Annotated in this window: 47 protein-coding genes and 1 tRNA gene (1 of these 48 running past the window's edge); 30 read left to right on the forward strand and 18 right to left on the reverse strand. The window is 39.3% G+C overall.

The features are described 5' to 3' along the window. The coding region (locus B4G94_RS18765; RefSeq protein ID WP_286860929.1) for a hypothetical protein at window positions 1-689 on the reverse strand (689 nt) is incomplete at its 3' end. Between the two features lie 58 nt (window positions 690-747). Here B4G94_RS18765 and B4G94_RS28125 point away from each other — a divergent pair. Then, the gene (locus B4G94_RS28125; protein WP_376786679.1) at window positions 748-840 is read left to right on the forward strand and encodes a hypothetical protein; all 93 of its coding nucleotides are present in this window, start codon (window positions 748-750) and stop codon (window positions 838-840) included. Window positions 841-896: 56 nt separating this feature from the next. On the opposite strand, the gene B4G94_RS18770 is transcribed toward B4G94_RS28125, so the two are convergent. Beyond that, complete coding sequence (locus tag B4G94_RS18770; protein ID WP_286860932.1) at window positions 897-3,134, reverse strand: Tex family protein; 2,238 nt, start codon at window positions 3,132-3,134, stop codon at window positions 897-899. Window positions 3,135-3,219: 85 nt separating this feature from the next. Next, complete coding sequence (locus B4G94_RS18775; RefSeq protein ID WP_108636475.1) at window positions 3,220-3,735, reverse strand: Sec-independent protein translocase subunit TatA/TatB; 516 nt, start codon at window positions 3,733-3,735, stop codon at window positions 3,220-3,222. Between the two features lie 239 nt (window positions 3,736-3,974). Here B4G94_RS18775 and B4G94_RS18780 point away from each other — a divergent pair, with 239 nt between their 5' ends. Next, entirely contained in the window at window positions 3,975-5,348 is a 1,374-nt protein-coding gene (locus tag B4G94_RS18780) for an MATE family efflux transporter (RefSeq protein ID WP_165308837.1), read from the forward strand. A 161-nt stretch (window positions 5,349-5,509) separates the two neighbouring features. Here the strand turns inward: B4G94_RS18780 and B4G94_RS18785 are convergent, their stop codons facing one another. The 3 genes from B4G94_RS18785 to B4G94_RS18795 all read right to left on the reverse strand — a co-directional run bounded on the left by B4G94_RS18785 (window position 5,510) and on the right by B4G94_RS18795 (window position 11,051). Continuing rightward, entirely contained in the window at window positions 5,510-6,859 is a 1,350-nt protein-coding gene (locus B4G94_RS18785; RefSeq protein ID WP_286860936.1) for a dihydrolipoamide acetyltransferase family protein, read from the reverse strand. Between the two features lie 124 nt (window positions 6,860-6,983). Further along, window positions 6,984-8,231 (reverse strand): competence/damage-inducible protein A, encoded by a 1,248-nt coding sequence (locus tag B4G94_RS18790; protein WP_286860939.1) that lies wholly within the window; start codon window positions 8,229-8,231, stop codon window positions 6,984-6,986. Window positions 8,232-8,375: 144 nt separating this feature from the next. Further along, window positions 8,376-11,051, reverse strand: a complete 2,676-nt coding sequence (locus tag B4G94_RS18795; protein WP_286860942.1) for a putative LPS assembly protein LptD — start codon at window positions 11,049-11,051, stop codon at window positions 8,376-8,378. A 156-nt stretch (window positions 11,052-11,207) separates the two neighbouring features. On the opposite strand from B4G94_RS18795, the gene B4G94_RS18800 reads away from it, so the two are divergent. Both B4G94_RS18800 and B4G94_RS18805 read left to right on the forward strand, forming a co-directional pair. Next, window positions 11,208-12,008, forward strand: a complete 801-nt coding sequence (locus B4G94_RS18800; protein ID WP_108636480.1) for an N-acetylmuramoyl-L-alanine amidase family protein — start codon at window positions 11,208-11,210, stop codon at window positions 12,006-12,008. Window positions 12,009-12,070: 62 nt separating this feature from the next. Then, complete coding sequence (locus B4G94_RS18805) at window positions 12,071-13,018, forward strand: MlaD family protein (protein WP_286860946.1); 948 nt, start codon at window positions 12,071-12,073, stop codon at window positions 13,016-13,018. Window positions 13,019-13,529: 511 nt separating this feature from the next. On the opposite strand, the gene B4G94_RS18810 is transcribed toward B4G94_RS18805, so the two are convergent. The 5 genes from B4G94_RS18810 to B4G94_RS18830 form a co-directional block, all read right to left on the reverse strand. Further along, window positions 13,530-15,611 carry a S9 family peptidase gene (locus B4G94_RS18810; RefSeq protein ID WP_286860949.1) on the reverse strand — a complete coding sequence of 694 codons (2,082 nt, stop codon included), beginning with the start codon at window positions 15,609-15,611 and terminating at the stop codon, window positions 13,530-13,532. A 388-nt stretch (window positions 15,612-15,999) separates the two neighbouring features. After that, window positions 16,000-17,484 (reverse strand): cell envelope integrity protein CreD, encoded by a 1,485-nt coding sequence (gene creD, locus B4G94_RS18815; RefSeq protein ID WP_286860952.1) that lies wholly within the window; start codon window positions 17,482-17,484, stop codon window positions 16,000-16,002. Between the two features lie 4 nt (window positions 17,485-17,488). Further along, window positions 17,489-17,980 (reverse strand): hypothetical protein, encoded by a 492-nt coding sequence (locus B4G94_RS18820; protein WP_108636484.1) that lies wholly within the window; start codon window positions 17,978-17,980, stop codon window positions 17,489-17,491. Window positions 17,981-18,033: 53 nt separating this feature from the next. Further along, a complete protein-coding gene (locus B4G94_RS18825) occupies window positions 18,034-18,336 on the reverse strand; it encodes a winged helix-turn-helix domain-containing protein (RefSeq protein WP_108636485.1) in 303 nt (100 codons plus the stop codon). Next, complete coding sequence (locus B4G94_RS18830) at window positions 18,333-18,944, reverse strand: hypothetical protein (protein WP_108636486.1); 612 nt, start codon at window positions 18,942-18,944, stop codon at window positions 18,333-18,335. The genes B4G94_RS18825 and B4G94_RS18830 overlap by 4 nt, the downstream gene beginning before the upstream one ends. 149 nt (window positions 18,945-19,093) lie before the next feature. Here B4G94_RS18830 and B4G94_RS18835 point away from each other — a divergent pair. Beyond that, window positions 19,094-19,175: transfer RNA gene (locus B4G94_RS18835), tRNA-Leu, on the forward strand. A 68-nt stretch (window positions 19,176-19,243) separates the two neighbouring features. Beyond that, window positions 19,244-20,569 (forward strand): trigger factor, encoded by a 1,326-nt coding sequence (locus B4G94_RS18840; RefSeq protein WP_286860957.1) that lies wholly within the window; start codon window positions 19,244-19,246, stop codon window positions 20,567-20,569. Window positions 20,570-20,766: 197 nt separating this feature from the next. Here the strand turns inward: B4G94_RS18840 and B4G94_RS18845 are convergent, their stop codons facing one another. Then, a complete protein-coding gene (locus tag B4G94_RS18845) occupies window positions 20,767-25,152 on the reverse strand; it encodes a translocation/assembly module TamB domain-containing protein (RefSeq protein WP_286860959.1) in 4,386 nt (1,461 codons plus the stop codon). Window positions 25,153-25,204: 52 nt separating this feature from the next. Between B4G94_RS18845 and tsaD the strand changes: the two genes are divergently transcribed. Further along, window positions 25,205-26,206 carry a tRNA (adenosine(37)-N6)-threonylcarbamoyltransferase complex transferase subunit TsaD gene (gene tsaD, locus B4G94_RS18850; RefSeq protein WP_108636489.1) on the forward strand — a complete coding sequence of 334 codons (1,002 nt, stop codon included), beginning with the start codon at window positions 25,205-25,207 and terminating at the stop codon, window positions 26,204-26,206. A 52-nt stretch (window positions 26,207-26,258) separates the two neighbouring features. Here the strand turns inward: tsaD and B4G94_RS18855 are convergent, their stop codons facing one another. Then, the gene (locus B4G94_RS18855) at window positions 26,259-27,080 is read right to left on the reverse strand and encodes a hypothetical protein (RefSeq protein ID WP_108636490.1); all 822 of its coding nucleotides are present in this window, start codon (window positions 27,078-27,080) and stop codon (window positions 26,259-26,261) included. Window positions 27,081-27,152: 72 nt separating this feature from the next. On the opposite strand from B4G94_RS18855, the gene B4G94_RS18860 reads away from it, so the two are divergent. Next, window positions 27,153-28,061 (forward strand): energy transducer TonB, encoded by a 909-nt coding sequence (locus B4G94_RS18860; RefSeq protein WP_286860962.1) that lies wholly within the window; start codon window positions 27,153-27,155, stop codon window positions 28,059-28,061. Window positions 28,062-28,189: 128 nt separating this feature from the next. Next, window positions 28,190-28,696 carry a hypothetical protein gene (locus B4G94_RS18865; RefSeq protein WP_286860965.1) on the forward strand — a complete coding sequence of 169 codons (507 nt, stop codon included), beginning with the start codon at window positions 28,190-28,192 and terminating at the stop codon, window positions 28,694-28,696. Between the two features lie 113 nt (window positions 28,697-28,809). Here the strand turns inward: B4G94_RS18865 and B4G94_RS18870 are convergent, their stop codons facing one another. Next, complete coding sequence (locus B4G94_RS18870) at window positions 28,810-30,201, reverse strand: LutB/LldF family L-lactate oxidation iron-sulfur protein (RefSeq protein WP_286860967.1); 1,392 nt, start codon at window positions 30,199-30,201, stop codon at window positions 28,810-28,812. Between the two features lie 96 nt (window positions 30,202-30,297). Beyond that, window positions 30,298-32,049, reverse strand: coding sequence for an aspartate--tRNA ligase (gene aspS, locus B4G94_RS18875; protein WP_286860970.1), 1,752 nt, complete (start codon window positions 32,047-32,049; stop codon window positions 30,298-30,300). Window positions 32,050-32,482: 433 nt separating this feature from the next. Here aspS and mraZ point away from each other — a divergent pair, with 433 nt between their 5' ends. The 14 genes from mraZ (at window position 32,483) to B4G94_RS18945 (ending at window position 49,526) form a co-directional block, all read left to right on the forward strand. Continuing rightward, a complete protein-coding gene (gene mraZ, locus B4G94_RS18880; protein WP_108636495.1) occupies window positions 32,483-32,944 on the forward strand; it encodes a division/cell wall cluster transcriptional repressor MraZ in 462 nt (153 codons plus the stop codon). 4 nt (window positions 32,945-32,948) lie between these two features. Further along, entirely contained in the window at window positions 32,949-33,863 is a 915-nt protein-coding gene (gene rsmH / locus B4G94_RS18885) for a 16S rRNA (cytosine(1402)-N(4))-methyltransferase RsmH (RefSeq protein WP_286860974.1), read from the forward strand. 17 nt (window positions 33,864-33,880) lie between these two features. Beyond that, window positions 33,881-34,294, forward strand: coding sequence for an FtsL-like putative cell division protein (locus B4G94_RS18890; protein WP_108636497.1), 414 nt, complete (start codon window positions 33,881-33,883; stop codon window positions 34,292-34,294). Between the two features lie 8 nt (window positions 34,295-34,302). Continuing rightward, window positions 34,303-36,420 (forward strand): penicillin-binding protein, encoded by a 2,118-nt coding sequence (locus B4G94_RS18895; protein ID WP_286860979.1) that lies wholly within the window; start codon window positions 34,303-34,305, stop codon window positions 36,418-36,420. Beyond that, on the forward strand, window positions 36,420-37,880 hold the full coding sequence (locus tag B4G94_RS18900; protein ID WP_165308831.1) for a UDP-N-acetylmuramoyl-L-alanyl-D-glutamate--2,6-diaminopimelate ligase: 1,461 nt from the start codon (window positions 36,420-36,422) through the stop codon (window positions 37,878-37,880). The genes B4G94_RS18895 and B4G94_RS18900 overlap by 1 nt, the downstream gene beginning before the upstream one ends. A 4-nt stretch (window positions 37,881-37,884) precedes the next feature. Continuing rightward, entirely contained in the window at window positions 37,885-39,129 is a 1,245-nt protein-coding gene (mraY, locus tag B4G94_RS18905; RefSeq protein ID WP_165308830.1) for a phospho-N-acetylmuramoyl-pentapeptide-transferase, read from the forward strand. Between the two features lie 2 nt (window positions 39,130-39,131). Further along, window positions 39,132-40,505 (forward strand): UDP-N-acetylmuramoyl-L-alanine--D-glutamate ligase, encoded by a 1,374-nt coding sequence (gene murD, locus B4G94_RS18910; protein WP_286860985.1) that lies wholly within the window; start codon window positions 39,132-39,134, stop codon window positions 40,503-40,505. Window positions 40,506-40,536: 31 nt separating this feature from the next. Next, window positions 40,537-41,745, forward strand: coding sequence for an FtsW/RodA/SpoVE family cell cycle protein (locus B4G94_RS18915; protein ID WP_108636502.1), 1,209 nt, complete (start codon window positions 40,537-40,539; stop codon window positions 41,743-41,745). A gap of 14 nt (window positions 41,746-41,759) precedes the next feature. Then, complete coding sequence (gene murG, locus B4G94_RS18920) at window positions 41,760-42,863, forward strand: undecaprenyldiphospho-muramoylpentapeptide beta-N-acetylglucosaminyltransferase (protein WP_286860990.1); 1,104 nt, start codon at window positions 41,760-41,762, stop codon at window positions 42,861-42,863. A 9-nt stretch (window positions 42,864-42,872) separates the two neighbouring features. Further along, window positions 42,873-44,228, forward strand: coding sequence for a UDP-N-acetylmuramate--L-alanine ligase (gene murC, locus B4G94_RS18925; protein ID WP_286861159.1), 1,356 nt, complete (start codon window positions 42,873-42,875; stop codon window positions 44,226-44,228). After that, a complete protein-coding gene (locus B4G94_RS18930) occupies window positions 44,221-45,057 on the forward strand; it encodes a cell division protein FtsQ/DivIB (protein WP_286860993.1) in 837 nt (278 codons plus the stop codon). Before murC ends, B4G94_RS18930 begins: the two co-directional genes overlap by 8 nt. A gap of 25 nt (window positions 45,058-45,082) precedes the next feature. Then, window positions 45,083-46,456, forward strand: coding sequence for a cell division protein FtsA (gene ftsA, locus B4G94_RS18935; RefSeq protein ID WP_286860996.1), 1,374 nt, complete (start codon window positions 45,083-45,085; stop codon window positions 46,454-46,456). Window positions 46,457-46,596: 140 nt separating this feature from the next. Continuing rightward, window positions 46,597-48,294 (forward strand): cell division protein FtsZ, encoded by a 1,698-nt coding sequence (ftsZ, locus tag B4G94_RS18940; protein ID WP_108636505.1) that lies wholly within the window; start codon window positions 46,597-46,599, stop codon window positions 48,292-48,294. An 89-nt stretch (window positions 48,295-48,383) separates the two neighbouring features. After that, window positions 48,384-49,526 carry a sugar phosphate isomerase/epimerase family protein gene (locus tag B4G94_RS18945; RefSeq protein ID WP_286860999.1) on the forward strand — a complete coding sequence of 381 codons (1,143 nt, stop codon included), beginning with the start codon at window positions 48,384-48,386 and terminating at the stop codon, window positions 49,524-49,526. Between the two features lie 23 nt (window positions 49,527-49,549). Here B4G94_RS18945 and B4G94_RS18950 read toward each other — a convergent pair whose 3' ends face one another. Beyond that, the gene (locus tag B4G94_RS18950; protein ID WP_286861002.1) at window positions 49,550-50,191 is read right to left on the reverse strand and encodes a response regulator; all 642 of its coding nucleotides are present in this window, start codon (window positions 50,189-50,191) and stop codon (window positions 49,550-49,552) included. Window positions 50,192-50,474: 283 nt separating this feature from the next. On the opposite strand from B4G94_RS18950, the gene mscL reads away from it, so the two are divergent. The 5 genes from mscL to tsaB all read left to right on the forward strand — a co-directional run bounded on the left by mscL (window position 50,475) and on the right by tsaB (window position 52,689). Further along, on the forward strand, window positions 50,475-50,882 hold the full coding sequence (gene mscL / locus B4G94_RS18955; RefSeq protein ID WP_108636508.1) for a large-conductance mechanosensitive channel protein MscL: 408 nt from the start codon (window positions 50,475-50,477) through the stop codon (window positions 50,880-50,882). A 239-nt stretch (window positions 50,883-51,121) separates the two neighbouring features. Further along, a complete protein-coding gene (gene rpmH, locus B4G94_RS18960) occupies window positions 51,122-51,280 on the forward strand; it encodes a 50S ribosomal protein L34 (protein ID WP_075991291.1) in 159 nt (52 codons plus the stop codon). 60 nt (window positions 51,281-51,340) lie between these two features. Then, complete coding sequence (locus tag B4G94_RS18965; RefSeq protein ID WP_165308824.1) at window positions 51,341-51,757, forward strand: ribonuclease P protein component; 417 nt, start codon at window positions 51,341-51,343, stop codon at window positions 51,755-51,757. Continuing rightward, window positions 51,720-51,974 (forward strand): membrane protein insertion efficiency factor YidD, encoded by a 255-nt coding sequence (gene yidD, locus B4G94_RS18970; RefSeq protein WP_108636510.1) that lies wholly within the window; start codon window positions 51,720-51,722, stop codon window positions 51,972-51,974. Before B4G94_RS18965 ends, yidD begins: the two co-directional genes overlap by 38 nt. Before the next feature lie 13 nt (window positions 51,975-51,987). After that, window positions 51,988-52,689 (forward strand): tRNA (adenosine(37)-N6)-threonylcarbamoyltransferase complex dimerization subunit type 1 TsaB, encoded by a 702-nt coding sequence (gene tsaB / locus B4G94_RS18975; protein WP_286861006.1) that lies wholly within the window; start codon window positions 51,988-51,990, stop codon window positions 52,687-52,689. Here the strand turns inward: tsaB and B4G94_RS18980 are convergent. Both B4G94_RS18980 and B4G94_RS18985 read right to left on the reverse strand, forming a co-directional pair. After that, a complete protein-coding gene (locus B4G94_RS18980) occupies window positions 52,684-53,589 on the reverse strand; it encodes a CorA family divalent cation transporter (RefSeq protein ID WP_108636511.1) in 906 nt (301 codons plus the stop codon). The genes tsaB and B4G94_RS18980 overlap by 6 nt on opposite strands. Before the next feature lie 163 nt (window positions 53,590-53,752). Further along, entirely contained in the window at window positions 53,753-54,370 is a 618-nt protein-coding gene (locus tag B4G94_RS18985; protein ID WP_286861008.1) for an OmpH family outer membrane protein, read from the reverse strand. Between the two features lie 191 nt (window positions 54,371-54,561). On the opposite strand from B4G94_RS18985, the gene gyrB reads away from it, so the two are divergent. Further along, window positions 54,562-56,520, forward strand: coding sequence for a DNA topoisomerase (ATP-hydrolyzing) subunit B (gyrB, locus tag B4G94_RS18990; RefSeq protein WP_108636513.1), 1,959 nt, complete (start codon window positions 54,562-54,564; stop codon window positions 56,518-56,520). Window positions 56,521-56,674: 154 nt separating this feature from the next. Next, window positions 56,675-57,671, forward strand: the beginning of a protein-coding gene (locus tag B4G94_RS18995; protein WP_286861011.1) for a ComEA family DNA-binding protein. The gene runs 1,040 nt beyond the window's last position; 997 of the gene's 2,037 nt are visible here — the first part of the coding sequence; the start codon lies at window positions 56,675-56,677; its stop codon lies off the right edge, out of view.

A 57,671-nucleotide genomic window follows, 5' to 3' on the forward strand; every position in this document is an offset into this window, starting at 1 on the left:
ATTTTTAATGCGTTAGCCCTGTCTCCTTTTGAGCTCTTTCCACTGTGATGCCATTTAGTATCTTCGAGCTTCCCATCAAAATGAAGTTCTTGACCGACTTTATTGTTGTCTCTTGAAAAGAATAGTATTTTCTCGGTGTAACGATTGTTTTCATAACTGTAGCGTCCGCCCCCTGTTCCGTAAAAACCTTTTTGGGCTGGATTAATAGCAATCCATTGGAAGTAGCCGTCAACTAGGATCTTTATTGTTTTGCGGTCTGCTTTCGGAATCTCATGCATCTTGGCTTCTTGCTTCCTGCCCGTGATTCTCCATAATGCATCTAAATCTTGGACGATGGCTTTCTGCTTGACGAAAAGTTTGTTGGCATCGGGCAACTTGATTTGGATGGCTCCTTTTTCATTTTTAACAGCTAGACTGGTCGTCTTCCCGATATTTGTGCTGTCTTTGGTATCGTATTCAATAGTCACCTCAAGTCTGTCGTCTTGCTGTTGTAGGGGGCCGCCCCAAGTATAACCAAATTGCTTTTTGCTGTCATCATAGTCGATCAAGGATAGGTAATGATCTTTGACCAAAATTAAGTTTTTGCTTGTGCCGGTTTGGGAAATATATGCTCCCTCGCCCAATTGGGCCTTAGCTTGAAAATGCAGCATTAGCAGCGAGAAGCATAAGAGTATAATACAGTGTTTCATATCATATTAAGGCTTGTTGTCTTTTAAAGATACGAAATAAAAGTGTTGAACGGTCTATATTAAGTATTATACTAACCAATGGATACGGATTGATTTAGATGGAATGAGCCCGGTGGAATACCGAGCTCATTATATCAAAAATACTGCGTAAATTAGTCCAATTTATTGGGGTCAGTTCAAAAATCAGCCTTTATTTAATCGTGGGATTTATTTGAATTTACTTGCCAACGCGGCTAGTTTACTCGCCATGTCTGTCTCTGGTTCCGCTTGCCGTTTGCCCTCATTTCGTTTATTCTTGGGGACAGCAGGTTTTTCATCTGTTTTCATCGACAGGGCAATGCGGTTGCGTTTTTCATCTACTTCCGTAACGGTGACTGTGACATGTTGTTGAACCTTAACCACCTCATGTGGGTCGGAGATATAGCGGTTGGATAATTGGCTTAGGTGTACCAAGCCATCTTGATGTACACCAATATCGACAAAAGCACCAAAGTTTGTAATGTTGGTAACGATACCGGGGAGTTTCATGCCAATGCGTAGGTCGCCAATGCTATTGACGCCTTCAGTAAATGAAAAAGCTTCAAACTTTTCCCTTGGGTCAAGCCCCGGTTTGGCAAGCTCCTTCAGAATATCATTTAATGTTGGTAGCCCAACTTCCTCAGAAATATAGTTTTTCAATGGAATGGATTTTCTTAATTCAGCATCTTTGAGTAAATCTTCTACTTTTTTACCTAAGTCTTTGGCCATTTGTTCAACCAAGGCATAACGTTCAGGGTGTACGGCCGAGGAATCCAGCGGATTGTCCGCATGTCTGATCCGAAGAAAGCCAGCTGCTTGTTCAAACGCTTTGTCTCCGAGACGCGGAACTTTTTTTAGTTCACGACGTGATGTAAACGGACCATTTTCATTTCTATATTTAATAATCTGTTGTGCCAAGGATGGTCCTAGCCCGGAGACGTACGATAGAATTTGTTTGGATGCCGTGTTCAATTCCACACCTACAGCGTTTACGCAGCTGATGACAGTATCGTCCAAAGACGTCTGCAGTTTATTTTGGTCTACATCATGTTGATACTGTCCTACGCCTATTGACTTGGGGTCAATTTTGACAAGTTCAGCCAGTGGATCCATTAATCTCCTTCCGATTGATACGGCACCACGTACTGTAATATCGTGGTCAGGAAATTCTTCGCGGGCTGTATCTGATGCTGAATAGATAGAAGCTCCACTTTCATTGACCATTACAATAGTGACGTTATCGAGCCCCAGTTTTTTGATAAAATCTTCAGTTTCACGTCCCGCGGTGCCGTTGCCGATCGCAATGGCTTGAATATCATGTTTTGATACCAGATATTTGATCGTCTTTTGTGCTTCGGCAAGCCCGTTTGCACCATTGTGTGGAAAAATAGCCGTGTTTTCTTTGAGCTGACCTTGTTCATCCAATACAACGGTTTTACATCCTGTTCGGAAGCCGGGGTCTATTGCGAGTAGTCTTTTCTGTCCCAATGGTGCTGCTAAAAGTAACTGGCGAACATTGTCTGCAAAAACTTTAATCGCTTCTTCATCTGCTTTTTGACGGGTCAACACGCGAATTTCTGTTTCCATAGATGGTTTCAATAGCCGCTTATAGCTGTCCGTCAATGCTAATTTCACTTGTGAAGCCGCCTCGTTGGAAGCTTTGATATAAATAGATTCAATGGTTGGGAGAATATCTTCTTCATTGATGTCAATATCCAGATAAAGCAATTCTTCTTTTTCACCACGGCGCATCGCCAAAACACGATGGGAGGGAGCATCTTTTAAAGACTCTGACCATTCGTAATAATCTTTATATTTAATCGCTGCTTCCTCCTTTCCGGGAACTACTCTCGATACAAATTCTCCTTTTTCTAGGAATATTGCCCTCGATTTAGATCGTACGGTAGCATCTTCGGCAATAATTTCAGCAATGATATCACGTGCCCCAGCTAAAGCTTCTTCAGCATTTTTAACTCCTTTTTCCTCGTCGATCAACGAACTTGCAAGTGTCAGAAAATCAGCCTTGTCTTGGGCCAAAAGGAGGTCTGCCAAAGGCTGCAGTCCTTTTTCGCGGGCAACGCTGGCTCTTGTTTTGCGCTTTGGCTTATAAGGTAGGTAAATATCTTCCAGATTTGCCATAGTCTCGGCAGTCATAACTTGCTGTTCAAGTTCTGCTGTCAATTTTCCTTGATCATTGATGGATTTTAATACAGCTTCTTTGCGCTTGTCCAGTTCTCTTAACTGTTGGGAACGATCTCTGATATTGGTGATTTGAACTTCATCCAGGCTGCCGGTCATCTCTTTACGATAACGGGAAATAAATGGAACGGTGGCGCCCTCGTCTAATAGTTCAATTGTCGTGCGAACTTGTTTTTCGCTTATGGATAGCTCGTTAGCAATAGTAGTTTCGTGTGATAATAAGCTCATTATTGGTTTACTTTAAAAAGGAAAGCTGTTGAATAACGATTCAACAGCTCTATTAAATATCTAATTGTAAATTAATGTAATAAGGTTAAGCAGGTTTGTTGGTGTTATCCTGTTCTGAAGGTTTCTTTTCTTCGCCTTCGTTATTTTTGCCCTCAGCAAAGTGGTCATTATATCCGTAGGTGATATGAGAAGGTTCTTCTCCGTAATCTAATTGCTTATGTGGATTGTGCTCCACAACTCCTGCCGGAGTTGAAAATTCATATTTTTTCTTTGCTGGTTCGGATTCCGTGTTTTCAGCTGTTTCCACAGCTTGGTTCTCTTGTTCAGCTTTCGCTTGCTCTTCCGCAACTTTTACTTCATTTGGAACGGTCTCCTCTTTGACCTCTGTCTTCGTGTCTATGTCTTTTTCGAAATTATTGATCTGATCTGAAATCTCACGTTTGATGCCTTCAGATGCATCTTTGAATTCTCGTATCCCTCTTCCTAAACCTCTGGCCAATTCAGGAAGCTTCTTGCCACCAAAAAGTAACAAGATCGCAAACACGATTAAAATCATCTCCTGTGTTCCGATGTTTAGGAATGTTATTACTGGATTGTACATACTCTTTTCCTCTTCTTTTGATTACTAACTAGATGCTAAGTTACATTTATATTTCTATAGTTCTTAGACTAACGGGTAAATTTAAGATAATTTTAAGGTATTTGAAACATAAAAATTACTTAACAAGGGGTAGGTGCTTTCAGGGTAAATTTTGTTATATTTTTGCTAAATATTTTTTAATATGACGATAGAGCGGAAATAACTTCGTATTTTTGTGCCTATTTTTTGAGGAATTGATTATGTTGGGAAAATTTAAAACATTCAAGCCGTATTATAAAAGTACAATTGTATTGGCTGGGCCGGTTGTCATTTCACAGCTCGGACATACATTGGTACATACCGCCGATAGCGTTATTGTCGGACATTTTGCTGGAACGATTCCATTGGCCGCCGTGTCCTTGGTGAATGCAGTTTTTATGATTGTTATGGTCGTTGGGTTGGGAATTGCTTATGGTATCACGCCATTGATTGCGCAGGAAAACGGCCGCGATAACAAGAAGGAATGTGCGGTATTGTTGTCCAATAGTTTCTGGTTGAATATTATTACAGGGGTATTACTGTTTTGTTTGGTTTATTTTGGATCGATGCTCGCAATAGATCATTTGAACCAGGATCCGGCTGTTGTAAAAGAAGCGAAACCTTATTTACTTATCTTAAGTCTTTCCATGTTACCATTAATGGTATTCAGTACATTTAAGCAATTTGCCGAAGGTTTGGGATTTACTAAACAGGCTATGAACGTAACGATATGGGGAAATGTCCTCAATATTATCTTAGCCATCATCTTCGTCAAGGGAATGTTCGGAATTACGCCGATGGGGGTGAAAGGTGTTGGATACAGTACGTTGATTGACCGTATTTTGATGATGTCAGTGATGATGACCTACGTGTTGCGCTCGAAGAAGTTCAATGGTTATATACAACATTTTAAAATTACAGTCATAGATCGGGTAAGATTGGGGAAAATATTGCGGATCGGAGCTCCGGTCGCGATGCAATATGTTTTTGAAATCGGTGCGTTTGCAGGAGCATCATTATTGGCGGGGACAATTAGTGCTACCGCACAGGCTTCTCATCAGGTCGCTATTCAGCTCGCGGCGATGACATATATGATGGCAAGTGGTATTGCTGCTGCGGCAACAATTAAAGTGGGCAATAGCTATGGGAATAGAAATCTGTTCCGCTTGGAGCGCTTTGCGATCACGTCCTATCAGTTGGTTTTGCTTTTTATGTTGATTACTGCTTCTTTGTTTGCAATTTTTAATAATTACTTGCCGTACATTTTTACCTCGGATAAAGCAGTGGTTGTCATCGCAGCTCAATTGCTGATCATTGCAGGTCTTTTTCAGCTATTTGATGGTACACAAGTTGTTGGATTGGGGGTTTTAAGAGGTATGGGTGATGTTAATATTCCAACGATCATCACTTTTGTCGCCTATTGGATAATCGGATTGCCTAGTGGTTATGTGATGGGGATACTCTTTGATTGGGGTATTAAGGGCATTTGGTATGGGCTTACTTTAGGCTTATTGACTTCTTCGCTTTTACTTTATTTTCGCTTCCAATTGGTCATCAAGAAAAAGAAACTCCAGTTTGAAAATAGTAAACTATAAAACGTAACATAGGAGAAGTCCCTATCAAGTACGTGGAGTATGCCGAAAGTAGCATATTTGAGATGTAACCGTATAGAATATGGTTAAAAGAAAAAAGTGGCTATTCAAAAGTTATACAAAAGCTTTTGGATAGCCACTTTTTTATAACGACGTTGTCGTCTTTAAATTTCTCTGTTGCTATCCCAGTGTTCGAGATAGTCCGCAACCCGTTTTAAGAATGTGCCGCCTAAGGCGCCATCTATTGCACGATGATCGTAGGATAGTGAAAGATACATCATATGTCGGATTCCGATCATATCGCCGTATTCAGTTTCAATCACCGCGGGTTTTTTTGTTATGGTGCCGACCGCTAATATCGCAGCTTGAGGTTGATTGATAATCGGCGTTCCCATAATATTGCCAAAGGCACCAATATTGGTAAATGTAAATGTCCCGTCTTGGGTATCATCAGGTTTTAATTTATTGGCGCGTGAGCGTTGTGCAAGGTCATTAACCGATTTGCTCAACCCCACTAGGCTCAGTTGATCGGCATTTTTTATTACCGGGACAATAAGATTACCATTGGGCAACGCTGCCGCCATACCGATATTGATATTTTTCTTTTTGATAATATTGTAACCGTCTATCGATATATTAACCAAAGGGAAGTCTTTTAGCGCCTTGGTAATTGCTTCTATAAACAATGGTGTGAACGTTATATTTTCTCCCTCACGTTTTTTATAGGCGTCTTTTACTTTATTGCGCCAAAGAACGAGGTTTGTTACATCTGCTTCCACAAATGAACAGACATGTGGGGATACCTGAACGCTCCTGACCATGTGGTCAGAGATCAAGCGACGCATACGGTCCATTTCAATAATTTCATCATGACCGTTTACCACTGTATGGACAGTTGTCGTTGGAACAGTTTGTAGCGGTTCATCCTTGATAATAGGAGCGTTCTCCGCTTTTGAATGATCTATATTTTGGCGTGACCCTCGATTGGAAACATAAGATAGAATGTCCTCTTTCGTCACGCGACCTTCAGCTCCGGTACCTTGGATACGATCAAGCTCTCCGAGAGATAGTCCCTCGTGACGGGCTATGTTTTTTACCAACGGTGAATAAAAACGAGTCGTGTGCTCGTAATGAACCGGAGTAATTTCTTCTTTAGGACTCTCTAATTGATCCATACCTGGTATTTCCAGATCGGCACCTTCGTCTGAGTCTATAGCTTGATCCTTTGGACTTACCTCCGCTTGAACGGCTGATTCACTCGTTTCGTTGTTTCCTTCTACTTCTATAATTGCAACGACATCTCCAACCTGTACGATTTGGTCTGTGGTATAAAGTTGTTCCTTCAAAATACCTTTGACAGGAGAAGGTACTTCCGAATCAACTTTATCTGTTGCGATTTCCAATAAAGTGTCATCTTCTTCAATCAGGTCACCTGGTTGTTTTAACCATTTGGTAATTGTTGCTTCCGATACACTTTCTCCCATTTTTGGAAGTAAGAGTTTATATAAAGCCATATTTTTTAGCAATCTCGTTATAGAAAAACGAAGTTAATTAAATTGTGGTTTACTTTCAACAATTTAAAATATTATTCCTAAAAAAACGATTTTATTAAAATATTATTTTACGTTTATCCGATTCTTATACTTCTTCTTTCACAAGCAGTTTCCAAAGTAGAAGAAGGGCATTCATGCGCGTGCGCTCGATATTGACGAGTCTGTCATTGTTGAATTGAAACTTTTTTGTGATAATTTCTTTTTTTCCGGCTACTGCAATCCATACAGTTCCCACAGGTTTGTCCACGGATCCTCCCCCTGGACCTGCTATCCCAGTGGTGGCAATGGCATAATCGGTACTGAATTTTGCTTTTGCTCCAGCAGCCATTTCAATGGCAGTTTGTTCACTGACCGCCCCAAATTGATTTAAAGTCGTCTCTTTGACTGCCAATAATTGTTGTTTTAGCTGATTGGAATAGGGGATAGTACCACCGACGAAGATCTCGCTGCTACCCGGATTGGCAGTTAATGACGCCGCCAAACTACCTCCGGTACAGCTTTCCGCAGTAGTCAGTGTAAGTTGCTGTTGCGTAAACTCCTTGATCAAATAGGCTTCAATAGTCGTGTCATAATCCGCAATGGCATGATTTTTTAATCGATTCAGAAGTTTGCTCTTAAAGAGCTTTACTTCTTGTATGATATCCGATTTGTTTTTGCTCTTTCCGGAAAGCCGTAGGCGAATAAAAGCCAAAGTAGGCAAGTACGCCAATTTAATGGTTGAGGGAAGTTCTTCTTCAATATCCTTTATTTCTTCTGCCAGATAGGATTCTCCAATACCACCGACGAGTATTGTCTCGTGATGGATGAATATATCTTTACTTTGCTGTTCGAGTAACGGAAAGACGCGTTTTTCCATCAAATGTTTCATTTCAAATGGAACACCGGGCATAAAAATATAATGCTTTTGTTCTTTTGAAACCAACATGCCCGGAGCTGTGCCGTAGTCGTTGAACAATATTTCACAGTTTGCCAATACATCCGCTTGCTGTCGATTAATCTCCAACATTTCTAGATTACGGGCTTCAAAGAAACTGGTGACATGCTGGAGTACTTTTTCATCCCGAATTAAGGTTGTACCAAAATATTTGGCAGCGGTATTTTTAGTAACATCGTCTTTTGTCGGGCCGAGTCCGCCTGTAATTAAAATCAAATCAGCTCTTGCGGAAGCACTTTTTAATGTATTGAAAATAGCTTCCTCTGTATCGGGAATGGATGTCATCTGGACAATGTCAATTTCGAATTTTCCTAATTGTTGTGCAATCCAGCTGGAATTGGTATCGATAATCTGGCCTATAAGAATCTCGTCTCCAATGGTGATAATTTCTGCTTTCATAGTATAAACTTACATAAAATTACGGATCAACTATAGGCTAAAATTGTTTTGATAAGAAGGAGTTTAAAATGAATGCTTTCGAGTGCAATGGAAGTGAATCTAGTATAGGAACTTAGGTAAGTGGAATAAAAAAAAGCGGTTATTTTAAAAATAACCGCCTCCAGAACTTGCTCTTTTTGTCAGTTTGAGGTCTTGCAAGATGGATGCCTTCGCTCGAATGGTGACATTATAACTTCGATATCGTCCGAATGGCATCCAACCAAAGGACATATCCCAACAGTGTAAATCTCGATAGATATTAAATGAAGTCATGACAACTTCTTTTTGTTTGAAATCGTAGCCGGATTGAAAGGTGACTTTCCATTTAGGTGTAACGCTGAAATCGCCATGCAAATTCAACGTACTCGTAATCTGGTTGTCCATGCGTCTGGTACTTGAATTAAAAAACTTGGACATGTTGAAACTGAATGAGGCGGCCAGATTCCAAGGAATGTTAAAATCCACAAAAGCATTTGGATCGGAACTAATCCGTGCTAAAGCCTGTGCTTGCTCCGGAGTCATTCCGGCACCAGACATTTCTTTTCTCAACGAATCAATATTGTTATTACGTGATTTGGCAGCTTTTGGATTTAAACTATAGTCAAAGGATAAACCAAAATTTGTCAGGCGGGCCAAACTTCCATCTTTGATCGCATATCTGTTGATACGGACACCATTATCGTCTACAGAATAGGGGTCAAAGGTACCATTGAAGTTGACGTTCATCTTCTGATCGAAAAAAGCTGTCCGGCCGGAAAAAGTTATCGGAGACAGTTTCAATGAATCTGCTACGAAATTGTAATTTCCGCTAAAGGTTAACCCCTGAAGAATTGGGATCTTTTTGAAACCGCCGTCGGTGGTGTCAGATTTGCTTTTTACCTTGGCCTCAATGTTGTTGTCAATTGAGAAGCCGATACCTGCGGATTTTCCGGCAGAAGGTGAGCCATACACACCCTGAGCAAAGATAGAATAAACATTGCGATTGCCGTATTGGTCATTATAATGCTGGTAGAATCCATAACGCGGATCCGAAAAATCGGGTCTGTAATTTAAATTAATTGAAGGGGTAACAACGTGTCTGATCGCTTCAATTTTTCCGATCTTTGGATACATACCGTAGATTTTTGTTGAAAGACCAGTAGATATGGAGTAATCATAAGCACGATTAAATCCCTGTAGTGTATCGAGCCGCTGTCTATAACCTGATGGGGTGTTATCAATACGTTGTCTTGTGCTTTGTAAATACCAACGTTCGGTATAGTTTACACTTGTGTTAAATTGAAAATATTTAAAAGCATTAAGAGATAAGCTGATGGGGATATTATGCTGGAAACCATTTTGAAATCTTTTGAAGCCTCCTGACGAGAAAAGCAGAGAATCTGCTGTGTTAACTGTATTTTGTGCCTGGAAGCTATAGCCAACATTAATTCGTTGATACCACTTTTGTTCGCCTACGCGATCCTTACTGTCAAAAGGATTGAATGAGGATACGTTTAAACTTATGTTGGGAAGGCTCAATTGAATGCTTCTTGTTGCCATATCCTGACTATGTGTTAAACTGGCTGTTAAGTTTACTTTTCCATCGGCAAACACTTTTCCATAACTAATGGACGAACCCATTCTGTTACGGGCTAAATTCTCGTAACTATTTTGTACACTACCTGTACCCGTATTTTGGAAGAACGATGTTGTACCGAAGTTTACACTCGCGGAGAAGGATGTCCCAGGATTAGCTTCCTGACGTTGGGTATGGTTCCAGGTTACATTGAAATCTTTATTTGAACCATAATTATCGGTACCTTCGACACCGACTTTGGTATTGGCGTAGCGTATATTAAATCCACCGTTGTACTTGTAATTGACTGTATATCGAGTGTTTACTGAAGCTTCCCAAGATCCTTTCGAATACAAAGATCCTCTGATTTCGCTATCCCAATAATCGTTGAAGGCTAAATACCAACCAATGTCGCGCATGGAAAAGCCCCTCGTATAGTCCTCTCCAAAAGAGGGGAAAAGAAATCCCGAGGCTCTTTTATCTGGCTTTGGGAAAAATGCAAAGGGGAAAGCCACAGGCATAGGTACGCCCATTACTACTAAGTAAGCCGGACCTGAAATAATCTGATTTTTGGTCACTATCCCTTTCGAGATATGTATTCCGAAATGGGTATGTGGCTGTGGGAGGTTGCAAGTACTGTATAGCCCCTTATAGATTGACATCTCATCATAGATATTCTTTCGGACGATATTGGCTTGGATAAAGCCTCCATCGACCTCAGTCATAATACCATAGGTGTTTCCTTCCTGTTTCTCATAATCATAATAAAGTGAATCTACGGTTTTGGGTGATTCACCATTACCCATAATGACAATAGGACGTCCTACATATTTACCGCTTTTATCATATATCCCAGACGCAAAGATCTTTTTCTGATTGCGGTCAAGACGGATGTAATCAGCCGAAAGCTCAAAATCCTGATACTTTACTTTTGCTCCGCGATATAAATGACTAATATTCTTTGCTACTTCCGATTTTTGAGAATCAACAGCAATAATGCTGACTTCCGCCTGCAGCCCGCTGCCTTTTTTCTTGGCGGTGTCTTGAACGGATTTGGTAGAATCTACAGGCTTAATTTTTGTTGTATCCTGCAGTTTACTGTTCGCCGAGACAGCGTCCTTACTTTGAAGTCCGTTCTGTTTTAATGGAATATTGCTCTGAGCCAACGTTGAATTGCCCGTTGCAAGAATGATAAATAGTGTTAAAATGTTGATTAACGACTTCAAAATTAAAGACAAATGTTATTTTTGTGAAATAATGTTAAACTTCGAAGGACAAAATTAGTCAAAAAACAAATAGAAAATATGTTAAATATCGTTATCTATTAAAGAAATAATATTGACTCATTTTGTATCGTTTATAGTAGAGCAAATAATTATTCAATGAAATCAGATTTAAGAATTAGAAAATGGTGTAGCATTATAGTTGCTACTTTGGGATTTTTTTTATTGAATTCTTTCAAATTAAACAACGGCCAACCCGAGCCACCCGACTATCAGATTAAGACTATTGTTATTGATGCTGGGCATGGTGGAAAAGATACTGGAGCACAGGGCCGTCGATCCCTAGAGAAAAATGTAGCTTTAGATGTTGCACTAAAGCTCGGAAGGCAAATTCAAAAAGATATTCCAGGGGTAAAAATCATCTATACGCGGACGACAGACGAATTTGTGGAATTATATAAGCGTATTCGCCTAGCAAACGCAAATAAGGCGGATCTGTTTATTTCGATTCACTGTAACTCTGGTGGCTCCAGCGCTCATGGAACAGAAAGCTTAGTATCAGGTTCCCATCGTCTAGGACAGCAGGATGCTGCCGTTCGAGAAAATGCATCACTTTTGCTGGAATCGAATTACAAAGAAAACTATCAGGGATTTGATCCAAAAGATCCCGAAAGTGCAATTATTTTCTCATTGATGAAAAACAGATTCCGTGAAAAAAGTATCCGCCTGGCACAAATGATTGAAGGTGAGTATGTAAAAGCAGGAAGACATAGTCGAGGATTCTGGGAAAAAGGTTTAGCTGTACTTGCTGAAGCAGGTATGCCAGCTGTCTTGACAGAAATTGGATTTATCAGCAATAGGGAAGAAGAGAGTTATCTATTGTCAGAGACAGGACAACAAGAAATTGTCGATAATTTGGTTTCGGCTTTAAAAATTTATAAAAATTCAGTAGAACGCTAAACAGATTTGCTTTTGTACTGTTTTAAACTTATATTAATGATGCATTACAAAAGAAATAATTTGTGAAAATATCAAACGAAACAAAAGTCGGCATATTAGCAACCGTTGCGATCGCGCTATTATTTATTGGGTACAGTTTTCTAAAAGGAAACGACGTTTTCAGTAGCGATAATACTTTTTATACGACCTATAGCACAGTCGATGGATTAACATCTTCCAAACCGGTTTTAGTGAATGGTTATCAAATAGGCAGGGTGTCAAAAATGACCTTGCAACCAGATGGTAAAATAAAAACAGAATTTAAGATCCATTCCCATTACGATATTCCTAAAAATACCATCGCCCGAATTTCAAGCACAGATTTATTGGGTAGCAAGGCGATTGTATTTGAAATGGGTAATAGTACGGACATGGCCAAGGATGGTGATTTTCTTAATTCAGGTGTGCAGCCCAATATTATGGACAAGGTCGAGCCGATTCAAAAGCGTATAGAGACCATTACGATTAAGCTGGATTCTACACTTTCCGTAGTTAATACAGTTCTGGATAAGCAATTCCAGGATGATTTTAAAAGCAGTATCCATAGTATTTCAACCTCGTTGAAGAATGTAGAAGGGATTACAAAAGATGTGGAAGGCTTGGTTGGAGATGAGAAGGGACGATTGAATAGGATCATGGCAAACCTGGAATCCATCACATCCAATTTCTCGCAAAATGGTGAAAAAATAAATTCAATCATGGCTAATCTAAATAATATTACAGACAAAGCAGCGCGATTGGATTTTGAACAAACTATGAATAAGGTAAATGCAACAATGGCCGATTTTCAGAACATCACGAGTAAGATAAACAGTGGTAAGGGATCGATAGGCTTGTTGCTCAATGACGAAGAATTATACAATAACCTGAATAATGCATCAAAAGAGATGGATAATCTGATGAAAGATGTCAAGGAGAAACCTGGTAAATATATCAAGCTTTCTATTTTTGGAAAAAAAGGTGAAAAATAGATTTCGTTTATTGGATATAGTTAATAATACAAAAAGCCTGCAATTTGCAGGCTTTTTGTATTTAAGACTTCTTTAGCAAGTGAAGTTGGCTCGCTCTGCTGGTACTTAACTTATTACCAAGTTGATACCATGTCCAATATTAAAACCTTATTAATACTCTTTTTATAGGGTATTAACAGAGCGTTAATAGGGATATACCCCTGTAAACCCCCTGTAATATCGCCGTTAATAGATAGGCAGGTATTAATCAGTGGTTAACATGCTCTTTCATTATGCAAAATGATCGAAAAAGATTGATGAAATAGATTACATCCATTCGGATGGTCAATTTGTAAGGGGAAATCAATAATTCTGAATCCGTAAATATCCGGTTTTACTTTAGGGTCGTCCATTAAATTAACTATTAACGCCACTTAATAAGTGGCGTTAATAGTTAGCAATTGTAATAGTTTATTAGCGATTTTATCAGTAGTGTAAGTGTATTCGCTCACTATCTGATTTTACAGTGGTATTAGAGGGTTTCTTTAAGCCATGTAAAGAATTCTCTCTGCCAGACCTGCGCGTTCTGCCCAGACAATACCCAGTGGTTTTCATCAGGGAGATAAACAAGTCTGCTCTTTATTTTTTTCAGCTGAGCAAGTTGAAAGGCTGCTAAACCCTGTCCTATGGGAACACGATAATCTTTTCCGCCTTGAAAAATCAGAATAGGCGTATGCCAGTTGTTTGCTTTTTCAATCGGATTAAATTCGGTATAGGATTTTTCATTTTTGTTATCCCAATATGCTCCGCCTAATTCATGATTCGCAAAGAATAGCTCTTCTGTGGTGCCATACCAACTTCTCATGTCAAATAAACCATTGTGCGCTATGAAAGTTTTAAAACGGTTTTGATGTACGCCAGCCAGTTGGTAAACCGAATAGCCGCCATAACTGGCTCCGATTGCTGCACGGCGAGCTGTGTCAACATATGATTCCTTGGAGATATCATCTATTGCAGCTAAATAATCTCTGATCGGCTGACCGCCCCAGTCTTGGGAGATCGCTTCGTTCCATTTGACTCCCCAGCCCGGCATACCTCTACGATTTGGTGCGATAACAATGTAGCCTTGGGATGCGATCAACTGTAGGTTCCAGCGAAATGAATAAAACTGGGTGAGTGCCGATTGTGGCCCACCTTCGCAGTAAAGTATTGTTGGATATTTTTTTGCGGGGTCAAAATTTGGCGGATAAATTACCCATGAAAATAAATCTGCGCCATCAGATGATTTTGTAATCCGTTTCTCAATTTTATTTTCAGCAATTGTTGCATACTTGTCATCATTCACCTTGGTGATGGCTGTCAAAGACTTATTTTTGAGATCGAAGCTGAAAATTTCGGTCGCACGTGTAAACTTTGTCAATGTGACGATCAATTTATCCCCAGTTTGCCCTACAATACCTGTAATATCAAAATCTCCGGTAGAAATTTGCTGGATCTTTGGAAGATTTTTCGATTTGACATTCGAAGGTACTTCCAGTTCGAATAATTGTACGGTGCCTTTGGTTGCAGCAGTAAAGTAAATCTTACGATTGTCGTTGCTCCAGATAAAACTGTTGACTGTGCCATCCCAATGTGAAGTCAAATTTAAACAGATAGCGTTGTTTTTATCAAATAAGATGATGTCATTTTTATCAGATTCGTAGCCCTCAGTTTTCATGCTGAGCCAAGTCAGACTTTTTCCGTCCGGCGAATAAGCTGGTGCGATGTCATAACCATTCATGCCCTCAGTAAGGTTAGTCGTGGTTCCGGAAGAAATCTCATAGCGGTAGATATCCGTATTCGTGCTTACAGCATAATCTGTTCCGAAGTTTTTCTTGCAAACATATAATACCGCTTTACTGTCAGGAGACCAGATAAAATCTTCTGCACCGCCAAAAGGTGCCTGTGGACTATAATAGGGCTGATCTTTGAGCAGGTCTACCGGTTCTCCTATTTTACCATTGCTATAACTGGCAATAAAAGGATGATTGAATTTACCATCATTGAAGGTATCCCAATGACGGTAATCTAAATTATCATAGATATAGGCATCAGACTTCGGCAATTCTGGATATTTGTCAGTACTGTGGTATTTTTTGATCAATACGGGACGGCTAAAAAGAATATGCGTTCCATCCGGAGAAAATTTAACATTCTCCAAAGCCATCTCACCGGATGTCAGTTGTACTGCTTCGCCTTTGGTCAGATTTTTTTTCCACAAATGACCTTTTGATAGGTAGATCACATCGCCATTTTTTTCGATTTGAACTACCGTTTCCCCTCCCTTTTGATCAGTTAATTGGCCAGTCGTACCATTGGTCAATGAAACTGTAAAAAGATTCTTCTCACTTGCATTGCTTTCCAGGTTGTAATTGGATACACCGTATACCAACGTTTTACCGTCTGAGGAAAGTCCTTCAGCAGATACCCGTCCGAGCTCCCAAAGCTTACTGGGGGTAATAGGTTGTGGGTTTTCTGTAACCATTTTAAAACTGGATTTTCCACCTTTGCTTTCTTGCGCATTGCTAAGGTTGCATGCCATAATCGCTAATGTAAATATTGTAAGTTTTTTCATCCGCATAAATTATTTATAAGTGTTGTCCTATCGGTATAAATGAGCTAGTTTCACTCGGTTTGTTTATTCATTATTTCATTTTCCCTTTAAGGCATTCATGCTGCCTTCGGCGGTTTCAATGGTGATGAAGCTATCAGATTTATTCATCGAGTGGATGTTTTAAGCGGTATTCATGAGCTCGCTTTGCTCGGTTATTCACTCTCCAGTGCGATTGAATAAATCATGTATAATGCTGAAAAATATCCCTGCAAGTTACAGATTTTGCGAGTAAATGCTAAGTAAAGCATAAAAATAGCCGCCTTATTTTTGAAAAGGCGGCTATTGGGGGACGTAGGTTTACTTTTTAATTAATATTCGGATAATGACCCAGTAAATTTTCAGATGTTGTCTATTGATCAGCATGGTTGTTGTCAAATTGATACCAGTTAATTTTTGTAGAAACACGCATCAGGATTGCCAAAATGATGAAAATACCAATTGTCCCTGCAATGAGTGAGTAGTCCCGAAGTTGCATAAGTAGGTAGATGAACAGATAAAAAGTACCTAAGATAGCTCCGAACAAAAGGGCCGTTTTAGGATCTTTGGTAATCGCTTTGATAAAACTTCCAATAAGCAATACAGTTGCGATCGATGCAATTAGATAGGCCAGATTAAATCCGATATGCTCTGATAAAGCTAATAGTAATGTGTAAAAGAGTACCATGGCGGCTCCGATCAGTACATATTGAATAATATGTATTCTTTTTTTCTTGATTATTTCGGTGAATAGAAGCGAAGTGAAGGTCAATAGGATGATCAATATCCCATATTTAGTAACCCTGGTTGTTTTTTGGTAATTGTTGATGTCTGGCAGAAAATTTATAGTAATCATATCCGAATTCACCAAGATGTCGCTGGGTATAATGGGATTGGATGCAGTACTCGTAGCAGCTTGTGTAAGTTCAACGTCATCTGTTAAACTTCCCTTGTGCTTTTCGAAACGATAGATTGGAAGGATATCCCCTGACCACTGTTGTGGTAACTTACGACTAAAAGAAGGGATTTCCCAAGATGCTGAGAAATTAGTTTTGTCAATTGTTCGTTTGGTTGGTAAGAATGCGCCGACAAAGCTCGGATTGGCCCAATTCCCTCTAGCGGAAATATTTGTTTGATCACTGAGCGGGACAAAATTCAAAGATTTAGATCCTTTGAGGTTTAGTGTGATTTTGAAGTGGTTTTCATTTTCGTTGGGGCTGACAGAAATGGGGCAAACTAAATTTTGACTGAATAGTTTGAGGTTGTTAAAATCAGGATCAAAAGTCAACTCTTGCCCATTCCAGCTAAGGAGAGGGCGTTTGCCCAGTCCTTTAAAATCTTGTATGCCAAATACAAGCCGGCTTCCTGTCCAATCTATCCTTTCGGCGGGAATTTCCAGTTTTGTTACATCAATTTTATTGAAACGTCCGTCTATCGAAATACTGCTATTATATACTACGGAGTTATAGATGCCACGTGATAATTGTTGTGGGCTGATGTCCGTGGTGATATTAGCGTTTTGGGGGAGGATAAAGATCCATTTTGTCTGTTTGTATTCTAATGTCGTAGCATCATTAATTTTTTCAATTGGCTTCTGAATAGTTTCGCGGTAGGGGATTGCTAAGACCGGGCCGGAAATAACTTGTTCTTGCCCCCAGTTAAGAGCGATGTCTTCGGACACACTTTGTTCTCGCGTTTTGCGTTCCTCAATCAGATCGCTGATTAGTGTCAGCGGTATGAGCAAGAGGAGCGAAAGAAATAGAATGACAAATAACTTTAGGACAGTTGAGTTGCTAATTTTATCAAATAGCGAATTTTGCGCTGTACTGAATGACGTGTTACTATTGTGATTTTCCATGATTTCATTTGTTTAAGTTTATTTGAATATTTTTACTATATAATGCAATTTGGAATTCAGTAAGTTGGTAATGAAGTATATCCTTAAATTCTATATGGTGAAATTTTTGTAAGGATCGCCCTTTGTGAAAAGTTTTTTTGTAATATTTGAAATGTTCTGGAAAAAGGATGCCTCCGATAACGATCATTCCGATCAGATAAAGGCTTATTTTTCCATTTCCCAATAAAAGATATTGCATGGCAATTTCATCTTGTATTTCGGTTCCTGTTTCCGTTATTATATGAAACACATCGTGATTTTCCAATTTAGCCATAACATCAAATCCCTTACTCAAGTAAAAGAGACCTAAACCATGACCGATGCTACCAAGAGGGTAAGCTAGAAATTCTTCTTTGCTAATTCCCCATGCTTTTTTGTTCCATTTAAAAATATTTGCATACACGCTGGAAGACCAGTTGTAGAGATGCAGCATAAGTTTTAATCGAGTTCCTTTCATTTTTTTTGTTGTTTTAAAAGTACTTTGATTTTCAAAGTGATTGAATAAAAAAATTATTTGTATTGTTGTTTTATTAAATTTTCTAATGCAATAAGATGATTTTCAAATGCTTTTAATCCTTTTGTCGTTCTTTTATATCGGGTATTGGGTTTGCGGTCAACAAAACTTTTTTCCACGACAATATATTCTTCTTTCTCCAATGTTTTAAGGTTAGAAGCTAGATTACCATCGGTTACATCCAACAATTCTTTCAGAGAATTGAAGTCGTATTCTTCATTCGCTGCAAGAACACTCATAATCTGTAAGCGGACTCTGTTTTCAAATACTTTGTCATATAAAGAAAGATCCAATTTCACGATTCGTACTTTTTGTAAACGATAAAACCATAGATGATATGTAGCGCACCAAAACCCAATCCCCATAATAGCAGTCCGTGGTCAGGAAGACATAGTGCCAGTAGTCCTAAGGATATCTCAAGTATGCCTAACCACCTCACCTCAGTAAAGGTATAAATGCTACCAGCAGCCAAAGCTACACCATAGAAAATAAGCAACATCCCTGCAATCAAATGATAATAACCCTGAGCAAGCAGGATTAGCACCAACAGGCCTCCAGTTAGCAATGGGATTGAAACTGCAAATAAAAGAGATTTGCTCGTAATGTTCCAAATAGACTGTCGACTTTTCTTCGCTTTTTTACGTGCCATGAGCCATCCGGTCAATAGTGAGAGAGCAAGAATGAAAATAGCAAGTATTAGAAAGATATTTAATAACGTTAGATCGCCTGTGAATTGATTGTTCAAGGCTTCAGTATTGGTCGTAATGTAGTAGCCAAGTAAAGTGCCTAATAAAGCATAACAGCCAATGAGTACACCTGACAATCCGCTTATAGAAACAAATTTGGAGGATTTTTCCATCAATGATCTAATCTGTCCAAGCTCTTTAAATAAATCTTTCTGTTCCATAAAAGTACTTTGATATTCAAAGTAAATGAATAATAATGAATTATGCAAGAGGAGAATAGAATATTGAAAAAAAATAAAAAAAAGAGTATAAAATACTTGCAAGATATAGGTTTGGTTTCTATCTTTGTGGCATCAAAAGAAATCCTAATGCGGAAGTGGCGTAATTGGTAGCCGCACCAGACTTAGGATCTGGCGCCGCAAGGCGTGGGGGTTCGAGTCCCTTCTTCCGCACTTGATGTCCTCCCGAACTTAAAACCTCGGGAGGATTTTTTTATGAATGCGATATAGCTAAAAAGAGTATGAATATTTCACACGAGAATGTAGATGCAATCAATGCGGTAATCAACGTCGCATTAGCACCTGAAGATTATAATCCTCAAGTCGACAAAGAGATTAAAGCGCAAGCTAAAAAGGCAAAATTACCGGGTTTCCGTCCAGGTCAAGTTCCTGTGGGACATATCAGACGTACCTATGGTAAATCTATCTTATTTGATGAGATCAATAAATTGGTGAACGATAAAATCACGAATTATATTTCAGAAAATAAATTAGAGGTTTTGGGTCAGCCGCTTCCTTTGGAAGACGATGCGCAATATAGCTGGGATTATAAAGACAACTTCAATTTTAAATATGAGATTGGTCTAGCACCTGCTTTTGATTTGCCTTTTACAGCTGAGACTGAGTTTGCTGTTTACGATATCAAAGCTGACCAAGAGACTTTGGCGGATCGTATCAAAAACTTACGTCGTAGCTATGGAAAGATGACCAATCCAGAAGTATCCGAAGAAGGTGATGTATTGTATGCAACCTTAAAACAAGATAAAGAGGAAGGTCTTGAAAAAACAACTTCAATCCGTACGGATATCGTTGAAGATGCGAAAATCAAAAAATCTTTGGTAGGTCTTAAAAAAGACGATACTGTTAAAATTGATGTTAAGAAAGCCTTCAAAACTGAAGATTTAGCACGTATCTTAGGCATTACTGAAGAAGAAGTTACAGCTTTGGATGTAACTAAATTTGAGTTGACTGTTAAAAATATCAACCGTTTAGAAGAGGCTGATCTTAATCAAGAGTTTTTCGATAAATTATTTGCTGAAGGTGAAGTCACTGAAGAAGCCCAATTTACGGAAAAAGTAAAGGAAGAAGTAGAAAACTTATTTAAGCAAAACTCAGATCAAAAATTACGTAATGATATGTATACTTTTGGTATGGAGAAAGTAGACGTTACATTCCCTGAAGAGTTCTTGAAAAGATGGTTGAAAGCTACTAACCCTAGCATTTCTGAGGAGGAGCTTAACGAAGGTTTTGCTGATTTCTTGAATAACTTGAAATGGACAATCATAGAAAACCGTGTTGTTACTGAAAACGGTCTTGAAGTTAAATATGATGAAGTAATCAATTTAGCGAAGGAACGTATTTACGCACAAATTAAAATGTACAATATCAACGAAGAACCTTCTGATGAGCAATTGAACCAATTTGCAATTCAATTGTTGCAAGACAGAGAGCAGGGTAATCGTTTATTCGAAGAAGCTAAAGCTTTAAAAGTATTTGATCACCTAAAAGGTTTGGTGAAATTGAATAGCAGCGATATTGAATTTAAAGAATTCGAAAAATTAGCGTAAGCAATTTTAAACAAAAAAAAGGCTTCCAAATATCTTGGAAGCCTTTTTTTTGTGTCATCGATCGCTTTTGTTTTATCTTTTTGGATCTCAATTTAATTTGATTGATGGGTTGTAGTATTCTGCCAATCACTCACATACTTTGTCGCTAATAGTAAATAGTCCAGATTTGTCACTACTTATATTTTAGTTCTCTACTGTTAGTTTGGTTGGCTTTTCTTTACCTCTGTTTGTGCAGGAACAATGCTGTTATTTTTCTTTCCTATAGGAAACAGCCGCTTTATAAATTCGGAGAACGAGTTGAACTCTTGCCGATATAATAGTCCAAAGGCGCTGATGTATTCCCCGTCATTTGGACTAAGAAGAAAATTTCTTGTATTTAAACGGTTTGATGCCCGAAGGACGAGACGACCGTCTTTGCGTAAATAAAACATTGCCTCTGCATCAGTGGAGACACGGTCTGAGAATACATTCAAGTCAGTTAGGGCCTGACTTCGACGGTCTGAAATACCGCCAGTAAGAACCAGTCTGTCATTAAATAAACGAAGCGAAGCGGATGCATCATTCAGTGACTTGATATTGATGTCAAAGAAGTTGATATTGAGTGATTGCGCGATAATATTATTGATTTGATTGAACGCAATTTCGGTTCCTGCAGATAGTAATGTGTTATTTACCTCTTTTCCAAAATCACTTTGTGTGCCGGGAGTGAAGCTACGCCTTACAATCAAACTAAGTGCTTGCTGGTTAACATTGTTGGCATCAGAAAAATATCCCTGCAACTCATCCTTGACACCTGGGTTTTGTGGGAAATTGATATCAAATGTAATGTCTGGCTGACTCAACTGCCCTTTTAAAATCATATCTGCCTGCGCTAATACACGCTCAGGGTTTTCTTCCCTTCCTGCAGCATTATAGAGTGGCGCTAAGCTTGTTCTTTGTTGGTAAATTGCATTGATATTAATATTTGCCTCAGCCGGGTTACCCGCCCATCGCACGGTACCGCCTTCCTTTAAATCAAAAATTTTGTTGATGTAATCCTGTGCCGTGAAATTAAACTTCCCGCTGTTAATGATAAAGTCACCGAACATTTCAAAATCTCCAAGCGAAGATATCCGCATATTGAGGTTACTATTTCCCTTTCCGGATAATTCACCCATACTAGAAAAAAGGTTGATTTCGGCATTTGGTGTGATCAGCAGATCCATATTCATTGTTAGCCCGCCAAAATCGCGTTTCTTTTGATTTTTCTTGATTTTGGTGGAATCTTTTTCAATGAAATAGATAAAATCACTATCCGAGATTGTACTGGCGCTATTAAAGGGTATATTGATGACAGTATTTTCTTCTGACTTAGCACGTATATTGATATTCATTGCAGATGTCAGACCCTTGAACTGGAAATTTCCGGAAGCATATGCGGTACCATAATAGATGTTATTATCTTTTATGGTTGTATTCAATATCATGAAATTTTTTGCTTCAGCAGTTACATCTATATCAGGATCTCTTAGCTTATTGAGGTCAACAACACCGTCGATTGTAGCCACATTATTTTTCTGATCATATATTTTGAGCCCCGTAAGGAATATTCTATTGTTGGTCACATTGATTTCATCGGAAAGGCGATAAGGCGTCTTTAGGTAATTGATAACCATTGACGCATTGTCAAGCTTTCCGGTTCCGCTAATTTTAGGATTTAGAATATCGCCCGCAATCGCTAAGTCTGCATTTACTTTGCCCTTAATATTTGATACCAAGCTTCGTAGAAATGGTTGAAAAACGAATACGTCTGTATTTACTAAAGTAGCTTTGAGGTCGAGCTTATTACTTTCGCTTAAATGATTGTAAGATCCAGTGAGTTGAATTAGTTTATCACCTTCCTCTATTTTACTATCGAGTTTGACGAGTTGGTTCTCCGGATCGTAATTGGCACTGAGTGCTAATGCGCCAATCGGAATGTTGTTGTAAAGGATAGGAGAGGTCGTAATATTGGCGACGACAAATGGGGATTTAAAAACCGAGTTGACTTCGATCTTTCCATTTAAGTTACCTGATAAATTAATCCCGTGGGGCTTCGTAATCCCATTTAGGGAGGTGAGATTGAAGTCATGGAATTTTAAATTGATTTGATCTGAAATGTCATTTGACAGGATGCCATCTATATGTACTTTTTGCTCGGCATGGCTTAACGTGAGTTTCTCGAAATACCATTTTCCCTTTGAAATTTTCAATTGCGCATCGTTATTTACAAGCCATTGCTCTTTGTTTATCAATATATTAGATGGATAGAAATTGATGAAGGCTGGCTTTGCATGTGCAAATCGAATAACACCATTTAGATCTAAACTATTGCTTGCTTCCAATTCTGACATCTTAATGTTGAACTGTAAGCTGTCATTGACCAAGGTGTTTGATATATTAACATTCTTGATATATGTGCTATCGGTAAAATTGATCTGATCTATAGACGTTTGTAACTCCATATTGTTTAAATTGGCGTTTTGGTCGATAATCAGATGGGTGAGACGAATACCGTTATATTTGAATTCAGGGGCATAAAAATTAAAATTTGCAGTTTGCTTCTCGCTGGCAAATTTGGCATTCAATGTTGCCCCACTATCCAGAGAAATATCTTTTCTAAAGAATGTCGCAATGGGTCTGAATGATTTGATATTGACATTAAGGTCAAAATCCTGACGGTTGAACTCGCTCTTTTCAAATCCTATTGCCGGAGCGTAGCGCATGGCGAGAGCCTTAAAATAGGGGACGATCGTATTTAGATCTATTCTCCCCTTGAGATCTATATGTCCAATAGCGGATTGTAGTGTAAGCGACCGCGCCTCTTGATCTCCTTCTGCAAGGAAATTAATATTTTTAATCGCAAATTTACCTTTGGAGGAAGTGAAACTTACACTGTCAGATTTAAATTCCCCTGTAATGTCATTGATGTTGTCTCCAATTAAGCTCGTGTGGAATTTAGTATCAATAATATTGATTGAGTCTCCATGGAAGAAATTGAGCTTTTTTAAATTAGCCTGTTGGATATCAGCATCCAGATGATAGTCCGGACGGCTGAACCAATCTATGTCAGTGGTGAACTTTAATCTGAGGTTTGGGTCGTTTACTTCCCCTGAGCCAAGAAATAATTGTTTGTCTATATTTCCATTTACTCGTATTTGCTGATAGGTATATTGCTTAAAATTGAAATTAGTGAGATTGCCCGCGACATTCAGCTTTAGGTGCTTGGGATCGGTACCTACTCCATCAAGCTGTAGGTCGAAGCCCGAACTGCCGAGATCTTTTACTTTTGTTATTTTACCAATATCAAATGTTGGTGATTGAAACTTACCAGCATATTTTATTTCTTTACGTAGATCCAATGTTCCGTCAGCTGTAACATCGCCGATAGCTGTGGTGAAGCTTCCTTTTGTTTTAAAGTTGTTATACTGACCATTTAGACTGCCTTTGAACGCGAATTTATTGAAAAGGGCAACCACTTCAGGAAGTTTGAAGTTTTTTAAATGGCCAAGCTCGCGGATAACATTTTCAAGATCGCTATATTCAGAGGCAATTAAAACCTTGGGAACAATAAACTCTGTTTTGTCAATATCAGGTAGACCGATAATTTTGAGATTACCGGCTAACTTCGTGTTTTTCCCGATGGTCAAATCTACCTGTGAAGCATTGATAGCTGAAACGGTACCTTCCAGATCGGATTTTTTAATCTTTACATCAAACTTGACCTGGTGCATGGGCGAAGAAAAGAAAGCGATATCTTCAGAGTGTATGTGCGAGTCGCGCGCCTGTATCTTTACATTGACTTTGTGAATAAAGTCCGAAAAATCCGAAAAATTAGTATAGCTTAATTTTAAATAATTCTTGAATGTGGAACGGTTGGTTGTAAGCATAAGGTCAATCAGTTCAATGCTTTTGGTGCTGACTGAGGCATGGGCCAGGAGCCCTTTGATAACCAAACCTTTTTTCTCGTTAAGATTGAATGTTTTGATATCCGCTGAGATTTGATTGGAATCAATTTTTATATTCTTAAAGTGTGCATTGAGTTTGGATATACCCAGATCGCCAAAGTCCACAACTTTATTGTAGTGTTTTTGTTTGTGATTAACGTAGTTAAAGGAATTATTATTGATGATGAGTTCTTTAACATCAAAAATTATTTTTTTTGAGCTTTTCTTCTTTTCCTTTTTCGGTGGGTTGAAATACCGGATTAAAAATGAGATGTTGCTGCTGTCCTTAAATTGTTCGAAATTACTTTCCGTATTCTCAATTTTCAATTTGTTGATGACTACTTTATTTAATTCTATCAGTTGCGATAGATTGACACTGGCTTCAATTTTTTCGGACTTTATTATTTTTTTGCCCTCCGGTGTATAGATTTCGAATCCTTCTATAACAAGGGATTTGAAGGGTTTAAAATAGATGCTTTTTAAATTGATTTTGGCATCGAGCTCGTTGGATAAATAGTTGACAGCCTTTTGCGCAACAAAGTTTTGTACGGGCTTTAGCTGTAGCGATAATGCCAATGCAAGCAGTATAATGAATATACTACCCAGGACTATTGACATTATTTTAATTATTTTTTTGATACTTTTGTATTCTAATTTATTACCTCTAGCTATGGCTATTATTTTAGGAATTGAATCCTCTTGTGATGAAACCTCCGCTTCTATTTGTATTAACGGTGAAATTCATTCAAATGTTATTGCGACTCAGGCAATCCACGCAAAATATGGTGGAGTAGTTCCCGAGTTAGCTTCACGTGCCCATCAACAAAACATTATTCCTACGGTGGACGAAGCCATTCGTCAAGCAAAAATAAGCAAAAATCAAATAGATGCAGTGAGTTTTACACGTGGACCTGGATTATTGGGCGCTCTTTTGGTCGGAACTTCTTTTGCTAAATCATTTGCGCTTGCACAGAATGTCCCGTTAATCGATATAAATCACATGCAGGCGCATATTTTGGCCCATTTTATTGAGGAACCAAAGCCAAGTTTTCCTTTTTTGTGCCTTACCGTTTCGGGAGGACATACACAAATTGTCTTGGTAAAAGATTACTTTGAAATGGAGTTATTGGGCGAGACACTTGACGATGCGGCAGGGGAGGCCTTTGATAAAACAGCTAAGGTTTTGAATCTCCCTTACCCCGGTGGGCCACTTATTGATAAATTTGCAAAGGAGGGGAATCCCAGTTCCTACAAATTACCCGAACCGCAGATACCTGGACTCAACTTTAGTTTTTCCGGATTAAAGACAGCTATACTTTACCTTGTTCAAGATCAGCTAAAATTGAATCCTGATTTCTTGACAGAAAATATGGCAGATCTATGTGCCAGTGTGCAATCCCGCATCGTTTCTATCTTATTGAACAAATTGAAAAAGGCTGCGAAACAAACTGGGGTAAAGGATATTGCGATAGCGGGTGGTGTTTCAGCAAATTCAGGACTCAGAAAGGGATTGATCGAAATGGGAGAGCAATATCATTGGAATGTTTTTATCCCAAAATTTGAGTATTGTACAGATAATGCAGCGATGATTGCCATCGCTGGATATTATAAATATCTGAAAGGAGAGTTTGTCGGGCAGGATGTCGCTCCGATGGCTAGGATGCATCTTTAAGAGTAAAGAATTGTTCCTTTAATGAATTGGATTAAGGGAACAATGTCTTGTTTTATAGGGGTGAACTATAGCCATAGGCTTGCGCAGCTGAGCTAAATTTATCTTTCTTGGGTTGATAGAAATTTAATTCATAACCCTCAGCACCCCAAAAGATGCTCACAAAACTAACACCAATTTCCGAACGCAATACGGTGAGAACCTGAAAAGCCTCATTATCAAATTGTCCACCATCATCGACTCGCCAAGTACTAATGTCATCGTAAGTGGCCGGAAAATCCAGATTAATCAGCTGATCTTCTTTAGCATAGGAGAATACAGCTAGCGCTGAGTCCTGCTGATTTTCAAAAACTGTTAGATTGAACTCAGCTTTGTCTTTCAGTACAGCAATGGTTGTACTTTTATTGATTTTCCTATTGTATTTTTTTTCAAGTTTTTCTTTAATTTCCGGACTTGTTTCATGCTGAACTTTTGTAAAAGGTTCAATTTTATATTCATTCACGAACGACTGATTGACGAGCATTCCGAAATCTCCCGACTTAATTTCATTTTTTATCGTAAACAATGAACCTTCACTATTTGCAAAGTTTTGGGCTGTTTGTCTGCCATTACTCTCTTTATTATCCGTTTTGTTCTGTATAAATTCCAGTGGGCTAACTTGATCTTCGATGATGACATAATTGTATTTTTCGGGACTTTCCATCGCCTGATCCATAGGAAGGGCAATTAATGAATCTTTTTGTTGATTCAAAAAGCCAAAATAAGGTGAAATCATCTGTTCTTTATTTTCACTCTTAACCGATGGTTTGGATTGGTTTTGACTGTTGTCACAACCATATAATGTTAGTAGAAGAATAGCTAAAAAAAGTGATTTCATAAGAGTGTGCAAAAATTTTATGAAATATAAGGGTTTCGCGCATCATAATGAAAAGATTTAAGCTTTAATGTTATGATGAACTCAAAATTGAATATCTATCGCAAAGAATGGCTGGATGTTATCTTTGCAGGCCGCAACAAAATGTATGGTGCTTATGAATTGCGGAATTTGTCAAATAGAGCAACGAATGTGGGGCTGGCCATCGTTGTTTCTTTTGCGTTCCTTTTGATTGCGGGGTCTTATGGCTATAGCAGATACTTTAAGAAAGCTATACCTGATACAATTACTACAATTGAAGTTCTAACTCCCGAGGATCTCAATGAAATTCAGAAGGAGGCTGACAAAAAAGAGGAGGTGAAAGAAGAGCCTATTTTAATGCAGGAGAAAGCACCGCAACAGATAGCACAGGATCTTTCGAAGTTTGATTTGGTGCGTATGCCCGAGCCGAAGATTACAAAAGCAAGTAAAGTGACAGAGGATGTTGCTACGCAGGATGAGCTGAATAAACCCAATACAATGACTGCTCGTATTACATTAAAGGCGAATGCTGCCGGAACACATATTGCACGAGGTGAATTTGGTTCGTCTAAAAAGGATGGCGGAATTACCGGGCATAAAGAGGGGGCCGTGTCAGGAGGAGGAACAGATGGAAATGCTGACCAGCCTTTTATTACGGTGGAAATCATGCCCACTCCGGTGGGCGGACTGCCAGCTTTCATGAAATGGGTTTCAGAAAATTATAGTTTTCCACAGTCAGCTTTGGATCAAGGAGTATCGGGCGTAATCGAAGTCTCTTTTGTTGTAGAGCGGGACGGATCCTTGACTGATATTGCTGTAAAACGCGATATGAAGTTCGGAACAGGGGAGGCTGCGATCAACCTGTTGAAAAAGGCGAGAAAGTGGAAACCAGGTGTTCAGAACGGACGTGCTGTGCGGGTGGCTTATACATTACCTATCCGTTTAAGCGCAGTATCCCAATAATATCTTTCTTAACTTTATTTAACAGATGACGTTTTAAACTTTTGGTGGTCAAGAACACTCTTATAGATAAATAGGTTGAAAAGATGGCCTATTAAATTGATAGATTGTTGATTTATAAAAATAGAGAGATGAAAAAATTGATGTTAAGTTTGGCGTTATCCGGATTAATGTTAACAGGTTTCGCGCAGGAGAAAGAGGATCTTAAATCAGATACCAAAGAAATGAGTGCACCAATAAACAGGCATTCGAAAGATAGAAAGCATGATGGCTTAAAAAATAAAAATCCCGAAGAATTGGCTAAGATCAAAACAGATCGCATGGACCAAAAGTTGAAGTTTACAGATCAACAACGTAAAGAGGTGTATGCATTTCATTTGAAGCAAGCACAGGATCATAAAAAAATAGCAGCAGAGCGTAAATTGTATCGCGAAAAAATGAGAAGACAACGTGCTGCTGATCATAAAAAAATGATGGCTTTATTGACTCCGGAGCAACAAAAGACATTGAAGGATTCTTACGCTGAGAACCATAAAATGCACAAAGAGCATTGGAGAAAGGATCGACAAATGCGGAAAGGAGATTTTCAGAAAGGTGTGAACGAGAAAACAGTTGACGCTGAAGCGAAAACAACATAAGGTTAATAAAAAGAATAGTTTTCATATTAATAATTGGTGAGTGTTAGTTGAAAGGGGGATCATAGATCCCCTTTTCTATGTTGATATCAATCAAGTTAACACAGCATTTGGCTTTATGAATCTTTATTTTTTTGCTGTTCCTTCCATTGTCTAGAAAAGGATTTTTCCGCTAGCTTCGGTAGCTCCCGTTGATCGCCCCAGGTTTTCTTAAAAAACTTTCTAAGGAAAAAGTTCTTGAATTTTCCACCAAAAAAATCAATTAGTTTTCGGCGTTGTATTCCGTATGTGAACCAGCTCCAGACTTTTTGTTCCGTTTTCGTCGATAAGCCCTGTTCAACCGAATCCTTTCGGTTGACAAGAAGCATGCGTTGAATATCGATGCCTACAGGACACACTTCAGTGCATTTACCACAGAGGGTGGACGCATAGCTTAAATGTTTAAACTCCTTCATCCCATTTAAATGAGGTGAAATTAAAGACCCAATTGGTCCCTGATAAGTTGTTTCATACGTATGGCCGCCGATATTTTGATAAATAGGACAGACATTTAAACATGCTCCACAGCGGATACAATATAGCCCCTGACGTTGTTCTTTCTGCGCAAGGAGATTACTGCGTCCATTGTCAAGCAGGATAACATACATTTCTTCGGGGCCATCAGATTCATAAGACTGTTTTGGTCCTGTGAGTAGGGTGTTATAAACTGTTAAGTTTTGACCTGTACCGTGAGTGGATAAAAGTGGCCAAAATACTTCTAGATCCTGTAGCGTGGGGATGATTTTCTCTATACCCACCACAGCAATATGGGTTTTTGGAAAAGTGGAGGTCAGACGTGCATTCCCTTCGTTTTCTGTAATCGCTATACTCCCTGTTTCAGCGATTAAAAAATTAGCCCCTGTAATACCTACTTCTGCTGCTAAATATTTGTCTCTTAATAATTCGCGAGCTTTCAGTGTCAAATGTTCTGCGGATGCATCTAAGGGAGTGTCAAATTTTTCATGAAAAAGCTTAGCGATGTCTTCCAGGCTTAAATGCATTGCAGGTGTGACAAAATGGTAGGGTTTCTGGTCTAGGAGCTGAATAATATATTCTCCAAGATCAGTCTCAATGGCTTCTATGTTTTTGGATTCCAAAAAATGATTTAATTCAATTTCTTCCGTAGCCATAGATTTAGATTTTACAATCGACCGTGTTCTTTTTCGTTCGATTATTTTATAAATCTCCTCACGTGCTTCGTCTGCATCATTTGCCCAGATTACTTTTCCGCCACGCGCGGTGAAATTTGCCTCAAATTGTAATAGATATCGATCGAGATTTTCCATTACTTTCCATTTGATCAAATTTGCTTTGGTTTTGGAGTTCTCGAGGTCCGCAAATTTGCTTTTCCCTTTTTCGAAAGCAATACTGTATTTGTCGATATTGTAATTAATAATATCGCGATGTTTGGTGTCAAATGCTTTCTGTGCACTTTCCTTTAAAAACGTATTTGCCGTACTCTCTGACATCTAATCTGCTGATTTTTCACAAAAAAAGTTGGTCGTTTCCTACCAACTTTTAAATATAGTGTTAATAAATTGTTTCTCGAAAAGCGAGCTTGAAATTTATTCTTTTATATTAATATTCAAGCTCAATTCATCCAATTGTTCTTGGTGAATAGTTGATGGAGCATCAATCATGATATCTCTTCCGGAGTTGTTTTTTGGAAAGGCAATCACGTCACGGATCGTATCTAAGCCAGCTAATAGCGATACAAGTCTGTCAAAGCCAAACGCTAAACCACCGTGTGGAGGAGCGCCATAGGTGAATGCTTCCATCAAGAAACCAAATTGTTTCTGTGCTTCTTCCGGACTAAAGCCCAGGTGTTTAAACATAAGGGATTGCAGCTCTCTGTCATGAATACGGATAGACCCGCCGCCCACTTCTACACCATTTAAGACAAAGTCATAGGCGTTTGCTCTCACCTCGCCAGGATTAGTATCCAATAATGGAATATCTTCTGGTTTTGGTGAAGTAAATGGGTGGTGCATCGCATGATAACGGGCGCTATCCTCGTCCCATTCCAATAGCGGGAAGTCAATGACCCATAGCGGAGCAAAAGTATCTTTGTCCCGAAGACCGAGTTGGGAAGCAACCTCCAAGCGCAATTCATTCAGTTGTTTACGAACTTTATCCTTGTTGCCAGCCATAATTAATAATAGATCTCCAGGTTTCGCGTGGAACTTGTCCGCAATCGTCGTTAACTGCTCTGGCGAGAAAAACTTGTCTACCGAAGATTTCACGGAGCTATCTTCGTTGACACGTGCATATACTAAGCCTGTCGCACCGATTTGTGGACGTTTAATAAAGTCTGTTAAAGCGTCCAGTTGTTTTCTGGTATAATGTGCACAATTTTCGGCATTAATACCAACAACCAGTTCCGCTGCATCAAATACAGGGAAGCCTTTTTCTTTTGCAACGTCATTTAATTCGACAAACTGCATTCCGAAACGAATGTCAGGTTTGTCCGATCCATAAAGACGCATGGCATCGGCATAAGTCATACGCGGTACAGATCCAAGATCAATCCCTTTGATCGTTTTGAAAATATGCTTTGCAAGTCCTTCAAAAATATTTAGCACGTCTTCCTGTTCTACAAAAGACATTTCACAGTCGATTTGAGTGAACTCCGGTTGACGGTCAGCACGTAAGTCCTCGTCGCGGAAACACTTAACAATTTGAAAATAGCGATCAAAGCCAGATACCATTAATAATTGTTTAAATGTTTGTGGCGACTGAGGTAGTGCGTAAAATTCGCCTGGATTCATGCGGGATGGTACCACAAAATCCCGCGCTCCTTCAGGCGTGGATTTGATGAGATAAGGTGTTTCTACTTCTAAAAAATTCTGAGCGTCAAGATAACGGCGTACTTCCTGCGAAGTTTTGTGTCTTAAAATAAGATTCTCGCGTACCGGATTCCGACGTAAGTCCAGATATCTGAATTTCATGCGGATATCATCGCCACCATCGGTTTCATCTTCAATCGTAAATGGAGGTAACTTTGCCGCATTTAATATTTCAAGGTTTGAAACCTTGATTTCAATATCTCCCGTAGAGATTTTAGCATTTTTATTGGAACGTTCAATAACCTCTCCGGTTACCTTTATGACATATTCTCTTCCCAGTTCACGGGCACTAGCGCGTAAAGTCGCATCATCATCTGCATTGAACGTTAATTGTGTGATACCATATCGGTCTCTAACATCGATGAAAGTCATACCGCCCAAATCGCGGGATTTCTGAACCCATCCACTTAGGGTAACCGTTTTCCCTAAGTCAGCCAATGTTAATTCTCCACAAGTGTGTGTTCTGTGCATATCTTAATAAAATAAAATTTATGCAAAATTATTGGTTTTACTCGACAATAACGAATTCTACAGTTCTTATTTCAGTCTGGTTCTCCCACTTTCAACCACGCTTTCAATTTTTCATTTTCTAGCGCTCCACTTTCTCCCATTTTTCTAAAAAAAGGGAGTAAAATTATATTTCTAAAGAGGAAAATTTTACAATTCGTTCCCATTTTATGCAAAAATATACGGAAAAACATAAGGCGATATCTTAATGCGAGATGTACTTGGAATGTTTGTTTAACTGGTTGTAAATAAGGTTTTATAGGGTGATTGAAAAGTGGGTTATGTATTTTCTTGTAGCGATTTTTCGATGTGGAAAACTTTTTTATGTGGGAAAGTGGGGGAAAGTGGGAGAAAGTGTATACTTTTACATTTAAATTAGAATAGGATAATTGACGATATGACTCAGTTGATCGGAGAATTCGAATGCAAGTTAGACGCCAAAGGAAGGATGGTGTTGCCGGCTGCGCTCAAGAGGCAGATGCCTCATGTTGAGCGTGATGGGCTTGTTGTGAATCGCGGTTTTGAGAAACATTTAGTTTTTTATCCACGCGAAGAGTGGGATTTGATGACAGCCAAACTGGCGAAGTTAAATCAATTTGATCCAAAGGTGCGGGCATTTGTGCGTGCTTTTACGCGTGGTGCGACAGAGTTGACATTGGATGCGGCGGGGCGTGTGTTGTTGCCCAAAAGCTTATTGGAATTTGCGGGTATAACAACAGAGTTGGTCTTGGCCTGTCAATTCAATAAAATTGAAGTTTGGTCTAAAGAAGGTTATGATGATCTGATGGGTGATAGTGGGGTTGAGGATATATCGTCTTTGGCGGCAGAGGTAATGGGGGATAATAATTTTGGGATATAATAATATGGAGAATGTGTATCATGTTCCGGTAATGTTGCAAGAATGCATGGATGCTTTGGCGATCAAGCCGAATGGCGTTTATGTGGATGTAACTTTTGGTGGAGGTGGTCACTCTCGTGAAATACTGAAGAGGCTGGGGCCAGAGGGAAAGCTATTTGCTTTTGATCAGGATCCAGATGCTTTGGGAAATGTGATTGATGATCCTCGTTTTACATTGATTCATCAAAATTTCAGGTTTTTAAAAAATAGTCTTCGTCTGCATGGTGTACGTACAGTGGATGGCATTTTAGCTGATTTAGGTGTTTCGTCGCATCAATTTGATGCTGCGGATCGCGGTTTCTCCATTCGCTTTGATGCTGATTTAGATATGCGTATGGATCAAGTGGGGGACTTGGATGCAAAAGCGGTATTGGCTACTTATGCGGAAGAAGACCTGCATCGGATTTTCGGTATGTATGGTGAAATCATGAATGCAAAGTCGCTGGCGAAAACAATTGTAACCGCGCGTTTGGCACAACCTATACATACTGTTGCTGAATTGAAGGAAGTTATTCAACGGATGGTTCCAAAAGGGAAAGAACATAAGTATCATGCGCAGGTTTTTCAGGCGCTGCGTATCGAAGTTAACCGCGAACTTGAGGCTTTGCAGGAATTTTTATTGCAAACTGTTGACGTGTTGAAAAGCGAGGGGAGATTGGTGGTGATGTCTTACCACTCTTTAGAGGATCGTTTGGTGAAAAATTTTATGGCCAAAGGGAAGTTTAAAGGCGATGTTGAGAAAGACTTTTTTGGAAATGAAATCAAACCGTTCCATGTGTTAAGCCGTAAAGCAATTACGGCATCGTCACAGGAATTGGCTGAAAATAATAGATCGCGCAGTGCGAAACTGCGTATTGCTGAAAGGTTGGATTTGTCTTAAAAAAATGGAGCGAAAAGATGAGCAGGAATACGATAAGACAGAAAGAATTGAGTGAAGAAGTTCAGGAGGAACTACAAGAAACTGTCGAAGAAAAGGCGGAGCAAACAGAAGCGTTTATTAAAACGCTTTTTACCGTTGGAGACCTTTCCTTAAACAAAATATTGGAGTATTTGCCTTTTGGAGCTTTTATCGCCTTTCTGATGCTGTTGTATATCTCCAATCGTCACTTCGCTGAGCGAACTATTCGGAGCATCGATAAAGTGAGCAAGGAAGTCAAAGAATTAGGCTGGGATCATAAGTCGCTGTCGGCAGAGCTTATGAAAATGTCCACACAGACAGAGATTGCGAAACGTGTAGACTCCTTAGGTTTGAAAGAGCGGGTGGAGCCACCGATCAAGATTGAAGTTGTAGAGAAAAAAGAAGAAAAATAGAGAGAGTTATGAGTATCAGAAACACGATCCTTGTTCGCGTCTATTTTGCCTTTGGACTTATTGTGCTACTTGCATTTATGGTGTTTGGGAAAATGCTGAAGTTGCAATATGTAGATGGGCAACATTGGAAAGCATTGGCGGATAGTCTTTCTATTCAGGAGCGCGAAGTTGAAGCTGCCCGGGGGAATATCTATTCCAACGATGGTAGTCTGTTGGCGACTTCCGTTCCAGAGTACGAACTTCGTTTTGATGCTATGGCTGTACCTGAAGAGGATAATGATTATTTCAATCTCAAAGTTGATTCTCTGGCGATAAAATTGGCTGATTTTTTTAAGGATAAATCATCCCGGCAATATTTGACATTATTAAAACAGGCGCGAAATAAAAAACAGCGTTACTTGCTGATCAAGCGTAATGTCTCGCATCAGGATTTAAAGAAGGTGAAACAATTTCCTTTGTTTAAGGCTGCTCGCATTGGCAAAGACCGTTATCCAAGTAGTTTGATTACGGATAGACAGAATAAACGGATCTTACCCTTTGTGAACCTTGCGGCTCGGACTATCGGTTACAAAAATGTAAAGGAGAATATCCATGTCGGTTTAGAAGGGGCATATGGTGAGTACATTGATGGGAAAAGTGGTAAGCGATTGATGCAGCGTATTGCTGGTGGGGTTTGGATTCCAGTTAATCGGGATATTGAAGTGGCACCAGTTGATGGTTCTGATATTATATCAACCATTGATGTGAATATGCAGGATATGGCACAGCGTGCTTTGGAAAAACAAATGATCATAAGTAACGCGGATGAAGGTTGTGTTGTGATGATGGAAGTCAAAACCGGGGAAGTGCGTGCCGTTGCAAATTTCATGCGGGATAAAGACGGTGTTTATCGTGAAAAGTTCAATCTTGCGATTGCACAAAGTGCCGATCCGGGGTCAACGTTTAAACTTGCTTCTTATCTGGCATTGATTGATGATAAGAAAATTGATTCAAGTACAACTATAAATATCGGAAATGGTAACTGGCCGATTTACAAGCATACCATTCGTGATTCGCATGCGCCCAAAAAATCTATAGTCTCGGCTAAGCGGGCTTTTGAGGAATCTTCGAATGTTGGGGTTACAAAATTTGTATATCAAGCGTATAAGGATAATCCGGATCAATTCACGTCAAAATTGCATTCGTTTGGATTTGGGAAAACCTTAGATCTACAGATTCCCGGCGAAGGGGTTCCTTTGGTGAAGACTTCGAAAAGTAAATCCTGGAGTGGGTTGTCCTTAGTACAGATGGCCTATGGATACGAAATGAAGATTACTCCTTTGCAGACATTGACATTTTATAATGCGGTGGCTAATAACGGTAAATTGATCGCACCGCTATTTGTGAAAGAAATTAGGCATTTAGGGAATACAATTCAGCGTTTCGAGGCAAAGGTTATCAATGAAAAAATTGCATCAGATCATGCATTGGCGGAAGTAAGAGGGATGATGGAAGGGGTGATGACAGAAGGAACGGGAAGGAGTGTTGCAAGTCCATTGTATACTTCAGGGGGTAAGACGGGAACTGCTCAGATGGCGGATGGTTCCAGGGGTTATGGCGCCAGAAGGTACCAGTCATCTTTTGCGGGTTATTTTCCGGCTGAAGATCCGAAATACTCGATTATCGTTGTGATTCGGAATCCGAGAAATGGATATTATGGAGCATCAATTGCGGGGCCTGTTTTTAAAGAACTTGCTGATATGGTTTATGCGAATGATATGGAGATGAAAGGGAAAAAAACATTCAAAGCGGTGAATTTGGGCGGAAGAATGCCCTTGACCTTGCAAGGCTCTAGAGAGGCAAGTAAAAAGGTCTATGACAAATTAGGTATTAATACGGTGAATTGGAATATGGTAGCCAGAGGCGAAGTAGATACATCGAATAGAGGTGTACCCTTTGTGGATTTGAAATATAAAGAAGGAATTGTTCCCAATGTTGTAGGCATGGGATTGATGGATGCATTATATGTGATGGAGAATGCAGGGTTTAAAGCCCATGTATTTGGAAAGGGAAGAGTGGGGACACAATCTTTGGCCGCAGGCCAAAAACTTCCATTTGGAACAGCGATAAATTTAGAACTTAAGTAATGATGGATTTAAAAAAAGTATTGCATGCTATCCCTGTTCAGCAGGTGGTGGGAAACCTCGAAGAGGTCGATGTGCACTCTTTGTGCTTTGATTCCAGAAAGGTGGAGTTAGGAAGTTTGTTTATCGCTGTGCGTGGTGTTCAGACCGACGGGCATTTATTTGTGGATAAGGCGATCACTTCGGGAGCAAGGGCAGTTATTGTTGAAGAACTTCCTGCTGAAACATTGGATTCTGTGGCCTATATTTTAGTTGCAGACTCTGCGTATGCGCTGGGAGTAGCTTCGGCTAATTTCTATGGTAATCCATCGGAGCAGCTTAAATTGGTTGGTGTGACAGGAACCAATGGGAAAACCACTGTGGCGACATTGTTATTCCAATTGTTTACCGAGTTGGGGTATCATGTCGGTTTGCTGTCTACGGTACAGAATCAAATCGGTTCGAAAATAATTCCTGCAACACATACGACACCCGATCCGATCCAGTTGAACCAGTTGTTGCGGAATATGGTGGATGATGGCTGTGACTATGCTTTTATGGAGGTCAGTTCACATGCAGTGGTGCAAGAGCGTATTGCAGGGTTGGTGTTTGCCGGGGCAATATTTACAAATATTACACATGACCATTTGGATTTCCACAAGACTTTTGACAATTATATCAAAGCCAAGAAGAAATTCTTTGATGATTTGGATGCACACGCATTTGCGTTAACCAATGCTGACGATAGAAACGGTCAGATCATGTTGCAAAATACGGTTGCCCATAAAAAAAGTTATGGCTTGCGTTCTGGGGCTGATTTTAAAGCTAAGGTCATTGAAAGCCATTTTGACGGCATGTTGATGAGCATAGATGGGCAAGAAGTGTGGGTCAAATTGATCGGCGACTTTAATGCATATAATCTATTGGCCGTGTATGCTGCTTCGATTTTATTGGAGCAAGAGACGGTAAAGGTATTGACCGCTTTAAGTACATTGAAAGGAGCAGAAGGCCGTTTTGAAACGATGAAATCTACATCAGGTGTTTTCGGTATCGTGGATTATGCCCATACACCGGATGCTGTAGAAAATGTCTTAAAAACAATAAGTTCTTTGCGACGTCCGGAACAAAAAATTATTACAGTGTTGGGTTGTGGTGGTGACCGGGATAAAACGAAGAGACCGGAAATGGCGGAAGCAGCTTTACGTTATAGCGACCGTTTTGTGATTACATCGGACAATCCGCGCACGGAAGACCCCTATCAGATTATCAAAGATATCGAGGCTGGTGTTGGAGCTGATCAAAAGGCGAAAACACTTTCAATAGCTGATCGTAAGGAGGCGATTCGTACAGCCTATCAACTGGCAAATCCGGGTGATATTATTTTGGTTGCTGGAAAAGGACATGAAAAATATCAAGATGTGAACGGTGTAAAACAGCATTTTGATGATAAAGAAATTTTAGAGAACACATTTAACGAAAAATAGAAATATGTTGTACCATCTTTTTACGTGGCTTAGCGAATATATTCATGTACCTGGAGGCGGGTTGTTCCAATACATCTCCTTTCGGACGTCTATGGCTGTAATCGCTTCATTAATTATTACCACGGTTTTTGGGGGAAAATTGATCCAATTCTTGCATAATAAACAAGTTGGGGAGACAATTCGAGATTTGGGGCTTGAAGGTGAAAAAAAGAAAGCTGGTACACCTACTATGGGAGGTATAATAATCATCGCCGGGATATTGATCCCGACACTATTATTTGCCAAATTGACCAATATCTATGTGATTATCATGATTATAACGACATTGTGGATGGGTGCGATAGGTTTTTTGGATGATTATATCAAAGTCTTTAGACATAATAAAGAAGGATTGGCAGGTAAATTTAAAGTTGTCGGTCAAGTTGGTTTAGGGGCGATAATTGCCTGTACAATGTATTTTCATCCGGATATTGTGGTCAGAAAGGGTGTTGACAAACCGACATCTACTAAACCGGTGGAAGTGGTTATCAATGAGGGGACAGGAGAAAAAACATACGCTGAAAATGTAAAATCTTCTAAAACAAATATCCCGTTTTATAAAAATAATGAATTTGACTACGCCAAGGTCTTCAAGGTGTTTGGCTTGCAAAGCGACTACCTGACTTTTATCGTTTTTTTAGTTGTCGTCATTTTTATCGTTACCGCAGTATCCAATGGTGCTAATATTACCGATGGTATCGATGGTCTGGCAACGAGTACTTCGGCGATCATTGGGGTTACTTTGGCAATTTTGGCTTATGTATCGGGTAACGTAATCTTTTCTGATTACCTCAATATCATGTATATCCCCAACTCTGGTGAGCTTGTGATTTTTGCAGGAGCATTTGTGGGAGCTTGTGTAGGTTTTCTATGGTACAATACGTATCCTGCACAAGTTTTTATGGGAGATACAGGGAGTCTGGCAATCGGTGGTATTATAGCGGCGTTTGCTATTTTGATTCGTAAAGAGTTATTGATTCCAATCTTGTGTGGTGTGTTTTTGTTGGAAAATCTTTCGGTCATCTTACAGGTTTCCTATTTCAAATACACCAAAAAGAAATATGGTGAAGGAAGAAGGATATTTTTAATGTCGCCTTTACACCATCACTTCCAAAAGAAGGGTTACCATGAAGCGAAAATTGTCACTCGTTTTGTCATTGTGGGAATAATTTTGGCCATTCTGACAATAGTAACATTAAAAATTAGATAACGATGTCAAATATATCAACAACATATTACCCTCAATCAGGAAGCCTTGTCATCTTAGGTGCGGGCGAAAGCGGCGTGGGAACTGCAATTCTTGGAAAGGAAAAGGGATATGATGTATTTGTATCCGATAAAGGACTGATAGCGGATCATTATAAAGAGCAATTAAAAGCTGAAGGGATTGCTTTCGAAGAGGGTAATCATGACGAAGCTCGGATATTGAATGCAGCACTTGTTGTTAAGAGTCCTGGGATTCCAGAAACAGTGCCATTGGTGGTTGCCTTAAAAGAAAAAGGGATTCCTGTGATAGCAGAAATAGAATTTGCTGCCCAATATACTACGGCCAAGTTAATTTGCATTACAGGGTCTAATGGAAAGTCAACAACAACCATGTTGACTTACGAAATGCTAAAGCATGGTGGTCTTAATGTTGGTTTGGCCGGTAATATTGGAAAGAGCTTCGCACTTCAAGTAGCGCGTGAAAATTTTGATTGTTACGTGTTGGAAATATCCAGCTTTATGTTGGACGATATGTATCATTTTAGAGCAGATATTGCTGTGATACTTAATATCACTCCGGATCATTTGGATCGTTATGACCATAAAATGGAAAATTATGTGGATTCTAAATTCAGAATGATTCAGAATCAGACGGAGAAGGATTATTTTATATACTGTCTGGATGACCCTGAGACAATAAAAGGTTTGGAAAGACACCATAGTAAAGGGACATACCTGCCTTTTACACAAGAACAGCTTGTTGAATTGGGTGCTTATTTAACGGCCAATAAAACAATGATTATTAATACACCAAATAACGATACATTCACTATGAGAACTGAGGAATTGTCATTGCAAGGGAAGCATAATATTTATAATAGTATGGCTTCTGGATTAATTGCAAAAGTACAGGAGTTGAGAAATCAAGCGATGAAGGAAAGCATGGGATCGTATGTGAATATTCCACATCGTCTTGAACATGTTGCTTGTATCGGAGGAGTCAATTATATCAACGATTCGAAAGCCACCAATGTCAATTCCGTATGGTATGCTTTGGAGAGTTTTTCGACGCCAATCGTATTGTTACTGGGTGGTGTGGATAAGGGAAATGACTATAGCATGCTGACCGATTTGGTAAAGGATAAAGTGCGCGCAATTGTGTGTTTGGGAAAAGATACTGCAGCAATTCATAAAGCTTTTGAACAAGATGTTGAAATCATTGTCAACAGTACTTCCATGCATGATGCTGTTGTCTTGTCTTCACATTTAGCCAAAAAGGGAGATACGGTATTGTTGTCTCCAGCCTGTGCGAGCTTTGACTGGTTTAAAAACTATGAAGATCGTGGCGATAAATTTAAAGCAGCTGTAATGGAATTATAATAAATGGTACAACCATAAAAGGGAGAAGGATATGTTACAGAACATAATGTCTAAATTAAAAGGTGATCGCTGGATATGGATCATTGTGATTATCTTATCGGGATGGTCACTTTTGGCCGTATATAGTTCGGTCGGAACCTTGGCCTATAAAGAAGGCAAGGGGACAGAAATGTATCTGTTGAAGCATTTTTCGATCATCGCCATTGGATTTGTTTTGATGTATCTCTCGCATAAGCTGGATTATCGATATTATGCGGGTATTTCTAAAATCTTAATGGGGATCACAATACCTTTATTACTATTTACTTTATTGTTTGGAAGTAGTGTAAATCAAGCGAGCCGTTGGCTGACGATTCCAGGTATTGGGATGACTTTCCAGACATCCGATTTGGCCAAATTATCATTGATTGTTTTCCTGGCACGGATGCTGTCTCGCAAACAAGAGGAAATCAAAGATGTGAAGAAAGCTTTTCTTCCTATTATGGGATCAGTATGTGGTGTTTTCGTACTGATAGCATGGGCCAACATGTCGACTGCGATTATGTTATTTGGTGTTAGCGTATTGTTGTTGTTAATTGGCCGAATATCCTTTAAACAGATCGCAATTGTTTCTGCAGGTGTGGTTTTGTTGGGAATTATTGTAGTCTCCATCGGACCGAGACGAGCAACGTACTATAGTCGGGTAAAGACATTTTTGGGTGTAGAAAAGCAGGACGAGTCAGCTAGTCCGGTCTCATTTCAGGATGATAAGAACTATCAGGCCAATAACGCCAAGATTGCAATCGCGACGGGAGGACTCTTTGGTAAAGGTCCGGGAAATAGTGTTCAACGAAACGTATTGCCGCATCCCTATTCCGATTTTATCTACGCAATTATCATTGAGGAGTATGGGACAGTTGGTGGGGTAATCCTGCTATTCCTGTATTTGGCTTTTATGTATCGATGTATTCGCATCGTCACGATGAGTCCCAAAGCTTTTGGGACATTCTTGGCCGCAGGCTTAGGATTTAGTTTGACGATACAAGCGCTGGCGAATATGGCGGTAGCAGTAGGGTTAGGACCGGTGACAGGTGTGCCGTTACCGTTAGTGAGTATGGGGGGGACATCCATTTTATTTACAAGTGTCGCCCTGGGGATTATCCTGAGTGTGAGCAGAAATATTGAAGAGTTAAAAGGTAAAGAGCAGCTGGACGAAAAGCCGAAACCTAAGAAAGTGGTGATCGGTTCAATTCCGGCCTAAACAATATATTGAGCATGGCAATTCGCGTAATAATAAGTGGGGGTGGTACCGGAGGACATATTTTTCCGGCGATTTCAATTGCAAATGCATTGAAGACAATGGACCCTGCAAATGAAATTTTATTTGTAGGTGCCAATGGTCGTATGGAAATGGATAAGGTGCCTGCTGCAGGTTATACTATTGTTGGACTTGATATTCAAGGAATCAATAGAAAGCAGCTTTGGAAAAATATCCTATTGCCATTCAAATTAATGAAGAGCCTGAATAAGGCAAAAAAAGTAATCCGGGATTTCAAACCGGATGTCGCCGTAGGCGTTGGTGGTTTCGCTTCAGGGCCATTATTGATGATGGCAAATAAATTGGGGGTTCCGACAGTGGTACAAGAGCAGAACTCTTATGCGGGCGTAACAAATAAAAAAGTTGGTGCTAAAGCAGCAAAAATCTGTGTAGCGTACGAGGGTATGGAACAGTTTTTTCCAGCTGATAAAGTATTGTTGACAGGAAATCCCATCCGGAGAGAGTCCGTCTCAATTGAAGGCAAAAGAGCTGCGGCATTGGAATTCTTTGGATTGGATCAACACAAAAAAACAATCTTAGTGTTGGGCGGGAGTTTAGGCGCCAGAACATTGAATGAAAGTGTGGTCGCTTATTTGGATTCGCTCTCCAAAGAGGATGTGCAGGTGATTTGGCAATGTGGAAGTTTTTATATCGACAAACTACGTCTGGAACTTGAAGGAAAACTTCCGACGAATGTGAAGATGATGGCATTTCTTCAAAAAATGGATTATGCCTATGCTGCTGCTGATGTAATTATTAGTCGGGCAGGAGCAGGTACCATTTCCGAACTCTGTGTTGTCGGGAAACCAGTTATTCTGGTTCCTTCACCTAATGTTGCAGAAGACCATCAGACTAAAAATGCAATGGCTTTGGTCAACAAAAATGCTGCGTTGTTGGTGAAGGATATTGATGCTGCACAACAATTAATTCCAGCGGCTTTGAATTTATTCAAGAACCTAGAGCAAGTAACGCAATTGAGTGAGAATATAAAAAAACTGGGCAAGCTGGATGCGGATGTTCAGATTGCAGAGCAAGTATATAAATTGGCAAATAAGAAATAGATGATGAGTATGAATCTAGATGCAATAAAACAAGTTTACTTGATCGGAATAGGCGGAATCGGAATGAGTGGCCTTGCACGCTATTTTAAGCATTTGGGCTGTGAAGTGAATGGATATGACCGTACGGAGACCGAATTGACCAAGACTTTGGCCAAGGAAGGTATTTCGATCACATATCAGGATGAGGTGGGTTCCATTGATCCTATTTTCCATCAGCCAGCGGCTGCTACATTAGTCATATTTACACCTGCAATTCCTAAAGATTCAAAGATTAAAGCTTTTTTTGAATCTCGGGGGCACGTGTTATATAAAAGATCACAAGTACTGGGTATCATCAGTGAAAGCCGGTTTACAATTGCGGTAGCAGGTACACATGGTAAAACAACCACGTCTACTATGGTCGCGCACCTGTTGAAAGATTCCGGATATGACTGTTCCGCTTTTTTAGGCGGTATCAGCTCGAACTACAATACCAATGTGCTTTACGGAAACAATAATACAGTGGTGGTCGAAGCAGATGAATTCGATCGTTCATTTTTGACGCTCCATCCGAATATCGCGATCGTGACTTCTTCGGATGCAGATCATTTGGATATTTATGGGGATAAGAGTCATTTACTTGAATCATTCCAGCTGTTTTTGAATAAGGTTGTTGAAGACGGTACGCGTATTATAAAAAAGGGATTGGAATTTAAAGGACAGATCAGCTATTCTGGGCACGAAGTGGCCGACGCATATGCATCCAATGTCCATGTCAGGGAAGGTGAATTTTACTTTGATTATCAAGATGTCCATGGGAAAATTGAGGATATTCATTTGGGTATTCCGGGAATTCACAATGTTGAAAATGCCGTAGCCGCTATTACCGTGGCTCGTTTACTAGGTATTTCAGCGGAGGCAATTAAAAAAGCATTGACCACATTTAAGGGGGTAAAAAGACGATTTGAATACATTGTCCGTACACCTGAAGTGATTTATATCGACGACTATGCGCATCACCCTGAAGAATTGCGCGCCTTTTTGACTTCAATGCGCAAATTATATCCGACAAAGAAGCTGAACGTCGTATTTCAACCGCATTTGTTTACGAGAACCAGAGATTTTGTAGATGGATTTGCGGAAGTACTGTCCATGGCGGATAATTTACTCTTGATGGAGATATATCCTGCGCGTGAACTTCCGATTGAGGGGGTTAGTTCAAGCTGGTTATTGGATAAAATTACAGCACAGCATAAACAGATCGTGACGGCCGAAGAGGTACTGGATTTTGCCCGGAATGAAAAACCGGATTTGATCGTAACTGTAGGTGCGGGAGATATAGATAAATTGGTGAAACCATTACAAGCTATTTTTGAGCATGCTTAGAAAGTTACGTGACATACAATGGAATCGTGTACTTTACTTTACCCTATTTTTTATTGGGGTAATCGTAGTTGTTGTGATTATGACCATTGTTGGTAAACGTGATGAACAACAGCTTTGTAAGGAAGTGAAAATCGTTATAGAGGGTACGGAAGCTTTTATCGATCAAGCGGATATTTCAAAACTGATTGCGCAAAACTATGGAAGTTTTGTTGGAAAGAAAATCAATGGTATTCCTTTTCAACGTGTAGAAAAGACATTGAAAAAATTGCCTTATGTGTCGAATGCAAGCATTCACGCTGACATGGACGGGACAGTACGGATCAATATAGATCAGCGCGAGGCGGTCATGCGGGTTATCAACAAAAATGGACGTGAGTTTTATGTTGACCCCAAAGGTTTAAAGATACCGACAACATTGAAGTATATTCCGCATATCATGGTGGCGACCGGCAATATTTCCGAAGGGTATAATGAGGCATTGGATACGATTTCAACCCCATTGGTAAAAGATTTGGTGAAAGTCGCGGAATTTATTGGAAAAGATGAATTGTGGAGTAATCAGGTTGTACAGATTTATGTGAACGCGGATCATGATATCGAACTTGTACCCCGTGTCGGAACCCAGCAGTTAATTGTTGGATCGGCCGATTCACTGGAACAAAAATTTGAATTATTAAAAACATTTTATACACAGATCATGCCGAAAGTGGGTATTAACGCTTATGGTGTGGTGAATGTAAAATATAGAGGTCAAATCATCTGTGAGAAACGTGGAAATTGGAGTTTCTCTGATGATCAGACAAAAAAAGTAGCAAATAATACATTATAGTAATACAGCAACAATACAGGAAATTATGAACTCAAAGGCAGCAGAAATTGAAAGAGAGAATCCAATTATCGTGGGACTCGATATTGGTACTACCAAAATTTGTGTTACGGTTGGGAGACGTAGCTCAGGGAACAAAATCGAATTATTAGGTGTGGGCAAAGCCGACTCTGCTGGTGTGAGCAGGGGAGTGGTAGCTAATATCCAAAAGACTGTGGGAAGTATTTTGGAGGCGGTAGAAATTGCCGAAGCACAATCTAATGTCGATATTAAGGTTGTCAATGTGGGGATCGCAGGTCAACACATTAAGAGCATCCAACACCGTGGAATATTTACCAAAACAGATGGTGATGATGAGATCATTCGAAGAGATATCGAACGATTGATCTCGGATATGTATAAACTGGTACTGCCTCCAGGAGAAGAAATTATACATGTTTTACCTCAGGAATTTACGGTAGATAATGAACCCGGTATCCGCGAACCGATCGGTATGGCTGGGCGTCGTATAGAAGCGAATTTTCATATTATTTCAGGAAGAGTTACCGATATTAAGAATATAAAAAAATGTATTGATAATTCGAATCTGGAAGTTGCTGAATTAATCTTGGAACCTTTGGCGTCTTCAGAAGCTGTATTAGATGAAGATGAAAAAAATGCTGGTGTTGTATTAGTTGATATCGGTGGTGGAACCACCGACGTTGCAATCTTCCACGAAGGAATTATCCGTCATACTGCTGTAATCCCATTAGGCGGTAATATTGTGACCGAAGATATTCGTCAAGGCTGTTCTGTATTGCGTTCACAGGCGGAATTACTGAAAACACGATTTGGATCTGCCCTGGCTGATGAAAATAAAGAAAATGAAGTCATTTGTGTGCCCGGATTGAAAGGTCGTGAGCCAAAAGAAATTTCCGTAAAAAACTTAGCCTATATTATTCAGGCGAGAATGGAGGAAATTATCGAACATGTGTATTACGAAATTAAGTCCTCCGGTTATGAAAATAAACTTATCGGCGGCATCGTTATTACTGGTGGTGGGGCGCAATTGAAACATTTGGTACAACTTGTGGAGTATATTACTGGAATCGATTGTCGTGTCGGTTTTCCGAACGAATATCTCTCCAAGAACGAAGTGCTGCCAAAACCGCTCTTTGAAGAATTGAAAAGTCCATTGTATGCAACAAGTATTGGCTTGTTAATCAAGGGTATCCAATCGCACGAAGAAGAAGAAGACAGTCGTAGAGAAGCGCATACACCAGTGAAGAAAGTGCAGGCGACTACGACTACGAAAGAGGTTTCGGAGCAACAGCAAAAAGAACAAGGATTGCTGTCATGGTTCAAGCGATTTATTAAGGATGGTAACGAGATCGATGACGCAAGTTTTTTAGATAAAAAGTAAGTTTTCCACAATGATTGAAGTTTTCCACAATTTCACAAATGTGGAAAACTTTTGTTGAAATTATATTATTATTACATTACATATAGTGGGTTTGGTTCAATTTGATATCGTGTTCATTATAAGTTAAATAGGGATAAGTTATGTCAATACAGTTTGAAATGTTAAAAGAACAATCTTCAATAATCAAGGTTATTGGGGTTGGTGGTGGTGGCGGCAATGCCGTAAACCACATGTATAAACAAGGAATTAGTGGAGTAGATTTTATCGTGTGTAATACGGATGCGCAAGCGTTGGAATTAAGCCCGATCCCAAATAAAGTTCAATTGGGAATAAGTCTAACCGAAGGTATGGGTGCTGGAGCTGATCCTGATGTAGGTGAAAATTCCGCTATCGAAAGTATTGAAGATATCAAACGCATGTTAGGTACCAATACCAAGATGTTGTTTATTACCGCCGGTATGGGTGGTGGTACAGGTACCGGAGCAAGTCCTGTTTTGGCTAAGGCCGCTAAAGAGTTGGGTATTCTTACTGTTGCGATCATTACTACACCATTTACATTTGAAGGTAAACGCCGCCGCTCACAAGCGGAGGAGGGGCTTTCGGAATTGCGTAAATATGTAGACTCTTATCTTGTTATCTCCAACGATCGCTTGCGCGAAATCTTTGGAAATTTAACGATGACAGCAGCTTTCGCAAAAGCAGATGATATATTGACTACTGCTGCAAAAGGTATCGCCGAAATTATCACTATCCCCGGTTATGTAAACGTCGATTTTAAAGATGTTCGCACAGTTATGAATGACAGTGGTGTAGCGATTATGGGTAACGCGATTGCCGAAGGCGAAGATCGTGCATTACGTGCGGTAGAAGGTGCTTTAGCTTCACCATTGTTGAAAGACAATGAGATTGAAGGCGCTCGTTATATCCTATTGAATATTACCTCTGGAACAAAAGAAGTGACGATGGATGAGGTAGCAATCATTACGGATTATATTCAGGAAAAAGCCGGACTATCTGCTGATTTGATCTGGGGTAACTGTATCGACGAAAACTTTGAAGATGAGCTGTCCGTAACAATCATTGCGACAGGTTTTCAGACTTCAGAAGAGCGCGATAAAGAGCGTGAAAATACAAAAGTATCTATGCCCTTGACACCTGAACCGGTTAATTCTTTTGTGAGACCTGTTTCACAGGTTGCTCCAAAGGAAGCACCAGTTGCCAATAGCTTTGTCACTCCGGTTCAACGTGTGGATACACCAGCTCCTTCAGCAAATACATCGACAACCAATAATTTGCAGTCCGACTTGTTTACTTCTCCAAAAAATGTTGTCCAACAACAGGTTGTTGTCGAAGAACCGCAAGTGATACGCCATGATTTAGGCTTTGACGGCGCTTATGAGGAGGAAACCTCATTTACTGAAAGTGATTTTCAATTAAAAACTTCACCTTCTGTTTTCCAATTTCAGATGCCAACGGTATTTGATTCATATTCAGCTCCGTCTGCATCAGACTATGACGAAAAGCCGACGTTCTCTTCCAGCACAACAAATGAGCAGGTTGAAGTTCCTCAGGTGGAAGAAGAGCAGGTTTCATTTGAAGATCAATTGGTACGCACCAAAGAGCGTATTCTGAGATTGAAAGAATTGAGTATGAAATTGAAATCCTCCAACGGTCTTCATGAGTTGGAAAATGAGCCGGCTTATAAAAGAAAGCAAATGTCACTGGAGGATACGCCGCATTCTTCTCAATCACAGGTGTCTCGCTTTACACTGTCGTTTGAAGATGGAAACACGGAAATTCGTCCAAACAACTCTTTTTTACACGACAATGTAGATTAATCGAATTGAGATAAAATGCTAAAAAAGCCATCCGATCAGATGGCTTTTTTAGTATCTTTAAATTCCGATAGAATACAATTATATAAGCTATGACTACAAAATTAAATAACCCTGTATGGGTCATGAGTTCTGCCTTTGATAAATTGTCATTGCCAGAATTGATTCAGACAACAAAAAAAATTGGTGCCGGTGGAATTGACCTTTGTGTTTTTAGAAAGGACGGCACGCGTGAAGACCATACAGCTACGCATTTGGACTATGAAGGATTTACACCAGCTAAAGCTAAAGAGATACTTGAACTGTTTAATCAGGCGGATCTGAAACTCTCGCTCGGAGCCTTCGAAAATATGATTGGGGGAGATCCAGAACAACGGATCAAAAATCAGAACCATTTATTAAAACTGATTCGAATAGCGCATTTGCTGGGAGGTGATGAAAATAATGTTAAAGTCGGGACTTTCGTCGGTTATAATCATGAATTGGGAAACCAGCTGGATGGATTTCAAAAAAATCTGGAAGAATACAAACGTGTATTTGAGCCGATTGTTAATTATGCTGAAAGTCTTGGGGTAACAATACTCTATGAAAATTGTCCAATGGAGGGCTGGCGTTCTTCACGTTATAGCTCTACCTATAATAACCTACCCGCTGTTTTAGCTGCCCGTAAATTGATGTATGCGATGGTGCCTAGTAAGGCGCATGGCGAAATTTATGATCCTTCCCATGATGTTTGGCAAAACACAAACCCAATTGATGTTATTCGCAATACCGATATGAGTCGATTACAGCGTATACATGTGAAGACCACACGCAATCTACAGACGACCGCTCGCATAGATTGGGGTGGGATGTATCCCATGCAACATGTGGATGCTGAACTAGCAAAGAAAGCAAATGTAAGCATTCCTGGGCATGACTGGGATAGGCATCATTACGAAGCAATGCTTCCGGGTTTTGGTGGCTCAGATAGTATGGACTGGCGAGGCTTTGTGGACCTGTTACAGGAACGCGGTTTCAAAGGGCCTTTTGAGATTGAAAATGAGGCTAAAAATTCGAAAGATACGGGTGATTTCTCCGCAACGGTACAAGGCTTTACGACTTGTCTTAATTTCTTAGCTCCTATGTTATGGGATTTGGAAGCGGAAGTTGGATACTCTTATAAAAAATCAGACCCGTTAAAAGATCTAAATGTAAAAGATATTCCAGTTGTTACAATGAATGATCTAATCTAAAAAAAATACACTCCAACAATGTTTTAATTGTTGGAGTGTATTCTGAAAAGCTCAATGAGTTCGGGAATGTTAGAAACATTTAATTTTTCAAATATCCTGCTTTTATAGGTGCTTACAGTTGATGGACTTAGCTCAAGCAAGCCGGAAACTTCAATAATTCCTAAGCCCTTGATCAATTGTTTTGCAACATCCACCTCCCTGTTTGACAGACGTGCTAAAGGATTTAACTTGGTGAGTTCCGATTTGCTCTGCGTCAGTTTTTGGACATATAGATCCTGAACATTACTTGACATGTATTTGCCGCGCTCCTGGATAGCGAGTATAGCGTGACTCAATTCTGCCATTGCGGTAGTTTTATTAAGATAACCTACAGCTCCTGCTTCAATATAACGCAACGCATACAAGGACTCATCATAGGATGAGAAAATTAAAATTTTAATAGCAGGCTGGATTTGCAGGATTTCTTCCACAACTCGAATATTATTTCCTCCGGGCATATTGATGTCCAGCAATAATAGGTCGAATTCTTCCAGTTTTATCTTTTCTATCACCTCATCGAAATTTTCGGCTTGGAATATTTCCGCCTTTTTTAGCGTTTCCTTGATAATAACAGAAGCACCTAATCGTACAATGCCATGGTCGTCTGCAATAAGAATCTTCTTCATAGATACTTTATCTTATTCTGGGCTTTAATTACCGTATGAAATTTAAAGTACTATCAATATACAATATATCCTGATATTTTGCCCTAGTTAACGAGCAAATATAGTAAATTAAGTTAATAAAAAACTTCAGCGTACCGTTTTAAGCAGTAATTTTAAAAATAGGACTTAAGTTAGAAAATGCAGGACAATAAATGAACTAGTATAAAAAATTAGTATATTTTAATTAGATTTATGTGACAATTACTAGTTTTGGTAAAATTTTAAAAGATTAAATGGTTTAAATATGGGATTTTTAAAAGAATTTAAAGAGTTCGCAATGCGCGGTAGCGTTGTTGATTTGGCTGTCGGTGTTGTTATCGGTGGGGCATTTGGCAAAATTGTTACATCATTGGTTGACGATATTATCATGCCTCCCATAGGATATTTGACGGGCGGAGTCGACTTTTCCTCGAAGAAAATTATACTTAAAGCTGCTGATGAAGCTGCGAAACAAGCCGAAGTTTCCCTTAACTACGGGAATTTTATCAATGTAGTGATCCAGTTTTTGATTGTAGCATTTTGTATATTCTGTGTTATTAAAGGTTTAAATTCTTTGAAACGTAAAGAGGAAGCTGCTCCGGCTGCACCGGCGGCACCGACAAAAGAAGAAACATTATTGACCGAGATTAGAGATATTCTGAAAACGAAATAAGTCAAATTCTTATTTGATGTGAAATAAAACAGAGCAGGCTTATTGCTCTGTTTTTTATTTTGAGGAATTTCTAAAATGGTTTTTTTAGGCTGTCAATGAATTAATTAGCATAGGCTTCTGCCTTAAAGTCTAAATGTTCTCAATATTGTTTGTTTTTGTCTAAAATAAACTTTACTTTTGCATTCCTCTTGGGGAGTTTTGTATTAATTGAAGTAAGAACAAATTAGCATAATAGCGTCATGAAAAGAACATTTCAGCCATCGCAAAGAAAAAGAAGAAACAAACACGGTTTTAGAGAGCGCATGAGCTCTGCAAACGGTAGAAGAGTATTAGCTTCACGTAGAGCTAAAGGTAGAAAACGTCTTACAGTGTCTGACGAATACCGTCACAAAGGTTAATCTTTGACAAAGATCGGTGGCCGCTTATAAGAGCTTTTTCTGATAAGATTAAGTCATCGTATGAGAAATACATTTACAAAAGAAGAACGGTTATGTGCGAAGAAGCGTATTGATACGCTTTTTAAAAGCGGTTCTTCTTTTGTTTTGTACCCTTTTAGAATTGTTTTTGTTCTTGAAAAAAACAACGAGATTGATATTTTACCCCCCTGTCAGTCTATTATATCCGTTTCCAAACGTCGGTTCAAAAAAGCAGTTGATCGCAATACAATTAAACGTATGATGCGTGAAAGCTATCGTCTTCATAAATCCAATGATTTGATTCCTTTTTTGTTGAAACATAATGTAACTTTGTATTTAGCTATTCAATATGTGGGGAAACAGATCTTAGCATATGATGTGTTTCATACCGCGATGGATAAAATGCTAAAAAAATTACAGGATGAATGTGCCGATGCTTATTTGGAAAAAGGGAATTAAACCTTTCTTTAGTTTTATTTTCTTAGCTATTATTCGTTTCTATCAACTATTTATTTCGCCCTTCCTGGGCGCCAATTGCAGATATACACCAACTTGTTCGCAATATGGTAAGGAAGCTATTTTAAAATATGGACCATTTAAGGGCGGCTGGATGGCTTTGAAGCGAATAGCGCGTTGTAATCCATGGGGTGGCCATGGCCATGACCCCGTACCTTGATTTCAATAAAACAATGAATAATTTAATTTTACAAATTGATACCTCGACCACTGTATGCTCGGTTGCTCTCAGTGAGAATGGACAGACTATAGCTGTGATTGATCTGGACGAACCGAACGCGCATGCTGCGAAATTGACTGTTATGATTGAACAGATTTTGCATAAAACAGAACGTTCTATGCAAGAACTTAAAGCAATAGCGGTTAGCATGGGCCCCGGATCCTATACAGGACTTCGTATTGGGGTGTCTACAGCAAAAGGTCTTTGTTATGGCTTGGATATACCGCTGATTGCAATCAATACATTAGAAGCATTATTTTTAGGCTACAAGGAACAGTTTGGACTGCAGGAGGGGGAAGCCTTTATTCCCATGTTGGACGCACGTCGAATGGAGGTGTATTCCGCAGTTTATAGCCATCAGTGTAAACCGGTGAAACCTACTTCAGCAGAAATTATAGATGCCAACTATTACGACGAACTGTTGAGTTCTTATAGACGCGTTCATCTCTTTGGCTCAGGGGCTGATAAATTTGATGAATTGTTTGCAACAAATGATCGTGTGCATGTACAACTGGAATTTAAAGGTTCTGCTGCATTTTTGTCTAAATTGGCATTTGATAAGTTTCAAAATGAAGAGTTTGAGGACGTTGCCTATTTTGAGCCTTTCTATCTGAAAGACTTTGTGGTTATGACGAAGAAAAAGGTTGGCTCATAACCAACCTTTTCTTTTGAACCAAAGATAGATGGCTAGTGAAATTGCAATCATGATCGCAATCGCTATAGGATAGCCATAATACCACTCAAGCTCAGGCATATTTTTAAAATTCATCCCATATACTCCAGCCACAAACGTAATTGGCATAAAGAAAACAGAGAAAATAGTCAAAATACGCATGATTTCGTTGGTATGGTTCGAGGATATGTTAAAGAATACGTTTAGTAATTGTGCTACGTTTTCAGATAAGTTTTCATATAGCGTAGATGTACGTATTTGAAGGTCTTTTAAATCCCGCGTGTAAACATCTTTCTTCGAAGAAGAATGGAAATGTTCAATAACCTCTTTATAAAGAAAAATAACCTTTCTGGCGACATCTATCTGTCGCTTGATAAAATATAGGTTTTTCAGAACAGGCTGCTGTTTCATACGTTTCAGAAAGATCAGTTCTTCGTAAGAATCAATGCGTGTGGATAATTGTTCCAATGTCTTGCTAAAAGTGAACACCGCAGCTGTCGTAATAAATACAGAAAGTTTTCGGCTATTTTTTGTCTTTACGCTAGTAAATTCAATGTTTTTGAGTTTCTCCAGAAATTCGATGCGGCGCTTATGGACGGTGATCACAAAATCACTTCCATAAAAAATGGTTAGACGATCCGTTACTTCTCCTATACTATCCGAATTCTCTTTAAAATTGTCGGACATGACCCGGAGAATAATAAAGGTGTAATTTTCAAATTCCTCTATTTTAGGAAGATGTTCCGGTTCTTTAGAATCTTTAATGGAGGCTTCATTTAGATTATATCTTTCCTTGATGAATGTAAAGTCTTCCGAGGTAGGTTCAAAGATATCAATCCATTCGTAGTTTGCGATTTCCTTTTCAACAATCGTTTTGATCATAAATCTAATTTTACAATACAAGATACTAAACAATTTTGTTAGCTGCCAATAGCTATAGCAAGGTAAATATCATTCTTATTGTTTAGTAATTGGCTCAGGAAGGCCTATAACTAAAAAAGCCATCAAATGCTATGATGGCTTTCCTTAAATTATTATGGTCTTCTTATTTGTTAGAGGACTTATATTCTTCGTTTAACTGTTTGATAACTTCGTTGGTAATTTCCAATGAAGGATCAGCATACAATACAGTAGGATTCGATTTTGAATAGGTCAACACCAGTTTATAGCCGTTATCTGAAGCATGTTTTTTCAAAAACTCAGTGATTTTATTGTACACATTGTTGAACTCCTCTGATTCATCTTTAGCTAGAGATGAAGAGGCAGTTTGATCTAAACGTGCTAGTTCATCTTGTTTGCGGGCCAATTTCTGTTCGGTAGCTTGTCTGTCTGCTGCGGACATTGTAGCTGCATTCTTTTGGTAGTCAGCAACCTCACGTTGAAATGCTGCACTTTTAGCTTGAAGATCAGCCTGTGCTTTTTTTACTTTGTTTTCAAGTTTTGACTTAATGTCTTTAAAGTATTGATATTTTTCAGAAAGCGAATCTGAATTCAGATAGACAATTTTATCCTTGTTATTACCTTGACTCTCTTTGCTTATGGCGTTTGAATCATTTTTTGAAGGCTCGCTTTGCGTTTTAGCACCCTGGTTACATGATACGATTGTTCCAGCCAATAAAAGACCAAAGGAAACTTTCGATACAATTGAAAATATAGTGTTCATTTTTTTATTATTTGCAAATTAATACTGAAACAAACCTAACATAAAAAAATCGAAATTTTAATTTTTAATCCTAAAAAAGTAAAATTATCGACCATTTGAATGTTTTAGATTATCGGCTTAATACTTCACCGCAGACTTGATAAATCGGCCAAAATTTCGTATTTTTGAATATTACATTTAACAGTTTTTCAATGAGCGAAGAAAAGAAAAATGCATCCACCTACTCGGCCGATAATATTCAGGTATTAGAGGGTTTAGAGGCGGTTCGTAAGCGTCCATCCATGTATATTGGTGATACCGGTGTAAAAGGATTACACCACTTGGTATACGAGGTTGTAGACAATTCAATCGACGAAGCTGTAGCAGGGTACTGTACAGATATCTTTGTTACCATCCATAAAGACAATTCAATTTCTGTTCGGGATAACGGTCGTGGTATCCCTACTGGAATCAACAAAAAAGAGAATAAATCAGCGTTGGAGCTCGTGATGACGGTATTACATGCTGGAGGTAAGTTTGACAAAGATACCTACAAGGTCTCTGGTGGTCTACATGGTGTAGGGGTATCTTGTGTGAACGCATTGTCAACACTTTTGAAAGCTGAGGTACACCGCGATGGAAAAATATACCAACAGGAGTATCAAATCGGTAAGCCTTTATACGATGTTAAGGAAGTTGGGGTTTCGGATAAGACGGGTACAATTGTAACATTCCATCCGGATGCAACAATATTTACACAAACCACGGTATATAATTACGATACCTTGGCCAATCGCCTTCGCGAGCTTGCATTCCTAAACAAAGGCGTTAGCTTAACGTTAGAGGATGAGCGTGAAACGAATGAAGACGGTTCAGAAAAGAAAGAAACTTTTCATTCTGAAGGCGGCCTGAAGGAATTTGTTAAATTCTTGGATGGTACACGTCAGGCATTGATTCCTGAACCTATCTATGTCGAAGGAATTAAACAAGGTATTCCTGTAGAGCTGGCATTACAATATAACGATACCTATTCTGAGAACGTGCATTCTTATGTGAATAATATCAATACGATCGAAGGAGGTTCACACGTAGCAGGTTTTCGTAGAGGTTTGACACGTACCTTAAAAGCGTATGCGGATAAGTCAGGTTTACTTAAAAACTTGAAAGTCGAAATTACAGGTGATGATTTCCGTGAAGGTTTGACAGCTGTAATTTCTGTTAAAGTTGCCGAACCTCAATTTGAAGGACAGACGAAAACTAAATTAGGGAACTCCGAGGTAATGGGGGCCGTAGATGTGGCTGTTGGCGAAATTCTAGGTGTTTATTTGGAGGAAAATCCACGTGAAGCCAAAGCCATTGTTCAAAAAGTCGTCATTGCAGCTCAAGCGCGTGCAGCAGCACGTAAAGCACGTGACTTAGTACAACGCAAAACGGTTATGGGCGGCTCTGGACTTCCCGGAAAATTAGCGGATTGTCAAGATAATGACCCAACGAAATGTGAAATTTACTTTGTCGAGGGCGATTCCGCGGGTGGTACAGCCAAATCTGGACGCGATCGTAAACATCAGGCCATTATGCCGCTACGGGGTAAAATCCTGAATGTGGAAAAAGCAATGGAACATAAGATCTATGAGAACGAAGAGATCAAAAATATGTTTACCGCTTTGGGAGTAAGTGTGGGCACAGCTGAAGATGCAAAAGCGTTGAATCTGGAGAAATTGCGTTACCACCGTATCATTATCATGACCGATGCCGATGTGGATGGTTCCCACATTACAACTTTGATTCTGACATTCTATTTTAGATATATGAAAGAATTGATCGAAAGAGGATATGTATACATTGCGACTCCGCCTTTGTATCTTGTGAAGAAAGGTAAAGAACATGAATATGCCTGGAATGAAGACCAACGTATCAACGCCATACAACGCTTGAAAGGAACAGGTAAAGAGGATAGTGTACATGTACAGCGCTATAAAGGTCTTGGTGAGATGAATGCAGAGCAACTTTGGGATACGACAATGAATCCTGATACACGTACTTTACGTCAAGTAACAATTGAAAATGCAGCTGAATGTGACCGTATTTTCTCGATGTTAATGGGTGATGAAGTAGCGCCTCGCCGTGAGTTTATCGAAAAAAATGCACGTTACGCAAAAATTGATATCTAATACCAATTTTATAAAAAAATAAGAGGTCTGATGAAATTTTCATCAGGCCTTTTTTTATTTCAATTTATTTTATAACTTCATACTGATGAATCATTTATCTGCCGGGGTAAATGTTTATCAGCCAACAGATAGCCAATATTAAATAAAACCTATTATGAAATATTGTAGCAAGATTTTGCTCTTTATAGGTTATTTTATTGGAATAACCTGTATGGCGCAAACAAATGAAAAAATCAACCTTGAAGAGTTATTTGAAAGCTTATCGGAAGAATTACCCGAAGATGCCGATTTAAGCGAATTAAGTGAAAAATGGTCCTACTATCTAAAACATCCGATTGACCTCAATAAGACTGACGGGACAGAATTAATCGAATTACAATTTATAGATCCGCTGCTATTGCAGCGTCTGATCAATCATCGTCAGGTTTCCGGTGATTTTATTAACGTCCTGGAACTCCAGTCTATTGATGGTTTCGATGCAAAGATCCTCAACTTACTGTTGCCTTTTATTAAAGTCGGTGAAACCAGTCCATTTACGGGAAGTAAATTCAAAGATTTTTCTCATGAATTTATGCTGCGTTATGGACGGATCCTGGAAAAGCCAAAAGGGTACCAAATTACAGATACAACGAAATCCCGATATCTTGGCGATCGCAACCGATATACTATCCGATACCGGGCGAATCTAAAAGATAAAATTCGTTTGGCAATTAATATGGAGAAAGATGCCGGCGAACCAATTTTTTACGGTGAACAAAAACTGGGATTTGATTTCTATGGATTAAGTCTATATATTAAAGCCATCGGTCCGGTCCGAAATCTTGTCATCGGAGATTACGCATTGCAATTCGGTCAGGGACTTGGCATGTGGAATGGCTTGAGCTTTGGTAAAGGCGGACTGGTGCAGAATACTGCACGGCAGGGTATGGGGGTAAAACAATATACCTCGTTGAATGAGGTTGATTTTATGCGGGGAATAACAGGAACATTCCGTTTAGATCGCTTTGAGATCACCCCGTATTTTTCCTATCGGGCCATTGACGGCAATGTTGAAGACAATATTGAATCCCGGGTAATTAAGACGATCGCGAAAACAGGACTACATCGAACCCCAACGGAACAGCGTTATCGAAATGCAGCTCATCAAATGA

The sequence above is a fragment of the Sphingobacterium sp. UBA7625 genome (assembly GCF_002484085.1).
Classification (GTDB): domain Bacteria; phylum Bacteroidota; class Bacteroidia; order Sphingobacteriales; family Sphingobacteriaceae; genus Sphingobacterium; species Sphingobacterium athyrii.

Coding starts and splice junctions, on each gene's coding strand:
- B4G94_RS18780 (WP_165308837.1), top strand. CDS start 3,975: ATGTTGGGAAAATTTAAAACATTCAAGCCGTATTATAAAAGTACAATT.
- murG (WP_286860990.1), top strand. CDS start 41,760: ATGGCAATTCGCGTAATAATAAGTGGGGGTGGTACCGGAGGACATATT.
- B4G94_RS18860 (WP_286860962.1), top strand. CDS start 27,153: ATGATGAACTCAAAATTGAATATCTATCGCAAAGAATGGCTGGATGTT.
- murD (WP_286860985.1), top strand. CDS start 39,132: ATGTCAAATATATCAACAACATATTACCCTCAATCAGGAAGCCTTGTC.
- B4G94_RS18800 (WP_108636480.1), top strand. CDS start 11,208: ATGAAATCAGATTTAAGAATTAGAAAATGGTGTAGCATTATAGTTGCT.
- B4G94_RS18845 (WP_286860959.1), bottom strand. CDS start 25,152: ATGTCAATAGTCCTGGGTAGTATATTCATTATACTGCTTGCATTGGCA.
- B4G94_RS18830 (WP_108636486.1), bottom strand. CDS start 18,944: ATGGAACAGAAAGATTTATTTAAAGAGCTTGGACAGATTAGATCATTG.
- creD (WP_286860952.1), bottom strand. CDS start 17,484: ATGGAAAATCACAATAGTAACACGTCATTCAGTACAGCGCAAAATTCG.
- B4G94_RS18785 (WP_286860936.1), bottom strand. CDS start 6,859: ATGGCTTTATATAAACTCTTACTTCCAAAAATGGGAGAAAGTGTATCG.
- ftsZ (WP_108636505.1), top strand. CDS start 46,597: ATGTCAATACAGTTTGAAATGTTAAAAGAACAATCTTCAATAATCAAG.
- B4G94_RS18895 (WP_286860979.1), top strand. CDS start 34,303: ATGAGTATCAGAAACACGATCCTTGTTCGCGTCTATTTTGCCTTTGGA.
- B4G94_RS18985 (WP_286861008.1), bottom strand. CDS start 54,370: ATGAACACTATATTTTCAATTGTATCGAAAGTTTCCTTTGGTCTTTTA.
- B4G94_RS18945 (WP_286860999.1), top strand. CDS start 48,384: ATGACTACAAAATTAAATAACCCTGTATGGGTCATGAGTTCTGCCTTT.
- B4G94_RS18965 (WP_165308824.1), top strand. CDS start 51,341: ATGAGAAATACATTTACAAAAGAAGAACGGTTATGTGCGAAGAAGCGT.
- B4G94_RS18930 (WP_286860993.1), top strand. CDS start 44,221: ATGCTTAGAAAGTTACGTGACATACAATGGAATCGTGTACTTTACTTT.
- ftsA (WP_286860996.1), top strand. CDS start 45,083: ATGAACTCAAAGGCAGCAGAAATTGAAAGAGAGAATCCAATTATCGTG.
- B4G94_RS18870 (WP_286860967.1), bottom strand. CDS start 30,201: ATGTCAGAGAGTACGGCAAATACGTTTTTAAAGGAAAGTGCACAGAAA.
- rpmH (WP_075991291.1), top strand. CDS start 51,122: ATGAAAAGAACATTTCAGCCATCGCAAAGAAAAAGAAGAAACAAACAC.
- B4G94_RS18865 (WP_286860965.1), top strand. CDS start 28,190: ATGAAAAAATTGATGTTAAGTTTGGCGTTATCCGGATTAATGTTAACA.
- mraY (WP_165308830.1), top strand. CDS start 37,885: ATGTTGTACCATCTTTTTACGTGGCTTAGCGAATATATTCATGTACCT.
- gyrB (WP_108636513.1), top strand. CDS start 54,562: ATGAGCGAAGAAAAGAAAAATGCATCCACCTACTCGGCCGATAATATT.
- B4G94_RS18820 (WP_108636484.1), bottom strand. CDS start 17,980: ATGAAAGGAACTCGATTAAAACTTATGCTGCATCTCTACAACTGGTCT.
- tsaD (WP_108636489.1), top strand. CDS start 25,205: ATGGCTATTATTTTAGGAATTGAATCCTCTTGTGATGAAACCTCCGCT.
- B4G94_RS18980 (WP_108636511.1), bottom strand. CDS start 53,589: ATGATCAAAACGATTGTTGAAAAGGAAATCGCAAACTACGAATGGATT.
- tsaB (WP_286861006.1), top strand. CDS start 51,988: ATGAATAATTTAATTTTACAAATTGATACCTCGACCACTGTATGCTCG.
- B4G94_RS18915 (WP_108636502.1), top strand. CDS start 40,537: ATGTTACAGAACATAATGTCTAAATTAAAAGGTGATCGCTGGATATGG.
- mraZ (WP_108636495.1), top strand. CDS start 32,483: ATGACTCAGTTGATCGGAGAATTCGAATGCAAGTTAGACGCCAAAGGA.
- B4G94_RS18950 (WP_286861002.1), bottom strand. CDS start 50,191: ATGAAGAAGATTCTTATTGCAGACGACCATGGCATTGTACGATTAGGT.
- yidD (WP_108636510.1), top strand. CDS start 51,720: ATGAATGTGCCGATGCTTATTTGGAAAAAGGGAATTAAACCTTTCTTT.
- B4G94_RS18900 (WP_165308831.1), top strand. CDS start 36,420: ATGATGGATTTAAAAAAAGTATTGCATGCTATCCCTGTTCAGCAGGTG.
- rsmH (WP_286860974.1), top strand. CDS start 32,949: ATGGAGAATGTGTATCATGTTCCGGTAATGTTGCAAGAATGCATGGAT.
- B4G94_RS18790 (WP_286860939.1), bottom strand. CDS start 8,231: ATGAAAGCAGAAATTATCACCATTGGAGACGAGATTCTTATAGGCCAG.
- aspS (WP_286860970.1), bottom strand. CDS start 32,049: ATGCACAGAACACACACTTGTGGAGAATTAACATTGGCTGACTTAGGG.
- B4G94_RS18890 (WP_108636497.1), top strand. CDS start 33,881: ATGAGCAGGAATACGATAAGACAGAAAGAATTGAGTGAAGAAGTTCAG.
- B4G94_RS18775 (WP_108636475.1), bottom strand. CDS start 3,735: ATGTACAATCCAGTAATAACATTCCTAAACATCGGAACACAGGAGATG.
- B4G94_RS18855 (WP_108636490.1), bottom strand. CDS start 27,080: ATGAAATCACTTTTTTTAGCTATTCTTCTACTAACATTATATGGTTGT.
- mscL (WP_108636508.1), top strand. CDS start 50,475: ATGGGATTTTTAAAAGAATTTAAAGAGTTCGCAATGCGCGGTAGCGTT.
- B4G94_RS18840 (WP_286860957.1), top strand. CDS start 19,244: ATGAATATTTCACACGAGAATGTAGATGCAATCAATGCGGTAATCAAC.
- B4G94_RS18770 (WP_286860932.1), bottom strand. CDS start 3,134: ATGAGCTTATTATCACACGAAACTACTATTGCTAACGAGCTATCCATA.
- murC (WP_286861159.1), top strand. CDS start 42,873: ATGAATCTAGATGCAATAAAACAAGTTTACTTGATCGGAATAGGCGGA.
- B4G94_RS18810 (WP_286860949.1), bottom strand. CDS start 15,611: ATGAAAAAACTTACAATATTTACATTAGCGATTATGGCATGCAACCTT.